General features: G+C 65.4%; 53 protein-coding genes, 1 tRNA gene and 3 pseudogenes (1 of these 57 only partly in view). 23 read left to right on the forward strand and 34 right to left on the reverse strand.

Annotated elements, in window-relative coordinates; genetic code table 11:
* Positions 1 to 571: 571 nt before the first annotated feature.
* Positions 572 to 898, forward strand: a pseudogene (locus ACTJI8_RS19825) (ATP-binding cassette domain-containing protein); the annotation flags it as partial.
* 376 nt (positions 899 to 1274) lie between these two features.
* Here the strand turns inward: ACTJI8_RS19825 and ACTJI8_RS19830 are convergent.
* The 5 genes from ACTJI8_RS19830 to ACTJI8_RS19850 form a co-directional block, all read right to left on the reverse strand.
* Positions 1275 to 2534: an NAD(P)/FAD-dependent oxidoreductase gene (locus ACTJI8_RS19830; protein ID WP_440735158.1), complete on the reverse strand. Its 1260-nt coding sequence runs from the start codon at positions 2532 to 2534 to the stop codon at positions 1275 to 1277.
* On the reverse strand, positions 2531 to 2848 hold the full coding sequence (locus ACTJI8_RS19835; protein WP_440735159.1) for a 2Fe-2S iron-sulfur cluster-binding protein: 318 nt from the start codon (positions 2846 to 2848) through the stop codon (positions 2531 to 2533). Before ACTJI8_RS19835 ends, ACTJI8_RS19830 begins: the two co-directional genes overlap by 4 nt.
* A 93-nt stretch (positions 2849 to 2941) precedes the next feature.
* Positions 2942 to 4084, reverse strand: a complete 1143-nt coding sequence (locus ACTJI8_RS19840) for an epoxide hydrolase family protein (RefSeq protein WP_440735160.1) — start codon at positions 4082 to 4084, stop codon at positions 2942 to 2944.
* 15 nt (positions 4085 to 4099) lie between these two features.
* A complete protein-coding gene (locus tag ACTJI8_RS19845; protein ID WP_440735161.1) occupies positions 4100 to 5680 on the reverse strand; it encodes an NAD(P)/FAD-dependent oxidoreductase in 1581 nt (526 codons plus the stop codon).
* Between the two features lie 99 nt (positions 5681 to 5779).
* Positions 5780 to 6415, reverse strand: coding sequence for a TetR/AcrR family transcriptional regulator (locus tag ACTJI8_RS19850; protein ID WP_440735162.1), 636 nt, complete (start codon positions 6413 to 6415; stop codon positions 5780 to 5782).
* Between the two features lie 250 nt (positions 6416 to 6665).
* Here ACTJI8_RS19850 and ACTJI8_RS19855 point away from each other — a divergent pair, with 250 nt between their 5' ends.
* A complete protein-coding gene (locus tag ACTJI8_RS19855) occupies positions 6666 to 7598 on the forward strand; it encodes a zinc-binding dehydrogenase (protein ID WP_440735163.1) in 933 nt (310 codons plus the stop codon).
* On the opposite strand, the gene ACTJI8_RS19860 is transcribed toward ACTJI8_RS19855, so the two are convergent.
* Positions 7592 to 8422 carry an SDR family oxidoreductase gene (locus ACTJI8_RS19860; RefSeq protein ID WP_440735164.1) on the reverse strand — a complete coding sequence of 277 codons (831 nt, stop codon included), beginning with the start codon at positions 8420 to 8422 and terminating at the stop codon, positions 7592 to 7594. The two genes, ACTJI8_RS19855 and ACTJI8_RS19860, sit on opposite strands and share 7 nt — an antisense overlap.
* 133 nt (positions 8423 to 8555) lie before the next feature.
* Here ACTJI8_RS19860 and ACTJI8_RS19865 point away from each other — a divergent pair, with 133 nt between their 5' ends.
* Complete coding sequence (locus ACTJI8_RS19865; RefSeq protein ID WP_440735165.1) at positions 8556 to 8954, forward strand: nuclear transport factor 2 family protein; 399 nt, start codon at positions 8556 to 8558, stop codon at positions 8952 to 8954.
* Between the two features lie 12 nt (positions 8955 to 8966).
* Here the strand turns inward: ACTJI8_RS19865 and ACTJI8_RS19870 are convergent, their stop codons facing one another.
* From ACTJI8_RS19870 to ACTJI8_RS19915, 10 genes are all read right to left on the reverse strand, one after another.
* Positions 8967 to 9728: an SDR family NAD(P)-dependent oxidoreductase gene (locus ACTJI8_RS19870; RefSeq protein WP_440735166.1), complete on the reverse strand. Its 762-nt coding sequence runs from the start codon at positions 9726 to 9728 to the stop codon at positions 8967 to 8969.
* A 19-nt stretch (positions 9729 to 9747) separates the two neighbouring features.
* The gene (locus tag ACTJI8_RS19875) at positions 9748 to 11361 is read right to left on the reverse strand and encodes a hypothetical protein (RefSeq protein WP_440735167.1); all 1614 of its coding nucleotides are present in this window, start codon (positions 11359 to 11361) and stop codon (positions 9748 to 9750) included.
* 21 nt (positions 11362 to 11382) lie between these two features.
* Entirely contained in the window at positions 11383 to 12300 is a 918-nt protein-coding gene (locus ACTJI8_RS19880) for a VOC family protein (RefSeq protein ID WP_440735168.1), read from the reverse strand.
* An 18-nt stretch (positions 12301 to 12318) separates the two neighbouring features.
* The gene (locus ACTJI8_RS19885; protein WP_440735169.1) at positions 12319 to 13302 is read right to left on the reverse strand and encodes an alpha/beta hydrolase; all 984 of its coding nucleotides are present in this window, start codon (positions 13300 to 13302) and stop codon (positions 12319 to 12321) included.
* A 33-nt stretch (positions 13303 to 13335) separates the two neighbouring features.
* Positions 13336 to 14952 (reverse strand): bifunctional 3-(3-hydroxy-phenyl)propionate/3-hydroxycinnamic acid hydroxylase, encoded by a 1617-nt coding sequence (locus ACTJI8_RS19890; protein ID WP_440735170.1) that lies wholly within the window; start codon positions 14950 to 14952, stop codon positions 13336 to 13338.
* Positions 14953 to 15023: 71 nt separating this feature from the next.
* Entirely contained in the window at positions 15024 to 17063 is a 2040-nt protein-coding gene (locus ACTJI8_RS19895; RefSeq protein ID WP_440735171.1) for a 3-hydroxyacyl-CoA dehydrogenase NAD-binding domain-containing protein, read from the reverse strand.
* 22 nt (positions 17064 to 17085) lie between these two features.
* On the reverse strand, positions 17086 to 17964 hold the full coding sequence (locus ACTJI8_RS19900; RefSeq protein ID WP_440735172.1) for a cyclase family protein: 879 nt from the start codon (positions 17962 to 17964) through the stop codon (positions 17086 to 17088).
* Positions 17965 to 17993: 29 nt separating this feature from the next.
* The gene (locus ACTJI8_RS19905; protein WP_440735173.1) at positions 17994 to 18830 is read right to left on the reverse strand and encodes an enoyl-CoA hydratase-related protein; all 837 of its coding nucleotides are present in this window, start codon (positions 18828 to 18830) and stop codon (positions 17994 to 17996) included.
* A 60-nt stretch (positions 18831 to 18890) separates the two neighbouring features.
* Positions 18891 to 19772: an acyl-CoA dehydrogenase family protein gene (locus ACTJI8_RS19910; protein WP_440735174.1), complete on the reverse strand. Its 882-nt coding sequence runs from the start codon at positions 19770 to 19772 to the stop codon at positions 18891 to 18893.
* Positions 19773 to 19792: 20 nt separating this feature from the next.
* Positions 19793 to 20938 carry an acyl-CoA dehydrogenase family protein gene (locus ACTJI8_RS19915; RefSeq protein WP_440735175.1) on the reverse strand — a complete coding sequence of 382 codons (1146 nt, stop codon included), beginning with the start codon at positions 20936 to 20938 and terminating at the stop codon, positions 19793 to 19795.
* Between the two features lie 202 nt (positions 20939 to 21140).
* Here ACTJI8_RS19915 and ACTJI8_RS19920 point away from each other — a divergent pair, with 202 nt between their 5' ends.
* The 3 genes from ACTJI8_RS19920 to ACTJI8_RS19930 all read left to right on the forward strand — a co-directional run bounded on the left by ACTJI8_RS19920 (position 21141) and on the right by ACTJI8_RS19930 (position 24634).
* Entirely contained in the window at positions 21141 to 22745 is a 1605-nt protein-coding gene (locus ACTJI8_RS19920; protein ID WP_440735176.1) for a class I adenylate-forming enzyme family protein, read from the forward strand.
* Between the two features lie 81 nt (positions 22746 to 22826).
* Positions 22827 to 23654, forward strand: a complete 828-nt coding sequence (locus ACTJI8_RS19925) for a fumarylacetoacetate hydrolase family protein (protein ID WP_440735177.1) — start codon at positions 22827 to 22829, stop codon at positions 23652 to 23654.
* Complete coding sequence (locus tag ACTJI8_RS19930; protein WP_440735178.1) at positions 23651 to 24634, forward strand: phosphotriesterase family protein; 984 nt, start codon at positions 23651 to 23653, stop codon at positions 24632 to 24634. The genes ACTJI8_RS19925 and ACTJI8_RS19930 overlap by 4 nt, the downstream gene beginning before the upstream one ends.
* Before the next feature lie 60 nt (positions 24635 to 24694).
* On the opposite strand, the gene ACTJI8_RS19935 is transcribed toward ACTJI8_RS19930, so the two are convergent.
* Positions 24695 to 25723: an NAD(P)-dependent alcohol dehydrogenase gene (locus tag ACTJI8_RS19935; RefSeq protein ID WP_440735179.1), complete on the reverse strand. Its 1029-nt coding sequence runs from the start codon at positions 25721 to 25723 to the stop codon at positions 24695 to 24697.
* A 178-nt stretch (positions 25724 to 25901) separates the two neighbouring features.
* Between ACTJI8_RS19935 and ACTJI8_RS19940 the strand changes: the two genes are divergently transcribed.
* The 3 genes from ACTJI8_RS19940 (at position 25902) to ACTJI8_RS19950 (ending at position 29056) form a co-directional block, all read left to right on the forward strand.
* A complete protein-coding gene (locus ACTJI8_RS19940; protein ID WP_440735180.1) occupies positions 25902 to 26927 on the forward strand; it encodes an amidohydrolase family protein in 1026 nt (341 codons plus the stop codon).
* Positions 26924 to 27718, forward strand: a complete 795-nt coding sequence (locus ACTJI8_RS19945; RefSeq protein ID WP_440735181.1) for an iron-sulfur cluster assembly protein — start codon at positions 26924 to 26926, stop codon at positions 27716 to 27718. The genes ACTJI8_RS19940 and ACTJI8_RS19945 overlap by 4 nt, the downstream gene beginning before the upstream one ends.
* A 111-nt stretch (positions 27719 to 27829) precedes the next feature.
* Positions 27830 to 29056, forward strand: coding sequence for a cytochrome P450 (locus ACTJI8_RS19950; protein ID WP_440735182.1), 1227 nt, complete (start codon positions 27830 to 27832; stop codon positions 29054 to 29056).
* Positions 29057 to 29401: 345 nt separating this feature from the next.
* Here the strand turns inward: ACTJI8_RS19950 and ACTJI8_RS19955 are convergent, their stop codons facing one another.
* The 8 genes from ACTJI8_RS19955 to ACTJI8_RS19990 all read right to left on the reverse strand — a co-directional run bounded on the left by ACTJI8_RS19955 (position 29402) and on the right by ACTJI8_RS19990 (position 36931).
* Entirely contained in the window at positions 29402 to 31084 is a 1683-nt protein-coding gene (locus ACTJI8_RS19955; RefSeq protein ID WP_440735183.1) for an FAD-binding protein, read from the reverse strand.
* Positions 31085 to 31214: 130 nt separating this feature from the next.
* Positions 31215 to 31673: a VOC family protein gene (locus ACTJI8_RS19960; RefSeq protein WP_440735184.1), complete on the reverse strand. Its 459-nt coding sequence runs from the start codon at positions 31671 to 31673 to the stop codon at positions 31215 to 31217.
* A gap of 123 nt (positions 31674 to 31796) precedes the next feature.
* A complete protein-coding gene (locus tag ACTJI8_RS19965; RefSeq protein WP_440735185.1) occupies positions 31797 to 32828 on the reverse strand; it encodes an ABC transporter permease in 1032 nt (343 codons plus the stop codon).
* Positions 32821 to 34386 carry a sugar ABC transporter ATP-binding protein gene (locus ACTJI8_RS19970; protein ID WP_440735186.1) on the reverse strand — a complete coding sequence of 522 codons (1566 nt, stop codon included), beginning with the start codon at positions 34384 to 34386 and terminating at the stop codon, positions 32821 to 32823. The genes ACTJI8_RS19965 and ACTJI8_RS19970 overlap by 8 nt, the downstream gene beginning before the upstream one ends.
* 43 nt (positions 34387 to 34429) lie before the next feature.
* On the reverse strand, positions 34430 to 34906 hold the full coding sequence (locus ACTJI8_RS19975; protein ID WP_440735187.1) for a nuclear transport factor 2 family protein: 477 nt from the start codon (positions 34904 to 34906) through the stop codon (positions 34430 to 34432).
* Between the two features lie 115 nt (positions 34907 to 35021).
* Entirely contained in the window at positions 35022 to 35918 is an 897-nt protein-coding gene (locus ACTJI8_RS19980) for a VOC family protein (protein WP_440735188.1), read from the reverse strand.
* Positions 35909 to 36280: a DoxX family protein gene (locus ACTJI8_RS19985; RefSeq protein ID WP_440735189.1), complete on the reverse strand. Its 372-nt coding sequence runs from the start codon at positions 36278 to 36280 to the stop codon at positions 35909 to 35911. Before ACTJI8_RS19985 ends, ACTJI8_RS19980 begins: the two co-directional genes overlap by 10 nt.
* A 27-nt stretch (positions 36281 to 36307) precedes the next feature.
* Positions 36308 to 36931 carry an NADPH-dependent F420 reductase gene (locus tag ACTJI8_RS19990; protein ID WP_440735190.1) on the reverse strand — a complete coding sequence of 208 codons (624 nt, stop codon included), beginning with the start codon at positions 36929 to 36931 and terminating at the stop codon, positions 36308 to 36310.
* A 105-nt stretch (positions 36932 to 37036) separates the two neighbouring features.
* Between ACTJI8_RS19990 and ACTJI8_RS19995 the strand changes: the two genes are divergently transcribed.
* The gene (locus ACTJI8_RS19995) at positions 37037 to 37519 is read left to right on the forward strand and encodes a MarR family winged helix-turn-helix transcriptional regulator (protein ID WP_440735191.1); all 483 of its coding nucleotides are present in this window, start codon (positions 37037 to 37039) and stop codon (positions 37517 to 37519) included.
* A 38-nt stretch (positions 37520 to 37557) separates the two neighbouring features.
* Here ACTJI8_RS19995 and ACTJI8_RS20000 read toward each other — a convergent pair whose 3' ends face one another.
* The 4 genes from ACTJI8_RS20000 to ACTJI8_RS20015 form a co-directional block, all read right to left on the reverse strand.
* Positions 37558 to 38931, reverse strand: coding sequence for a cytochrome b/b6 domain-containing protein (locus tag ACTJI8_RS20000; protein WP_440735192.1), 1374 nt, complete (start codon positions 38929 to 38931; stop codon positions 37558 to 37560).
* A gap of 13 nt (positions 38932 to 38944) precedes the next feature.
* Positions 38945 to 39916: an electron transfer flavoprotein subunit alpha/FixB family protein gene (locus ACTJI8_RS20005; RefSeq protein WP_440735193.1), complete on the reverse strand. Its 972-nt coding sequence runs from the start codon at positions 39914 to 39916 to the stop codon at positions 38945 to 38947.
* 2 nt (positions 39917 to 39918) lie between these two features.
* Entirely contained in the window at positions 39919 to 40695 is a 777-nt protein-coding gene (locus ACTJI8_RS20010; protein ID WP_440735194.1) for an electron transfer flavoprotein subunit beta/FixA family protein, read from the reverse strand.
* 214 nt (positions 40696 to 40909) lie between these two features.
* Complete coding sequence (locus ACTJI8_RS20015) at positions 40910 to 42064, reverse strand: sugar ABC transporter substrate-binding protein (RefSeq protein ID WP_440735195.1); 1155 nt, start codon at positions 42062 to 42064, stop codon at positions 40910 to 40912.
* Positions 42065 to 42413: 349 nt separating this feature from the next.
* Between ACTJI8_RS20015 and ACTJI8_RS20020 the strand changes: the two genes are divergently transcribed.
* Positions 42414 to 43352, forward strand: a complete 939-nt coding sequence (locus tag ACTJI8_RS20020; protein ID WP_440735196.1) for a VOC family protein — start codon at positions 42414 to 42416, stop codon at positions 43350 to 43352.
* A gap of 72 nt (positions 43353 to 43424) precedes the next feature.
* Positions 43425 to 44285: an SDR family oxidoreductase gene (locus ACTJI8_RS20025; protein WP_440735197.1), complete on the forward strand. Its 861-nt coding sequence runs from the start codon at positions 43425 to 43427 to the stop codon at positions 44283 to 44285.
* A 47-nt stretch (positions 44286 to 44332) separates the two neighbouring features.
* Here the strand turns inward: ACTJI8_RS20025 and ACTJI8_RS20030 are convergent, their stop codons facing one another.
* Positions 44333 to 45502 (reverse strand): thiolase family protein, encoded by a 1170-nt coding sequence (locus ACTJI8_RS20030; protein ID WP_440735198.1) that lies wholly within the window; start codon positions 45500 to 45502, stop codon positions 44333 to 44335.
* 266 nt (positions 45503 to 45768) lie between these two features.
* Between ACTJI8_RS20030 and ACTJI8_RS20035 the strand changes: the two genes are divergently transcribed.
* The 5 genes and pseudogenes from ACTJI8_RS20035 (at position 45769) to ACTJI8_RS20055 (ending at position 48197) form a co-directional block, all read left to right on the forward strand.
* Positions 45769 to 46290, forward strand: a complete 522-nt coding sequence (locus ACTJI8_RS20035) for an HtaA domain-containing protein (RefSeq protein WP_440735199.1) — start codon at positions 45769 to 45771, stop codon at positions 46288 to 46290.
* 126 nt (positions 46291 to 46416) lie between these two features.
* Positions 46417 to 46572, forward strand: a pseudogene (locus ACTJI8_RS20040) (transposase); the annotation flags it as partial.
* Positions 46573 to 46633: 61 nt separating this feature from the next.
* Positions 46634 to 46780: pseudogene (locus ACTJI8_RS20045) on the forward strand (IS3 family transposase); the annotation flags it as partial.
* Between the two features lie 44 nt (positions 46781 to 46824).
* Positions 46825 to 47742, forward strand: coding sequence for an ABC transporter transmembrane domain-containing protein (locus tag ACTJI8_RS20050; RefSeq protein ID WP_440735235.1), 918 nt, complete (start codon positions 46825 to 46827; stop codon positions 47740 to 47742).
* Positions 47652 to 48197, forward strand: coding sequence for an ATP-binding cassette domain-containing protein (locus tag ACTJI8_RS20055; RefSeq protein WP_440735236.1), 546 nt, complete (start codon positions 47652 to 47654; stop codon positions 48195 to 48197). Before ACTJI8_RS20050 ends, ACTJI8_RS20055 begins: the two co-directional genes overlap by 91 nt.
* A gap of 489 nt (positions 48198 to 48686) precedes the next feature.
* Here ACTJI8_RS20055 and ACTJI8_RS20060 read toward each other — a convergent pair.
* Positions 48687 to 48760 (reverse strand) — tRNA-Pro (locus ACTJI8_RS20060).
* 200 nt (positions 48761 to 48960) lie between these two features.
* Here ACTJI8_RS20060 and ACTJI8_RS20065 point away from each other — a divergent pair.
* The 5 genes from ACTJI8_RS20065 (at position 48961) to ACTJI8_RS20085 (ending at position 52289) form a co-directional block, all read left to right on the forward strand.
* Complete coding sequence (locus tag ACTJI8_RS20065) at positions 48961 to 49545, forward strand: GNAT family N-acetyltransferase (protein ID WP_440735200.1); 585 nt, start codon at positions 48961 to 48963, stop codon at positions 49543 to 49545.
* A 59-nt stretch (positions 49546 to 49604) separates the two neighbouring features.
* Positions 49605 to 50324: a lysoplasmalogenase family protein gene (locus ACTJI8_RS20070; RefSeq protein ID WP_440735201.1), complete on the forward strand. Its 720-nt coding sequence runs from the start codon at positions 49605 to 49607 to the stop codon at positions 50322 to 50324.
* A complete protein-coding gene (locus ACTJI8_RS20075; RefSeq protein ID WP_440735202.1) occupies positions 50321 to 50704 on the forward strand; it encodes an RNA-binding S4 domain-containing protein in 384 nt (127 codons plus the stop codon). The genes ACTJI8_RS20070 and ACTJI8_RS20075 overlap by 4 nt, the downstream gene beginning before the upstream one ends.
* Positions 50705 to 50790: 86 nt before the next feature.
* Complete coding sequence (locus ACTJI8_RS20080) at positions 50791 to 52005, forward strand: DUF222 domain-containing protein (RefSeq protein ID WP_440735203.1); 1215 nt, start codon at positions 50791 to 50793, stop codon at positions 52003 to 52005.
* The gene (locus tag ACTJI8_RS20085; RefSeq protein WP_440735204.1) at positions 51963 to 52289 is read left to right on the forward strand and encodes an HNH endonuclease signature motif containing protein; all 327 of its coding nucleotides are present in this window, start codon (positions 51963 to 51965) and stop codon (positions 52287 to 52289) included. Before ACTJI8_RS20080 ends, ACTJI8_RS20085 begins: the two co-directional genes overlap by 43 nt.
* 40 nt (positions 52290 to 52329) lie before the next feature.
* Here the strand turns inward: ACTJI8_RS20085 and ACTJI8_RS20090 are convergent, their stop codons facing one another.
* A complete protein-coding gene (locus ACTJI8_RS20090) occupies positions 52330 to 53289 on the reverse strand; it encodes an NUDIX domain-containing protein (RefSeq protein WP_440735205.1) in 960 nt (319 codons plus the stop codon).
* A gap of 81 nt (positions 53290 to 53370) precedes the next feature.
* On the opposite strand from ACTJI8_RS20090, the gene ACTJI8_RS20095 reads away from it, so the two are divergent.
* Positions 53371 to 53790: a GNAT family N-acetyltransferase gene (locus tag ACTJI8_RS20095; protein ID WP_440735206.1), complete on the forward strand. Its 420-nt coding sequence runs from the start codon at positions 53371 to 53373 to the stop codon at positions 53788 to 53790.
* A gap of 41 nt (positions 53791 to 53831) precedes the next feature.
* Here the strand turns inward: ACTJI8_RS20095 and der are convergent, their stop codons facing one another.
* On the reverse strand, positions 53832 to 55355 hold the full coding sequence (gene der / locus ACTJI8_RS20100) for a ribosome biogenesis GTPase Der (protein WP_440735207.1): 1524 nt from the start codon (positions 55353 to 55355) through the stop codon (positions 53832 to 53834).
* Positions 55348 to 55782 carry the 3' portion of a (d)CMP kinase gene (gene cmk, locus ACTJI8_RS20105; protein WP_440735208.1) on the reverse strand. The gene runs 294 nt beyond the window's last position, so 435 of the gene's 729 nt are visible here — the last part of the coding sequence; its start codon lies beyond the right edge, outside the window — the gene reads right to left on this strand; the stop codon is at positions 55348 to 55350. The genes der and cmk overlap by 8 nt, the downstream gene beginning before the upstream one ends.

Genomic DNA, 55782 nt, shown 5'->3' on the forward strand with positions numbered 1-55782 from the left:
CAGGTGGCCTCGTTTTCACACGTCGCAATGGCCTACTTTTCGAACGTCGTCGACACGTGTCGGCGACGGGCGAAAACTAGGCCAATACGACGGGCGAAAACTAGGCCACGTGGTTGTGTCGCTGGTCTGCCGGATTCTGGGTTCTGATGCTGGGGAGGCTGTCGATTCCGCGTCCTCGGAGCCGGTAGCTGGCGCCTTTGGGGGTGAGGACGTCGGCGTGGTGGACGATGCGGTCGATCATCGTGGCGGCGGCACGCCCTGCACGCTGTGGCAGTGACGAACCAGAAGCGGACATTACGGTGCGGTGCCCAAGCATCTCCGCGTCGCGCAGCTTCTCGCTGAAGCGGAAGTAGTCATGAAGCGCCCCTTGATCCAGGGCGCTGAGTAGGAAGAAGGGTGTCCGGTCAGAGTCCCATGCGTCGCCGAGCTCACGTCGAAGCTGGAGGTATGCGGGGTTCGTTAGTCTCGGCATCGTGGCCGTCACTATGAACCGGTAGAGGATGACGCTCAAGCATGAGCGGGAGTCAGCCCTGCTTTCATGTTCACCTTGGTTTTGCCGTTCGCTTCGGTGTGGGACAAGCGAGTGGGCCAGCGCGGTGCCCGTCTCTCTAGGGGACAGCGCCACCGATTGGCGATCGCCCTTGCACTCGTCCGCAACCCACGCGTCTTACTCATCGACGAAGTGACGAGCGCTCTGGACTCAGAGTCCGAGGAGACCGTCAAGGATGCTCTCGACCTCCTGATGCGCGGTCCGACAACACTGGACGTCGCGCATCGATTGTCGACCATCCGTCAGGCAGACCGCATCCTGGTGTTCGAGGGCGGTCGCATCGTCGAGCGCGGTCGACACGACGACCTGATCGCGGGAGGCGGTCGTCACGCCGACCTTCATTCCGCAGTCTCGGATGAAGCACCCCTTCGCGTATCGATGTGCGTCAATGCCCCGGTCGGTCTCAGCATGCTAGGGAGTCGCCTGGCTACCTATCGCTGGACGGCCGTTGGCGCATCAGCTGGTAGTGGCAGCCGATACTCGAAGCCCACGACTTTCCCCTTCGGCGTGAACCAAGTACTGCTGGGTCAGCGCGAACGGGCAAGGCGAAAAACCGGACCGCACGGGCGTTCGTCAAGTCCCATGCGTCGAATCCGTCCACTCGCTGCGGCTCAGCGGTCGCGAGATCGGCTATCGGAGATCTACCGCTGATCGACGAGCTCCCAGTCCGAGTACCAGCACAACGCCCGCATTCTTTCTCGCCAACGCCTTGTCGGCCTGAAACTCAAAGAGCAACGAGCTCTTTCAGGTCTACCGTCGGGTCAGCTAGATCCGCCCGATCGACCACCGAACCACGTTCGACGAGCAGCTTGCCCTGCGCGAAGTCCTTTATTGAGTTGACGCAATCCAGCGCGATCACCCGCCCGTCGCGCAGATAGACCACGCTGAATCGGGACGCCTCGGGATTGCCGCGGATGACATACTCATCATGGCCAGTGAGCAAGCCGACCGTCTGCAGCTTGACATCGAATTGGTGCGACCAGAACCAGGGCGGAGCCGTCGCAGGGCGCGTCGTCTCGAGAATGGCAGCGGCGACGATCTTTCCGTGCTCGACTGCATTCGGGACAGACTCCAATCGGACGCGGCCCGCGGCTGCAAATGGGTTGTCGAAGTTCGCGCAGTCACCGATGGCGTACACGTCCGGGGCGGAGGTAAGGCACCCCTCGTCGATCTCCACACCGTTCGAGCAGACGATACCCGCCGCCATGAGGGGCTCGACGTTAGGGATGAGGCCGACTCCCACGATGACGAGGTCGGCGGGGAGTACCTCACCCGTGTTCAGACGCACGCCTGTGACTTTCCCAGCGTCGTCGCCGAGGATCTCGTCCACGCCGGAACTGAGCAGAATCGACGCGCCCGCGTCGCGGTGAAGACGAGCGTAGAAGTCCGAAACAGGAGCACACGTGACGCGGGCCAGCAGGCGATCCTGCACCTCGATGATCGTGACGCCGATGTTCCTCGCGGACAGCGCGGCCGCGGCCTCGAGCCCGATGTATCCGCCGCCGATGATCACGGCGTTGCGGGCGGTCTCCATGTGCGCGCGCAGTCTTTGCGCATCCTCGTGATTGCGCAGACTGAACACCCCGGGCAGATCCGCGCCGGGAAGGTTAAGTGTCCTGGCTCGGCCGCCCGCCGCCCAGATGACGCGACCGTACCCGATCCATCGTCCAGTGGTAGTGAGAACACGATGACCGGCGACGTCGATCGACTCCACCGAGACGGCCGGAAGGATCTCGATCGCGTGGGTGGCCCAGTACTCCGTGGACCGGAAGCGAAATTCATCCACCTCCGCCTCGCCCTTCAGGTACGCCTTCGACAGCGGAGGGCGCTGGTACGGTTCATCCTCCTCGTTGCTCACCATGCCGATCGAGCCGACGAAGCCGCCGTCGCGCAGAGATAACGCGGCTTGCACGCCCGCCTGCCCCGAGCCGACGATAAGAACGTCGAACGACTCGGCCCCTTCGAGTCCGTGCACGGTGCTCATTGGTGCTCCGAGATCTGCGTGGCGAGGCCGTCCATGTCAGCCGTGACTGTCACCTGACATGCCAGGCGGCTCTCGGGCCGCACGTCGTCCATCATGCTGAGCAGGTCCTGCTCCCCCTGCGACTGCGTGCCCGTCTGGTCTTGCCACGCCACCGGGATGTAGACGTGACAGGTTCCGCAGGTGAGTTCGCCGCCGCACTCGCCGACGATGCCAGGGATATCGTTCTGGACCGCGCCGCGCATCAGCGATTCCCCGTCCGGGACATCCACTTCGTACAGGGCGTCGTCCGGGGCAACATAGGTGATTCGGGTCATGAGTTCTCCTGAGGATGCTTCAAAGGTTGATGACTGATCGGAAGTGCAGAGAGGGCCGAACCTATTCACGCTCCGCCCCCACCACATACACGCTCAGCGGAGCTCGCGGAGCGATTCTCTGATATCGGCGACGAGCAACTCGGGTTGCTCGAGGGCGGGGAAGTGTCCGCCCTTCTGCTGCGGGGTCCACCGGACCACGTTGTAGTTGTGCTCGGCGATGCGTCTGGTGGACCGGTACAGTTCCTGCGGGAAGATTGCGACGGCAACGGGCGCTTCGACACGTTCGATGGCAGGCCCCATCATTCCGGCGACCGCGGTCTCGAAATACAGGCGCCCCGAGGAGCCGCCCGTCGCCGTCACCCAGTAGGTCGTGATGTTCGACAAGATTTCGTCTTTGGTCAGGACCGATTCGAGGTCGCCGTCGTTGTCGGTCCATTTGTTCAGCTTCTCGACGATCCAGGCGGCAAGACCGACCGGCGAATCCACCAAAGAGTACGCGATCGTCTGTGGTTTGCTCGCGTGCAGCGCGAGGTAACCCGTCTCGGTCATTGAGTACATCGCCTGGTCGGACGCGAGCTGAGACTCTTCCTCCGTCGGATCGCCGTCCTCTGGTCGCAGCCCGCTCGTCATCAGGAAGGTGAGGTGCAGACCTTGCACCCGCTCCGGATGACGAAGGGCCAACTGACTCGCTACGACCGATCCCCAGTCGCCGCCATGCACGAAGAACTGCTCATAGCCCAGCCCGGTCATCAGCGCGGCGAGTCCATCCGCCATACGCGCGGGATGCCAGCCTGCCTCGGTGGTGGGTCCGCTGAAGCCGAATCCCGGCAGCGACGGAATGATCAGATCGACGGCATCCTCGGCGCGGCCGCCGTGAGCCACCGGATCGGTGAGCGGGCCGATCAGCTTGAGGAACTCGCCCGGCGAACTCGGCCATCCATGCAGGAGCAGCAGGGGAAAGGCGCTAGGAACGGGCGACTTCACATGGATGAAGTGCACGTTCTGACCGTCGATCGTCGCCGTGAACTGCGGGAAGGCATTCAGTCGCGCTTCGAATGCCCGCCAGTCGAACTCGTCGCGCCAGTACGCCACGAGCTCTTGCATGTAGTCGAGGCTGGCGCCGTAACTCCATCCCGCGTTCGGGATGGAATCCGGCCAGCGGGTGTTAACCAGCCGACTGTGGAGGTCGGCCAGGACGGCGTCGGGCACCGCGACGGTGTAGGGGGAAACTTCCATGGGTCTGCTCCGCTCTCAAGCAGTCAGGGTATTGTCGGCACGCTTGAGGGATCCCAAGCGATCCCAGTCTCCCAGCACGCGCGACTTGAGGTCCTCGTCGCCCATCCACTCGGTAGATCGAACCATGTTGATAGTCTCGAAGAACTTCAGCGCGATCGCGGGGTCCTCCGTCGCCAGAGCGAGCACACGATCGCCGTACTCCGACTCCGGCGACTTCTCCGACACCTGAGCGACACCGTCGATCGTGACGCCAGGAACCGCATAGTCCGAACCTGTCGAGAATCCCCACGCCGGATCGACCAGCGTCTGCAGATTGTGCTGGAAGCGTTCCGCGAAACCGCCGAGACCCGCATTGTTTCCGTTCTGGGCAAGGTGCTCGGCCAGAGTGGTGCGCAGGGTCGCGGCGCCTCGCGCTGCGAGGGTCATGCCCTGACCGTAGATCGGGTTGAAGGCGGCCGCGGCGTCTCCGACGACCACGAATCCCTCCGGCCGGTTCTCCAGGCCAGCCCAATCGCGGTGACGATTGGACGTGTTGCTCCAGCCCTCGATGTCGGTGACACGCCCGTGCTGTTCGATCAGATCCTTGAACTCCGGCGCGCCGAAGCTCGAGATGAAGTCCATGAATCCGTCGACGTCGGTTGGCGGCCGGTCACCAGCGCAACCCTGAGCGGTCACGACCATGAGGTTGCCCTCCTGGCGCCACATGGATGCCCCACGGGTGGCCGCTCTGCCTTCGCCGCTGACGGTCGGACCGACGTAGTAGGCGACCCAACCCGGATCCCAGTCCTCGGGAACCTCGACATACGTCGTGGCGTATCCCCACTTCGCATCGATGACGGTCTCGACGGGCTTCTGGTAGCCGGCTGCCTCGAGCCACTCGGGAGCGATGGACGGACGGCCGCTGGCATCGATGATCAAGTCGCCGGTGATGACTTGGCTCTCACCGGAATCCAGGCTCTCCACCACGAGTCCGACCGCGCGGCCATCCTCGACCACGAGGCTCTGGGCTCGCGAGCGGTCGATGATGGTGACGTTCTCGATCTCGGACGCACGACGGCGGAGGTTCCACTCGAGGAAGCGTCGGGTGCTCATGAGCATCCGCATGTCGGAGGGCTGCCGGGCGAACCAGCCGAATTTGGAACCGTACTTGAATCCCGCGGTGGGGTCGGTGTAGGGAACACCGGCTTCCTGCAGGTCTTCGGTGAGGCCGGGGAAGATCTTCTCGAGGTCGAGCGCACCGCCTGCACTGAGAATGTGGAACTGTCCAGAGTGAGGTACGCCTCGACGCTTCTCTGCACCCTGCGGCAATGCGTCCCGCTCAATGACGATCACCTTATTGAAGAGGCTAGCTAGTGCCGCCGCGCTGCTGGATCCGGCGATGCTGGCGCCAACTATCACGGCGGTGCCGAGCCGGGGAATCGAGTCGATCTGTTCTTCGGTCATGAGTTGCGATCCTCTCTTCGCGGGCGGCGTTGCCCACTGGGTCCGCGTCCGCGCCTTTAGGCGTCGGATGTCGCGCGGACTCGACCAGGTTAGCTTATCAAACGATCGACCGGTAGTGGAGACGAGATGTGAAAGCTTCTTGTCTCCAGTCAAACACCGGTGGTCGATGAGAAATCGCTCGTGTCCGAACCGATGGGACCATCCACGGACGGCGGCGGTGACGAGAACGTCGACCCAGGCTGGTGAGCGCGGTCAGCGTGCCCGAACCGAGTCTCCGACGAGAGCGACAAGGGCGTCGACAATCGTGTCGGTGTCGAACTGGCGGCCCGAACGCCGGCTCGGCCAGAACCTTACGTTGTTGACGGACCCGAGGACGAAACGGGTCAGCAACCGCTGGTCGATGTCTTTGCGGATGGTGCCATCCGCCTGCCCCGCGACGACGCAGTCGCTGATACTGCGCTCGAAAGCACGCCCCCAACCGGCCGCCGTGGCGTGACGCTCTCCCGTCAGGTGCTTCATCTCGGTGAAGAAGATGTTGGCTCGCTCGACGTTGGCCAGGAACCACTCGCTCGAGCGCCGGACGTTCAGTAGCAGTTTCTCCAGCGGAGGCAGATCGAGCTGCTCGATCCGCTCGTGAATCTCTCGCGTCTGCTCGTGCGACTCCTGGAGGATGCGGAAGAGAAGCTCTTCCTTGGAGTTGAAATAGTGGTAGAGGCTGCCCTTGAGCACTCCCACCCGGCTGGCGACATCCTGAATCGAGGTGGACGGATAGCCCTTCTCGGACATCACGGAGATGGCTGCGGCGATCACGACGTCGTCACGGTTGTACCGTTCACGCGGCTTCGCGGCATCGCCCGGAGCGCCTGTGCCGGCCTTTGACTGAGTCATTTTCCTCCTCGTTGCGTCTAAGCGGAGCGGCAAGGCCGCAGGCTTCCGAACCGCACTTGATCCTTTACGTTAGCGCGTCACCGTCGCCGGAACCGCTGCGGTGTTCGTCGAGGCGTGAGGACGACTCCTTCGCCGCCACGCCTCGTGCCGGCGTACCTGTTCTCCGCGGATCGGAGTATGGTTTCAAACGAGCGATCGGCAGTTTCAATATTATGCGCAATGACGCACACCGTGAGGAAAGAATATGACAATGAAGGCGTGGCTCTTCCGCGATACCGATATCCCCCTCGAGCTCATCGAGCGGGACGTGCCGGAGCCCGGCGACGGCGAGGTGCTGATCCGAGTCGGCGCGTGCGGGATCTGTCACTCCGATGTCGGTCTCTTCGAGGACCGCAAGTGGCTCGACATGATGAAGACACCCGTCGTTCCTGGTCACGAGATCGCCGGCACCGTGGCCGCGCTCGGCCGGGGAGTTGCTCAGTTCTCCCCCGGCGATCGCGTCGTGGTGTGGTCGATCGCCGAGCTGCACGGGTACTTGCGAGACGGCGGCTTCGGGGAGTTCGTGGTGGCCAAGGCCGACACTCTGGTGCACGTGCCCGCCGACGTCCCTCTTGAGAAAGCGATCTTCTCCGAGCCGGGGATGACCGCATACGCTGGCGTCGTGACGGCAGGGATGGTGGCGCCAGGTCAGCGCGTCGGCATCATCGGGTACGGGGGTCTGGGCCGCATGGGGGCGCGCATTGCGCAGCTGAAGGGCAGCGAGATTTACATCGCCGAACCCAACGAAGCTGTCTGGGACGACGCTCTGGCGGCGGGCACGAAGCGCGTCGTGCGCGATGTCTTGGAACTCCAGAATGAAGAACTCGACCTCGTCGTCGACTTCGCCGGATTCGGGACGACGACCGACGGCGCCATCAGCGTCGTCCGCCCCCACGGCCGTGTCGTGCTGATCGGGCTGGGTCGAACGGAAGCGGCCATCAACACCTACAAGCTGGTCGGGAAGAACGTCTCGCTGCGCGGCAGCGGCGGTGGGAGCAAGGAAGACCTCGAAGCGGTCCTCAGCCTGATCGCCTCGGGCGAGATCGATCCTGTGATCTCTGCGACGGACTTCGAGGGCATCCCGGCCGGGCTCACCCGTCTCGCCGAAGGCGGCGTGACGGGCAGGCTCGTCGCGATCTACTGACCCGCCCCAGCGTTCGCGAAAACGGTGGCCACGGTGGCATCAGCGAAACTGTAGGCGTCGACGCCCCGCAGCACCAATTCAGCCCCGCCGTCACAGAACAGCATCTGTCCGCAAAGGTGGGTGTTCTGTTCTGATGCGAGCCAGATCAACAGATCGGCGATCGTCTGGACCGTCTGATGATGATTGAGCGGTGTCGGCACTGAGGCATTCATCTTGGCTCTCCCCTCTTCGGACGCGAGGAGGGGAGCAGTCATCGGAGTCAGGACGAGCCCCGGGGCCACTCCGTTCAGCGGGATGCCGGCACCGGCCCACGCCGTCGTCGCCGCCTCGCGTCTGAGCCACAATCCGATCGCCCGCTTGCTCGACTGGTAGATCAGGCTCTTGGTCGGATCGTCCGCCTCGTATGCGCCTGCAACCGCGAGCGCCTCAGCCTCGTCGTCTCGGAGTAGAGCCTCGACCAGGTCGGGGTGGTACGGATGCACGACCGAGACGGACGAGACGAGCACCGCGCGCGGATGCGGTGAGCGTGCCAGCACCGGACGGATGCCTTCGAGGAACTGCGTCATACCGAAGTAGTTCACCGATGCCGTGACGGCTCGCGGCGCGGCCACGCCCGCACACGCGATCACGGCATCGATGGAACCGGATGCCGCAGCCACCGCATCGGCGACCGCCTTGTCCCGCCCCGAGGGGGTAGATAAGTCCGCCTCCACCTCGGCGTCGCGTCGGTCGACCCCGATGACTGTCGCCCCTCCTGCCCGCAGGGACTCTGCGGTGGCGAGACCGATGCCCGAGGCCGATCCGGTGATGACATATGTGCGCATAGCTGTCTCCCTATCGCGGCACGCCCACCGTGGACGAGCCCAGGATCAGTGTGCCGACCAATCGCTCGTTTGACAAGCATTGGTGTGTCGCTCACAATGGAACGACCATCCTCTCCACGAAAGCAGCACAGCCATGCATCCCGCACAGCAGAAGACCCTCATGCGCGACTTCCTCATCGCCCTCGATCGGGCCGACAGCGATGCCCTCGCAGGGCTGACGTCGGACGGTTTCACGTTCGAGACGATCAGCACCGCATCTGGTGAGTCCGCGCCGCTAGCACGTGAGCAGTTCCTCGACATCATCCCCCGCGTGCTCCCGACGATGTTCCCCGGGGGTTTCGGCTACGAGTTCGAAACGGCCATCACCGAGGGCAATATGGGGTCGATGCAGGGCACCGCCAAGACAGTCACCGCTCAGGGGCGGCCCTACCTTAATCGCTACCACTGGTTCTTCGCGTTCGACAACGAGAAGGTCTCCATGTTCCGCGAGTACCTCGACAGCTATGCCGTCTACGAGGCGTTCCGGCCCTGACCCGGGGCGGGATCAGTCGATCGAGTCGCCACCGTCCACGACGATGGTGGCGCCCACTACGTACTTCGACTGATCTGAGGCGAGCCAGACGACCGCGCCGGCGATGTCTTCGGGGGTGCCGAATCTGCCCGCCGGGATCGCGGCGGTCATGTTCGCCCGCACCTCTTCGGATGTCGATGACATCAGCATGGGCGTCTCGGTCATCCCGGGCGCTACAGCATTGATGCGCACTCCGCTGCGGGCGTAGTCCAGCGCGGAAGACTTGATGAAGCCCACGACCGCGTGCTTGCTGGCTACGTAGGCGGCAAGGCCCGGACTGCCCACGACACCCAGACCTGACGCCGTCGCGATGAAGGACGCGTGAGCGGATTCACTCAGCGCGGGCAGAGCAGTCTGGAAGGTCACGAACAGACCGGTCAGATTCACCTCGATCACCCGCCGCCACGTGTCGAGCGGAATGTCACCGGCAGCGGCGACCGGCTGCGAAATCCCAGCATTCGCGTGCACGATGTCCAGGCCGCCGAACTCTGATGTCGCGAGTGCGACCACCTCGGCCATCTGCTGCGGATCTGAGACGTCTGCGGTCCGCACACGACCGGCGCCCGGGCGGATCTTCTCCGCGAGGCGAAGAGTCTCCTGCAGACGACCCTCGTCGACGTCACAGCCCACGGCGGACGCACCGTTGCGGACGAGCGCGAGCAGCGAGGCCCGGCCGATGCCGTCGCCGGCTCCCGTTACGATCGCCACCCGGCCTGAGAGATCTGATGTGGACATGCTCACTCCTTGTTGTATATCAGTCGTCGGATGCGATGGCCACGAGCGTGCCCGCGCCGTCGCACCCGACGATCACGGCTCCATGCGGTGAGATCGCCAGATCCGCAAACGGCAGCCAGGGTCCGGGAGCGAGGCCCGGCAGTCCGGCGACGATGGTCTCCCCGACGCCGGGTGCGGGACCGACGGGAAGGTTTGCCGCGATCTCGGTGACCACCCCGCCGCCCAGATCCACGCGCAGCAGCGTCCGCGCTGCGCGATCGAGGACGAAGACATCCTCGCCGGACACGGCGACGCCGGAGGGCTCAATCAGACCCTCCATGAGCGTCCGTGAGACTCCGTGCTGGTCGATGTGGATCACCCGGCCGGCACCGGACTCGGCCACCACGATTTCGCCGGTGGCCGTCACGGCGACGCCGCGCGGATCGTCAAGTCCCGACACGAGCACGGTCGTGCCGGCTGCGGTGATCTGCAGCACTTCGCCCGCATCGCCCGCGACGGCTACTACACCGCCGTCGGGCGCCCCGGCCATTCCCATCAAACCGGCGATACCCGTGGCGAGAACGGAGTCGGCACTGTTCTGCGGCCACTGCGCGATCGTGCCCTCCGTCGTGCCGATGACCAGGCTGCCGTCGACGAGGTGCGCGACGGACCGGGCGACTCCGGGGAACCCCGGTGTCGCGACGGAAGCCGGGTGCTCCAGCGACCCATCGGGATGCCACCGCGCATACCCCAGTCCGTCGGCGATGCAGACCGAGCCGTCGGCAGCTGCAGCGACGCCGAACGGCCCGACCAGCCCCGGGGCGATGAGCAGGCGCACCGCTCCCGATGCATCAATGGCGCGGACTGATCCGTCGATCTGGTTGGAGACGAAGAGCGTGCCGTCGTCTCGGAATGCGAGGTTGTCCGATCCGCCGGGAAGGGTCGCGATGACCTCCACGGCGCCTGATCCGACCGTGGACACCTTCACGACGTCACCGCCCGCAAGAGAGGCGTGCAGGATACCCTCGGGGCTGAACTTCACCGCGGTGGGTGCGGACAATCCGGCCGCGACCCGCTCCGGCACGCCCCCATCGATCCCGATCCTCCAGATCTCGCCAGCGAAAACCGACGGGTAGTAGAGGTACGAATCAGCGCCAGCGGCGAGCCCGTTCGGCCAGTCCACGTTCTCGGCCAGGACACGCCGCTCGCGGCCGTCGGGGAAGAGCTCGAGGATCCGCCCTCCGGGCCGGAATTCGTCGACGAACACCCGATCCCCGACGGTCGTGATCCCGTTGGCCGAGGGGACATTCGCATCCACGACCTCGACTGAACCATCGAGGTGGCGCACACTCACCCGGCCCAGAGCGAACTCGGTCACGTACATCCGCCCGGCCGCGTCGAACGCGATGTCGTCGGGGCACTCGATCGGGTCGTCGGACCGGCTGACGTTGCGTACGGCACCGTTCAGGCTGTCCACCGCGCTGATGGCACTTCCGTGCCCCTCGGCGATGTACAGCTCGCCGTCGGGTCCGACGACGAGGCCGTTCGCCCCGACCAGTGCCGTCGCAGGCGTCAGCGCGGTCCATGTCCACCCGGGGTGGGTGGTGATCCGGGTCAGATCCTGCCCGCCGTATCGGGTCGTGCGCGTGGTCATCTCGAGGCCGACAGCGGCGCGTTAGCGCTTCGCGATCGGTGCATGAGGGGCCATCAGCTTGCCGAAGTCACCCGGCATCTCGCCCCAGAGGTTGCCACCGCGCGGGTCCTCGACGCTCCAATGCCGCGGCTTCCATCCGTCACCGGCGATCTTCTGCATGTCGGCGTAGACCTCGACCAGCAGACCATCGGGGGATACGTGGTAGCTCGCGATGTTGTCTCCGCCGCCGTGTCGGCCCAGGCCCCACAGGTAGCCGTAGCCCGAGCGCGAGAGCTGATCGCCCAGCCGGCCGAGATCAGCGGTTCCCGGAACCTCTAGAGCGTAGTGGTGCACACCCTCGATCGGGCCGCGGCCGATCGCCAGCGTGTGGTGCTCGAGGTGGCAGCGCAGGAATCCGATGTAGGGATCCTCAGGAGTTCCGATCCAGTCAGAGGGCTTGAACTTGAAGACTGCCACGAGGAACTCCGTCAGTCCCTTCACATCCTGAGTCCACATGAACGCGTGGGCCAGACGATGCGTGAGCACGCCCTTGGGCTGGTAGTCCCTCTCGACCTGCTCCATCTCGACATACGTGTCGATCACGTGCCCCGTGGGCGCGATTATGCGCAGCATCTCGACGATGCCGGGCTCGCTCGTGGCAGACTCATCGATCGTGGCACCGATCTCGATCGCGTTGGCGCGGATCTGCGCCAACGCGTCGGCATCCTGTGCGATGAGGCCGATGTGATCAAACTCGGGCCCTTCGGACCCGCCGATGAACTCCATGGTGTGGTGGTTGAGGGAAGGCCATACGGAAGGATACGGGCTTCCCTGCGACACGTAAGCGGTGTTGCCGACGCGCTCCACCTCGATCATGCCTAGGACGTTCGTGACGTAGTCGACCGAAACGTCTACGTCCGGCACTCGGAAGGCGATATGTCCGATGTCTGCGATGAGCATGCGTTGACTCCTTGAGGTCTAAGAGGTAACCGACGTCGAATCGACGTCAGGCATGAACGGTTGGTTGAGATACGCGAGCTGCCGCTGAATGAAGCCGGCGATTCCAGACAGGGCCCGGACGAGGTTCTCGCTCTCCGGGGCGAGTCCGCGGTTCAGGAAGATGTGCGGCGCATCCGGGTATACCGCGAGCTCCGCCATGCCGCCCGCCTTGGCGTACGCCTCGACGAATGCGAACTGCCGATCGGAGGACACGCCGCCCATGTCGTCGGCATCACCGTGCACAAGCAGAAGCGGAGGTGTGCGGATGTCGGTGCGGGTTGCCGCGATGTGCACAGGACTCATCGCGGTGACCTTGCTGACGCCGCCGAAGTACTCGTGCAGGCCGTAGAAGTCCAGCTCGCCGACCTCAATGCCGTCGGCGGCCTCGGTCACGTTCGCATCGACCATCATGTCCACCAGGTCAACGGGTGACCCGGAGCAGATGATGTAGGCGAGTTCAGCATCCAGGTCGGGCGCGTCGCGAAGGGGACGCGAAGTGAACGGCTCGGAGAATCCGAGCATCGCATTGACGAGCACGTTGTGCGCGCCGCTGGACACGCCGAGGGCGCCGACGTTCTCAGAGCTCGCATTGAAATCCGCAGCGTGCGCCGTGAACCAGCGGATGGCGTAGTTCACGTCCGCAAAAGTCGCCGGGAACGGACCGTGCGGTCCGTCGACGCGCCGGAACGTCTCCGTGGGCGGGGCCTGACGAAAATCGATCGACGCGACCACGATGCCGTGCGAGGCCAACTCCTGGTCGATCGGTCGCTGGCGGAAACGATCGAAGAGTCGCCATCCCCCGCCGTGAACGTCAATCAGCAGAGGGAAGGGGCCTTCCCCCTGCGGCTGGAAGACCGTGGCGCCGAGCGTGACCCCGTCCACAGTGGTGTAATCCAGTTCACGGATGTCGACCTCGAAGGTGGCGCTCGGGTCGTAGCGCAGAGCGGTAGTCGGTGCGGGCATGAGTATCAGGATCCTCTCTGGTCGGCCTACGTGTCAGCCGACGGGTACGGTGCCGGCCGAGGCCTGGTCGCGAGATGCGGAAAGCTGGATGCGCAGCTGACTGACGACGGCCTGCACGTCAGTCGCGTCGTGCACTGCAGCGAAGACGTAGAAGTCCGGTCGGGCAAGGAAGCCTGCGATCCGGTGCTCCGAAAGGAAGGCCGCGTACGCACCGTCGAGGTCGCGGGCGATTCCGGGGCCGGCGACTTCTCCGACGCCGACGATCGTGCAGCGGATCGTCTCGAGGAACGCGCGGTCGTCGTCCGAGAGAGAGACGGCCACGTCGACATCGCGCATGATGAGTTGGAAGCCCCACCCCACGACGTCGTCGAATCGGCCCTCCCGGCCCTCAAAGGACACCCGGCCCTGGGGAGCCAGTTGACCGACGACCGGCTCGGTGCCCTCGTTCAGCAGCACTCCCTCGTCGATGTCGGCAGCCGGCGGCGGGGGCGGTAACACCGATCCCTCCAGGAGGTCGCGGTCGCGCTGCCGCGCTTTCTCGGAATCCAGCTCCATCGCCCACCGCCCGATCTGCTCGGAGACGGTGACGACTTCCTCGACCTGCGGGAAGCGCTCGGTGAAGTAGGTTTTCAGCAGCGCCGGATCACTGACACCGCGCAGCACGAGGTCGAGCTTCCAGCTGAGATTGATGGCGTCGCGCAGACCCGAGCAGGCTCCCTGGGCGAGAAACGGCGTCATGGTGTGAGCCGCGTCGCCAGCGAGCAGGACTCGTCCGCTCTGCCAGGATCGAGCGAGCCTGCTCTGGAACGGGAACATGACGGTCCGGTAGATCTCGACATCGTCACGCGTGAGCCCGTGCACGCGCTCGAGCACTTCGTAGCCGGCGTCGAAGCTCATCCGCTCGTCGTGCGTGCTCTCCGGGTCGGCATAGAACTCGAACCGCAGGCGGCGGTCGCCGATCGGGATGACCGCGAACGCGCGCCCTTCGGGGGCGGCCATGATGACCGATTCGCGCATGTCTTCGGAGAGACCCCAGAACTTCGGCAGGACGCGCTTGCGGATCGCGTCGACGCAGATCCACGCGCTGCGGAACTCCGAGCCGTCCCTCTCGATTCCGGCGGACTCGCGGACGATGCTTCGCGCGCCGTCCGCCCCGATGAGGTAGCGGGCCTGGATCGTCATCGACTCGGCGGGGTCGTCGGACTCAGTCTTGTGCACCTGGATGGTGACGATATCGTCATCCTGCGTCCAGGACTGCACTTCCCAGCCCTGGTATACCGTGGCTCCGTGCTCGCGCGCCGCGGCGTCCATCGCGTCTTCGATGTGAGGCTGGTACATCGAGATGTGGCTGGGGTATCCGCTGACCGAGTACCGGTCGTGGTCCATCTTCAGGATGAGCTCGTGATCCTCGTTGAGCAGCAGAGTGCGCTTCAGTTGATGGGAGTCACGGAGCGCCTCGTCGACATCGCCCGCTGCCTGAACGATGCGCGCGGTCTCCCCGTCGATCGTGCACAGGCGCGGAAGACCGTATAGCGATGGCCACCGCTCGATGACGCAGACCCTGTGTCCCATCCGGGAAAGAAGAGACGCACTGGCTTGCCCCGTCGGTCCATAACCCGAGATGACTACGTCGAACTGTTCCATCAGCATTCCTCCCAGGTCAACGACATTGTGAATCACTCGATGTGCTAATCAAACGACTGATCGGTAGAATAGCACCTTCAGTGCGAGCCGGACAACTTGACGGCGGCACGTGCAGGATAACGGTCACGCACGGCCTTCATGAGGTCATCCACGATCGCCGGCACCTCTGTCGAGACCGCCGTCGGCTCCGCGACCGAGAAGGTGAGCGGGTCGGAGCGGTAGACCTCTGACAGCGCGCGGACAGCGTCCTGCTCATCGAAGGTGGCGAAGTGCCGAAGGGGTCCGCCCAGCCAGCGCGGGAAGGCGAAGCCCGCCGTCATGGCTATATCGACGTCACTTGCCCGCGCAGCGATCCCGTCGCGGACGACGACCGCCGCCGCGCACACCATGGAGGCGATGATCCGACGTTGGATCTCGTCTGGCTCGATCTCCCGCGCCGCGATGCCCTTCTCGCGGCGTGCCGCCTCGATGATCTCGGCGACCACGGGATCAGGCTCCCCCCGTGAGGCGCCAACGGGGTAGTGATACCAACCGGCTCCGGCCTTCCGACCGAAGCGCCCCCGCTCGCAGAGGGCATCGGGGATGGTGACATAGCGCTGACGGGGATCGCGAGAGGCGGCAAGGCGCTTCCGGCGCGCCCAGGCGATGTCCAGACCGGACATGTCGCCGACGGCGAACGGACCGATCGGCAGGCCGAGTGCGCGCATCGCTTCGTCCACCTGTTCAGGGCTCGCGCCCTCCTCGACCAGGAACTCCGCCTGGGTCCGGTAGTCCGAGTAGACCCTGTTGGCGACGAATCCCTCACCGACGCGCGCATCGATCGCGGTCTTGCCGAGCCGTTTGGCCACCGCGTGCAGTGTGGCGATGGTTCTTTCATCGCTCGTTGCAGTGCGGACGATCTCGACGAGGGGGTTCCGGTCGGCCGGATTGAAGAAGTGCAGACCTGCCAGTCGGGACGGATGCCGCATCCCGACTCCCATCTCATCGATGTCGAGGTAGGACGTGTTTGTGGCGATCACCGTTTCGGCGCGCACCACCGACTCCAAGGCCGCCAGCAACTCCTGCTTCACCGCCATGTCTTCGAACACGGCGTCGATCACGAGATCGACGTCAGCCAGACGGGCGATGCTGTCGGTGGCCGCGATCCCCTCCTCGCCCTGCAGGCGTGCGAGCGCTGCCGCGTTCGAATCGAAGACGGTGACATCGAAGCCCTTGTCGCGCATGTGCCGCGCCAGAGCCGAACCCATGGTGCCGGCACCCGCCACCGCGACACGCACGATCGGGGCACCGAAAGCAGCCGTCCGCCCGCCCGCCGCAGTCCTCGTCGCGAAGAAGAGGTATCGCAGGTTGGCGGACTCGTCGCTGGCTCGGAGCCGCTGGAAGATCGCTCTCTCCTCCGCCAGCGCGTCATCGACCTCCAGCTCCAGACCCCGGCGGATGATGGCGATCGCCTCGGCCACAGCCGGTCGCGCGCGCCTGCCCGCACGCTGAGCCGCAGCGTCGATCTCGTGATCGGCCGCGGCGGGTGGCGGAAGATCGCGGATTCGCCGCTTCGCGCCCACCGTATGCCGGATGGCCGCTTCTCTGAGGGATCCGGAGGACACCTTCTCATCGAACACGCCAAGCTCCAGACCCTCCGCCGCCCCCACGCGGCGTGCGGTCGCGACGAGGTCGATCGCTGCCGCGGGGCCGATGAGCCGGGCAGTGCGAACGGTGCCTCCGGCGCCCGGGATGACACCCAGGGTCACCTCCGGGAATCCGATCTCCGCCGTCTCGTCGACCACCCGCGCATCGCACGCGAGCGCGAGTTCGAGACCGCCCCCGAGGGCGAGGCCGTTGATCGCGGCGACGACCCGGACGGGCATCGCCTCGACGACGGCAATGAGTGCAGGCAGTTGCGGCTCCTCGATCGGCCTGTCGAACTCTTTGATGTCCGACCCCGCATAGAAATGACGACCCGCCGACTCGATGACGACGCCATCGAGCTCGGGCGCGGCGGAGACCGCGAGGAGCTCGTCGCGGAGGGCGCGGCGCAGTGCGAGATCGCCGGCGTTGACCGGCGGGTTGTCCAGGCTGATCACCGCGACGGTGCCGACCCAGGTCGTCTTCACCAGCATGTCTTCTCCTCCGACGGGGTTTTCACAAGATCGCCATTGCATTTGCAGGCGAGCTGACGCCGCCGGCGATACGCAACGGGACGGACACGAAGAAGAACTCCCAGCGACCGGAGACCCGGCACGCGGCAGCAAGGGCTTCCAGGTCCAGCAATTCGAACATCGACATCCCGAGCGCGGGGATCAGTCGACGGTGAAGCGAGCCGATGTCCCGGGAACCGGGCGCCGCCTCTACCGCAGGATTGTCGGCCCCGACCGCCGCAACGCGACGATCCCACAGCCACTGCGCCATGGCCTCGTCGGCGCGCAGGCCGTTCCATGCTCGCTTCGCCGCTCGTTCCTCGGCATCCGTGCGCAGGAAGTGTGCGGTCCATCCGGTGTGGATGAGGACGACATCCCCCGCTCGCACGTCCACGCCTTGCTCACGCGCGATCTCCGCAAGGAGCCCCGCGTCGTACATGCGTCCGTCGAACGGAGTGACCTTATCGACCTCATCGTGACCGGCCAGGTCGAGTAGGACACCGCGAGTGGCGATGCCGCGCGCTGCGACGTGGTGGATCCCGATCTGCTCGCGCGCCGCCTCGAGGTCAGTGCGTCCACCGAAGAAGCCGTGTTCGCGGGCGCGAACATGCGCCAGCCCGTCCAATTGGGAAGACGCCTGGGGATTGAAAGCCTCCAGCACGTCTTGTGCCTCGTTCCCCTGAACCTCGACGACGTGACGGACCGGCGATCGCCCGAACAGCGGCGGGTCGAACGCGTCGATCGCGAGATTCAGCGAGAAAGCCCGTCCCTCCCGGACGAGGCGCGCGCCCTCGGCGGTCTTGTCGGAGTCGATGAACGACAGGGTGCCGATCTCCGAATCCAGCACGCTCCACGCGTGCCGCACGCCCAGATCTCCGAGCACGGGGAGCTCGGAGTACGACAGGAAGTCTTTCACTGAGCATCCTCGATGTCGGGAAGCCCTTCGTCGTGGAACCGCTGGATCGCCGCTTTCAGACCGAGCTCCTTGATCCAGGACTGCACCAGTGCCACTTCGGGGGTCAGGTGCAGCAGCGCGTCGGTCTCGGCGCCCATGCGCGCATAGCTGAGCAGACCGTCCATCTCGGCCACGCGGTTGATCGCCTCCTTCTTCAGGCGGAGGAGGTTGCCGGGGGTTCTCGCGATCGAGTGAGCGAGGTCTCGCACGTAGTCGTCCAGCTCGGAAGCAGCGACGGATTCGGCGGCCCACCCCCACCGCACCGCCTGCAGTCCCGAGATCCGGCGCCCGGCGTCGAAGGACATCAGCTTCGCGCGCTTCGGGCCCACCAGGTGCACCCAGAGCGGAGACAGGTAGCCGCCGCCGAGAGGCAGTGAGGGGGAGGACTGGATCGACGCGTCATCGGCGACGATCGTGATGTCGCACAGTGACGCGAGCTGGGTACCGCCACCGATGCAGTGGCCGTGCACCGCGGCGATGACAGGCTGCTCGTGTCTCCAGATCCTGGTCCACAGCTCGATGTTGTGCACCAGGCGGTCGCGATCGGCCACGGGACCGCGTTCGCTGGAGTAGCCGATCTCCTCCGCGTCCGGCGAGACGTCGTACCCGGCGCAGAACGCCCGACCTGCGCCTCGGATGACGACGACTCGGTTCTGTGTTCCGCGGAGGGTGTTCAGGGCTGAGTCCAGCTCCGACAGCATCCGATCGTTCAGCGCGTTCAGCCGCTCGGGACGATTCAGTGTGAGCCAGACGACGGGGCCGTCGTGTTCGAGTGTGATGCATTCGTAGGTCATTGCTGGTTCCCTTCACCGGGTCGTTGCGCCGATCGCCCGTCGCGCCTCACCGTCCGCGCGTCACACACGGCAGCGCAGCCCGCCGATGACGTCTTTGGCCATCATGATGTGTCGAAGGTAGTGATGCAGCCCCATCTCCCACGTGAAGCCCAGCCCGCCGTGCACCTGAAGGACCAGCTCCGCCGCATCGAGGCACCGGTTGACGCTGTACTCGGCGCTCTGCCCGAACGCCTGGCCCGTCAAGCTCGCGCGCAGCACCGCCGCGTCGGCGGATTCGACTGCGATAAGGACATTGGCCAAGTGATGCTTGACAGCCTGGAAGGAGCCGATCGGCTTTCCGAACTGCCGGCGCTCCTGGGCGAATATCACCGCCAGATCGAGCATGCGCCGCGCGGCGCCGACCGAGGTGGCGGCATACACCACCGCGAGTTCGTGAGCCACCGCGTCCGACACGGCGGTCGGGTTCTCGGTCACCTCGACGCCGCGGGCGATCAGATTCAGACCGTCAGGAGTGCCCTCGGGAACGTCGATCAGCGAGTCGACGCCGCCCTCGCCCAGCGAGGTCGCCAGGCGCAGGCCCTCGACCTGACCGAATGGGATGTACCGACGCGACCCAACGCCCAAGGATGCGGTGGGAACGGCGAAGGAGACGGGTCCGTCCCACTCGCGCGCGGCGGCGGAGTGCCGTTTCGCCATGACGCTTTCCATCAGCGGCAGCGGAAGCAGTCGCGTCCCCCATACTTGGGCCAGCGCGACGATGTCGCGCAGCTCCGCCCCCTCGTCGTCGTCGCGTACTCCGACGAGGTCCCATCCGCCGGAGGCGAGGGCCGCCCAGCTCAGTGGCGAAGCGCCGTCGGCGTACGTCCCGATCGCGATACCGGCGGTCGCCCGGTCGAGAATCTCTTCGATCGCACCCGAGGCCAGTTCGCCGATGTCGCCCATCTTGGTGCCGACGATGGCGCTCATCGGGGCAGCCCCAGGACGCGCTCTGAGATCACGTTGCGCTGGATCTCATTCGTTCCCGAATAGATCGACACCGCCTTGGACTCGAAGAACTGATACCGCCAATGCTCACGATCCTCCGGCACCTGCGCCTCGAACCCCACGCGCGCTACCAGCTGCCACAGATCGCTCCACATGACTTTCAGGACTGACACGGCGCGAGCGAAGGACACGCCGCCCTCCGCCTCGAGGTCGATGACCTTCGCAAGCTGCCAGCGCAGCACCTCGGTCTGCTCGTCGAGCTGCTCGAGAATGCCCGTCATCTCGGGCCTGTCGCCGCACGAACGCATCAGCAGGTCGACGTCCGACCGGATCTCCACATAGCGTGCCGCCGCCTCGGACCCGCCCCGCTCGTCGCCGAGCAGCTCCATGGCGATCCGCCATCCGTCGCCGTTCTGGCCGATACGATCCTCGGCGGACACGTACACGTTGTCGAACTCGGTCTCGGCGAAGTGTGTGGCGCCGGATATCTGGCGGATGTCTGATACCGACACCCCTTCGGCGCGCATGTCCACCAGGAACATCCCCAGGTTCTTGTAACGCGGCGCATCCGGATCGGTCACGGCCAGGACGAAGATCATGTCTGCGTGCTGCGCGAACGTGGTCCAGGTCTTGCGACCGGTGATCCGGAAGCCGTCGCCGTCTGCGACCGCACGGGTCTTCACGCTCGCCAGATCCGAGCCGGCATCCGGCTCCGAGAAGCCCTGGCACCACACTTCCTCACCGCTGAGCAGAGGCGGGATGTACCGTTCCTTCTGCTGCTGCGTCCCGCTGCGGACGATCATCGGGGCAACGAGCGTCTTGCCCACGCGGGAGAACCCGTCGGGCGCCTGCGCTTTGGCGGCGAGCACATGGAACATCACGTCTTCGGCGAGTCCGAGGCCTTGGCCTCCGAACGCCTTGGGAAACGCGATCCCCGCGAATCCGCCGCGCCAGAGCTGCCGGTCCCACTCGCGACGAATCAGGTCCGCATCATGAGGGCTTAGCGCACCGCGTGATTCTCGCCACGCCGCGGGCACCGCGGAATGCAGCCACTCCGCTGCTCGCCTCTCGAATTCCACGAGGTCTGCGTGGGACTGCTCCGTGATGGCACTCGCGATCTCCATGTTCTACCTTTCGCCAAGGATCGGTTCTCGATTGCCGCGTCACACTCGCCATAATCGATCGATCGTTTGGTAGCATAGTCCACGATCGGCCGATTGATCCAGCGGCCGGATTTTCATTTGCTGCAGGGACGCCATCACCGCAGGTCGCACAATGGGACCTGCGGATGTCGACCATCCAGGCGAACTCGCTCCAGGGGAGAAGATGACCACGACAGACGATCTGACCGGCCACGCGGGCTTGACCCTCGGATCGCACGTGCGCATCGGTGCCCGCCGAACGCCGCACCGTGCCGCGGTCTGCATGCTGGACGGAGAGGTTCTCACCTATGCGCAGCTTGAGGAGAACACCGACCGCCTCGCGAACGCGCTGCACGGCGCGGGCCTCGGGTTCGGCGATCGCGTCGCGATCTGGATGGAGAACGATCCCCGGTACATCGAGATCTACCTCGCATGCCTGAAGGTCGGGATGGTGGTCGTGCAATGCAACGTGCGCCACACGGCCTACGAGGCTCAACACATGATCAGCGACTCCGGCGCCGCTGCACTGTTCTTCGACGACACCACCGCCGAGCGCGTGTCGATGCTCGAGAACCGGAGCGAGCTACGACTTACGGTTACGATCGGCGGCGAGCGGGATCACGCGATGCACGCCTACGAGCGGTTCCTCGGTCTCGGCCACCCGCAGCGCCCTTCGGGCGCGGAGCCCGCCCCAGACAGCCTCGCTGTGCTGGCCTACACCAGCGGGACAACGGGACTCGCAAAAGGCGTGCGCCTCACGCACCGCTCGATGCGGGCGATCGGGCAGACGAATCAGGTCGCGAACCGGTATGCCATCGGCAGCACACAACTGTTCGCGATGTCGCTCTCCTTCGCCGCCGGGATGCCGGCACACGTGCTCCCACACCTGGCCGTCGGCGGCACGACGATTCTCATGAGCAGTTTCGATACACCACGACTGCTGGACGCGATCGACCGAGAGCGCGCGACCTTCACCACTCTGCCCGGTCCCCCGATCGTCGAGTTCTGCTCCATCATCCGCGAACAGGGTCTGACCCTTCCCTCTCTGCAGAGCGTCCTGCACGGCACGGCAAAAGCGCCGCCCGAGCACTTGGAGATGCTCGTGGATGCCATCGGAACGCGGCTGGTCGAGGGATGGGGCATGACCGAGAACTCGGGCGGACTCGTCGCCGCGACGACGGCGTTGGATTACGCCGAGCGCCGCTCTGGGATCTTCGCCTCCACCGGCCGGGCGGTGCCTGAAGCTGAGGTGCGCCTCATCGACGACGACGGGCAGCCGGTGTCCCATGACGGCGCTTCCGTCGGCCAGCTGATCGTGCGTTCATCCTCGCTCGCAGAGGGATATTGGAACAACCGGGAGGCAACGGAGAGATCCTTCCGGGACGGCTGGTATCACACCGGCGATGTGGGCAGCATCGACGCAGACGGCTATATCGAGGTATTGGACCGTCGCACGGATCTCATCATCTCCGGCGGGATGAACATATACCCGAGCGAGATCGAGCGAGTCCTGATGCAGATCCCCGGTATCGCCGAGTGCGCCGTCGTCGGCGTACCGCACGAGAAATGGGGATCGACGCCGGTAGCCCACATCGTCCGGGCGGACCCCTCATCGACCATGCCCTCGGTCGAGGACATCGATGCCGCGTGCCGGCGCGTCCTCGCCGGATACAAGCAGCCGAGCCGCGTCGCCTTCGCCACCGCACTGCCGCGCAACGCCGGCGGCAAGGTCATGCGTCACCGCCTGACCGAGCAGAGCGCCGCGGCGGTCACCAAGGCGACCGATTGAACAATCGATCGCCTGTCACCCCAGACAGCGTCGAGCGGATTCCCCGACACGGACACCAGAGAGAAACGGCAGGGCAAATCGATGAGACTCGCAACGATCCGCGACGGAGGCGGCACAGTCGCAGCCCGCGTGGAGGGCAGCCAATACCACATCCTCCCCTACCGGGATGTGCGCGATGCGCTCGATTCCGGCCTCGACCTGAGTGAAATAGAAGATGCCCCGGCGACGCGAATCGTCGACGAGGACGAGGTCTCGCTGGCCCCACTGGTCATACAGCCGGAGAAGACCATCTGCGTCGGCCTGAACTACAGCGACCACGCGGCCGAGACCGGCCAGGAGGTCCCGCAGTTTCCGACGCTCTTCGCGAAGTACGCGCGCAGCTTCATCGGCGCGTTCGACGACCTCGTTCTTCCTTCCGCGTCATCGGCGGTCGATTGGGAGGTCGAGCTGGGCATCATCATCGGGCGACCGACTCGACACGCGTCGGAGCAGGAGAGCTGGGATGCGATCGCCGGGTACACCGTGATCAACGATGTGTCGATGCGGGACTGGCAGGTGCGGACACCGCAGTGGCTGCAGGGTAAGACATTCGAGGCATCTACGCCCATCGGGCCACACCTGGTCACCGCCGACGAGATCGATCACGCCCGTGATCTCGCGGTGGAGTGCACGGTGGACGGCGAGGTCGTGCAGAGCTCGCGCACCTCGAAGCTGATCTTCAGCCCGGCTGAGATCGTCTCCTACATCAGCACGATCATCACCCTGGTTCCGGGCGACGTGATCGCCACCGGCACACCAGCGGGCATCGGCGCAGCGCAGACGCCTCAACGCTTCTTGGCACCCGGCCAGCGGCTGACCTCGACGATCGAGGGCATCGGCTCTCTGTCAAATCGGTGCCGACCCGCATGAGCGTTCACACCGTCCTCGGTCCCGTCCAGGTGCCGGCTCTCGGGTTCACCGCGATGCACGAGCACCTCTTCATGCTCTCCGTCGGTCTGTACGACCGGTGGCCGCACCTGCTGGACAGGGAAGCCGCCGTGTCCGACGTCTCGGCGAAGGTCTCGAATGCCATGTCGCTCGGCATACGGACGATAGTGGACATGACCACGCCGAACATGGGCAGGGATGTGGCACTGCTCAGCGAGGTAGCCCGGCGAACCGGCGCCCACATCGTGGCCGCCACCGGCGCCCACCCGCACGAGCCGCTTCCGCTCTACCTCAGAGGTGTCGTTGGCGACGCCTCTGGCGGCATCGACCCTGACCGTCACGCGGAGCTGTTCGTGCACGACATCCTGGTGGGGATGGACGGCACCGATATCCGCGCCGGCATCATTAAGACCGGATCCGACCCCATCGTCGACGAGTCCAACTCGCGTCTACTTCAGGGCGCCGCACGGGCTCATCTGCGCACCGGAGTGCCGATCAGCACGCATACCCACGCGGGAAACCAGGTGGGCCTGCAGCAGCAGGACGTGTTCGCGGAGGCGGGCGTCGACCTGCGCAGTGTCATCATCGGGCACTGCGGAGACAGTTCCGACGTGGGCTACCTCAAGGCCCTGGCTGATCGCGGATCAGTCCTCGGCATGGACCGTTTCGGCTACACGATGCCCGGACGGCCAGCGGTTCCGATCGCGGAGAGAGTGAGCATCGTCGCAGAACTGTGCCGCGACGGTTACGCCGACAGGATGGTGCTCTCGAGCGACTCGGTTTCGTGGAGCGACGTGATATCGGCGAACTACTTCGCGATGCACCTTCCGGACTGGAACCTGGATTTCCTCCCGGAGACGGTCCTGGGCCTCCTCGCGGCCGCGGGCGTGAACGAGAGCGATCTGCATCAGATGACGACCGTCACTCCGAGCCGGATCCTCTGCCCCGTCACCGTCTCCTGAACCGCGAAGAAGGGCCCGGCCGGCGAACACATCGCGGCCGGGCCCTTCTTCGTGCGCGTCTCAGGGCACGAGAATCGCGCGACCGACGACTCGACCCTGTCGCAGGTCCTCCAGCGCGTCCAGCGCGGCGTCCAGCGGATACTCCACCGTGTGCAGTTCGACTCTCCCCTGGGCTGTCAGAGCCATCAGCTCGACAAGGTCGGTGTAGGTTCCGACAAGGTTTCCGACGACGTTGATCTCCCGCGAGATGATCTCAATCGTGGGCAGGCGCACCTCGCCCCCGTAGCCGATGACGTAGTGCGACCCACGATTGCGGATCAGACGCGAAGAGAGGATCTCGGCGCCCGCTTCACCAACGAAGTCGAAGACCACGTGCGCGCCCCCACCCGTGACCTCTTGCACGAGCGCCGCGCTCTTGTCGTCGGACGACGCCAGAACCGTGTGGTGCGCCCCCAGGGACCGCGCGAGTTCGAGAGCAGATTCACTCCGATCCACGACAGTGATCTCGGCGCTCGTGATTGCGGCGAGCGCCTGAACACCGATGTGCCCGAGCCCACCCGCACCCAGGACGACCGCGTGCGACCCGGGAAACAGATCGGGGCTGGCTTTGCGCACAGCGTGGTAGGCGGTCAGTCCGGCGTCTGCGAGAGCAGCGACCTTGGTCGGCGCGAGCCCGGTAGCGAGCGGGATCACCGCTCGCGCGTTGGTGCGGATGAACTCAGCCATGCCGCCGTCGGTGTTGATTCCCGGAAAGACGGCGCGTTCGCAGTGCGAATCCTGTCCGACGCGGCATGCCGCGCACAGCCCGCAGGTGACCAGCGGGTGCAGGATAACCACGTCTCCGGGTGCGACGTTGTTGACGGCACTGCCGACCTCGCGCACCCAGCCGGCGTTCTCGTGCCCGAGCGTGTAAGGGAGCGTCGGATTCTGGATCGGCTGCCATTGGCCTTCGATGATGTGCAGGTCGGTGCGGCACACACCCGCGGCTCCGATCTCGACGATCACATCCCACGGGTCGGTCACCGTGGGCCGGTCGATCTCGTCGATCGTCGGAGCGACCTCGTACTCGTGCAGCCGGAGAGCCTTCATCTTCCACCTCGCTGTAGTCCTCGGATGATATCTGAACATTATCAAACAAGCGTTAGTTTTACGAGTGCCGGGCCAGTAATATGCTCTTGCCAACCAAACGAGTGGTTGTTATGTTGCTCGCAACTGATCGGCCGCCACGCCAGTGAAGTCGGAACCCACCGAACGAAGGATGGATGTTATGTACTCCAAAGACGGAGAAGACTATTTCGTCGTCGATGCCCACGTGCACATGTGGGACGGTTCCGATGAGAATCAACGCAACATCCACGGCGCCGAGTTCATCGAGTGCTTCTACGACTATCACCGCAACCTCTCGCCCGCGGAGTATGTCTGGGACTTCCGCAAGTACCAGAAGTACAGCGAAGAGAACTTCATGACGGATATCTTCGAGAACGGTTACGCCGACCACGCGATCTTCAATCCTGCCGCTCTGCCGGCGTTCTACAAGAACGGCTTCAGCCGCGACATCGCGCAGGACATGGCCCGCAGATCTCCCGACCGACTCACGTACAACCACAACTTCGATCCGCGGTTCGGTGATGCCGGCATCCGACGCCTCGAAGAAGCCGCCGCGACATTCGGACTCAAGGGCGTGAAGATCTACACCGCAGAGTGGAAGGACGACAGCCGCGGCTTCAAGATGAGCGATCGCGAGACCTATCGCTATCTCGAGAAGTGCCAGGAGCTGGGCATCAAGAACATTCACGTGCACAAGGGTCCGACGATCAAGCCGCTCGATCGCGACTCCTTCGACGTCGCCGACATCGATCACTGCGCCACCGATTTTCCTGACCTGAACTTCATCGTCGAGCACGTCGGCCTTCCGCGCCTGGAGGACTTCTGCTGGATCGCCACACAGGAGACGAACGTGTATGGCGGCCTCGCCGTCGCGATCCCGTTCATCCACACCCGCCCCCGCTACTGGGCGCAGATCATCGGAGAGCTCCTCTACTGGATCGGCGAGGACAAGATCCTGTTCGGCTCCGACTATGCGCTGTGGCAGCCGAAGTGGCTCATCGAGAAGTTCGTCGATTTCCAGTTCCCGGAGGACATGCAGGGCGAGTACGGGCAGATCACCGTCGCTCAGAAGAAGAAGATCCTCGGCCTGAACGCCGCGGCGCTGTATCCCCACATCGAGGTTCCGGAACATCTGCGGCTGGACACCGCCTCCACCAGTGCTGAGCCGGTCGGTGCGCTGGAATGATCTCGCCCACACCCGGGAAGGCGTACGAGGTCGAAGACCGGGCCTGGAGAGCCCTGTCGACCGTCATCGACCCCGAGCTCGACGAGCCACTCACCGTCTTGGGCTTCATCGCCTCGGTCGTCTTCGACGGCGCGCAGCTGACTGCGACGCTCCGGCTGCCGACAGCGTTCTGTTCGCCGAACTTCGCTTTCATGATGGCAGCGGACTCCTCCGACGCCCTGCGGGCCGAGCTCGGGAACGTGCCCACGCGTGTGCTCCTGGAGGGCAACGCTGATTCCGATCTCATCAATGCCTCGGTGGAGGCCGGCCTCAGCTTCACGGACGCCTACCCTCGCGAAGCGTCGGAGGATCTGAACGGTCTCCGCAAGACGTTCCAGGCCAAAGCACATCTGGCCTCCTTAGAACGGGTCATCGCGAAGATCATGGTGAGTGGCGCCGTCACGCCCGCTTCGCTCCTGGACGCCACACTCGGCGATGTGCCCCCGTCTGCCGAGCGGAGTGCACTCCTGCGGCGCCGCTCCGATCTCCGAATCAGCGCGGCCGACGACGCACTCCTCCTCGTCGATGAGAACGGCGACGCGTGGGATGCCGCGAACCTCGACGTCCAGATCAGGTTCGCCAAGGCGACGCGCATCTCGATCGAGGGGAACGCGCACTTTTGCCGCGGTCTGCTGCGGACGCGATACGAGGACGCGCCGCTTCCACGGTCGACCGGAGGTTGGAGGCATGATCACCCCACGGATGCCCGCTTGCTTCACCTCATGCCAACCAGCGAACGCTTATCTACATAATCAGCCGTACGATTGGTTGATTAGGTATAGTGACACAATAGGCCGGGTGATGCCCCACAGACCGTAGCCCGGCGATGCCGGGGCGCCCGAACTCAACGAAGAGGAGACTCCATGAGCACTGCAGACAGCTCGGGCCGCCGGGAGGAGCAGCTTCCCCCGAGGTTAACGATCGAGCGCGACCCCGTCGACAAGGTCAGGCCCTCCGCCAAGCTCGTCCAGGCGCGGGAGAGCGGCGAATGGCCCAGCTTCGATTTCTTCGACCCGATGGTCGGGCGGTCGGGAATGAAGGACGCCAGAGCGATCAGCCGGTACACGGAAGCCAGAGAGGTGCTTCGCGCACCCGGGACGCGCCTGGGAATCGTGGTCGATGCCGAGGAAGAATCCCTCGCGATGCCGGGGATGCTGCTCGTCGGCGAGGGCGACGGGCACCGCCGCGCGAAGGCCGTGCTCGTCAGGCACCTCAACCCCCGCCGAGTTCAGGAGTTGCGTCCGGAACTGGAGCGACTCGTCGACAGTCTCCTCGACAAGATCGAAGCACTCGATGGCCCGGTAGACCTTGTCGCGGAGTACACCTCGCAGCTGCCCGCCCTGATGATCTCCCACCTGCTGGGTATGCCCTACGAAGAGGCCAACAAGCTCGACGAATGGACCAAGCATCAGTCCGACCAAACAATTAGCGCAGAAGAGGTCCAAGCGTCCATCTCGGCGCTGAAGGCGTACACGGCTGACCGGGTGACGGAGTCACGGCAGACGCCCGGCGACGATCTGATCAGCGCGCTCGTGCACGACCACACGGACATCCTGAGCGATGCCGAGTCCGTGGGACTGGTTTTCAGCATCGTCACCGCCTCCCTCGACACGACCTCACGATTCAGCACTCTCGCGATCCTCGCCCTTCTCCGCAACCCGGAGCAGCGCGCTATCATGCAGGAAGCGGGTGGCCTCACGGACGCCCATGTCGATGAACTGGTGCGCTACCTCTCGCCGGCACCGAACGCCCAATGGCGATACATCACCGATGAGGTGACGATCGGGGAGAAGTCGCTGAAGTCGGGGGAACGCGTTGCGGTGTCCCTGCTCGCGGCGAACTGGGACCCGGAGCTCATCGGCGAAAATCCTGAGCTGGACCTCCGTCGCGCGCCGGTGCCGCACATCGCATTCGGCCTCGGCATGCATCAGTGCCCGGGCCAGCATCTCGCCCGGCTTGAGGTCAGCATCCTCGTGAGCCGGCTCTTCGCCCGCTTCCCTGATCTGCGACTAACGACGGATGTTCAGGATCTCGAGTGGCTCGAGAGCGACCTCATCTACACCACGCGGACACTGCCGGTGACCTGGTAGGAAGCCGACGAACACGGCCCCGGTACCTCGCTTTGGCGATGCACCGGGGCCGACTTGTTCGTGGGAGCGTGATGTTCAGGATCGCCTCGACTCAGAAACCCAGCTGGGTGCCAGGGGCGGTCGGAGTCAGACGTCGCGGGGTCGGCAGCTCGGTACCGAAAACCCCGCACTCCGCCAGCACCACGGCCGAGGCGCCGTCTTAGCCCTGTGTGAGACCACGGGTCGAGGCGTAGACCCTGGACCACGTACGGATCCACAGTGGGCATGCCTCGACGCCCCACCCCGTCGTGCTTGAGACGAGGGCAGGGCGCCGAGCAAAAAAGCAACCGGAGTGGCTGCGACCGATCAACGCTTCCGGCGACGGGCGTCCGGCACAGCCGCCTGCGTGGCGGCCGCGTTGGCCGCCCGATACGAGAACACCATCGCGGCTCCGATCGTCGCTCCCGCAGCGGGATACGAGTCCCCCAGCATTGAAGCCGTGGCGTTGCCGGCAGCGTACAGGCCGGGGATGGCCGTGCCGTCGGGGCGAACGACGCGTCCGTCCGGGTCCGTGATCACGCCGCCCTTGGTGCCGAGGTCTCCGAGACCCAGCTTCACTGCGTAGAAGGGTGCCGTCTCGATCGCTCCCAATGTCGGATTCGGCTTCTGCCGGGGGTCGCTGTAGTGACGCTCGAACGCGCTGTGGCCGCGACGGAAGTCCTCATCCACGCCCGCACGGGCAAAGCCGTTGAAACGAGTAACGGTTTTGCGCAGCTCTGCGGGGTCCAGACCGATCTTGCCGGCGAGCTCCTCGATCGAATCGGCGCGGATCAGGAAACCGCCGTCGACAGCCGCCTGCGGGGTGATCCCCGGGGGCATGTAGGCGAAGGGATACGAGCGGCGGTGCTGGCTGTCGAGAATCTGCCACGCGGGGACGGCGGAGACGGTCTTGTTCCGCTCCTCCATGGCCCCCCCGAACTCCAGGTAGCCGATCGACTCACTCACGAAACGCTGAGCGGTCGAGTCCACGACGATCGTGTGAGGGTGCGAACGCTCCCAGATGTTGAAGCGGGTCAGCCCCTTGTCGTCGATCATGGTCGGCATCCACCAGGCAAGGTCCATCTGCGCCGTGGCCGCCCCGAGTGCGTCCATCCAGGTGAACGCGTCGCCGTCCGCACCCTCCGGCACCAGACTCCACTTGAGATCGACAGGCCCCTCCTGGTACTTCTCACGCAACGCTGCGTTGCGGGAGAAACCGCCCGAACCGATCAGTACGCCGTTGCGCGCCCGGATCCGGACGCGCTTGCCGGCAATCTCCGCGACGACGCCGAGGACCGCTCCGTCCTCGACGATCAGCTCGCGCACTGGGCTTGAATACCGCACATCCGCTCCGCTGTCGAGCGTGATCTTCAGCAGCTGGCCGATGAAGGACTGCCCGACGACGACGGAATGACGACCGAGCGCCTTCTGCACGAAGGAACGGAAACCGACCTTGCCCGCAGTGAAGAATCCGCGGATCGTCCGCTTGATCAGCAGGAAGTCGCGCGCCTCGGTGTTGTACATGACGAGCCCGGGCATGCCCTGGGCGCCCCGGACGCGCGTCTCCCAGTCGCCAAGAGTTTTCATGTCGAACTGCTCGACCTCGAGTGAACGTCCCCGGACGTTCCCTTCAGGGAGGTGAGAGTAGTACTCCGGGTAGGGGATCATGACGCGGAAGCGCATGCCCTCCTTCTCGAGGAACCGGATCATGTCGGGACCGCTGTCTACGAAGGCAGCCCGGAGCTCGTTGGCGGTGGCCGGCGTCTCCGGGCCGACCGCCGCGTCGATATAGGTGATCGCCTTCTGACGGCTGTCCGGCTCCCCCGCCTTGAGCAGCAGATGATTGTTCGGAATCCACACGGCACCACCAGAAATGGCCGTAGTACCGCCCACTTTGTCAGTCTTCTCCAGGACGAGCGTCTTCAGCCCCTTCTTGCGTGCGGCGATCGCTGCGGTGAATGCACCAGCGCCCGAGCCGATTACTACGAAATCAAACTCTTCGTCGAACATGATGTCTCCTCTCTGAGACCACTTCCGGTCATCCCGGCGCGTTCGCGTGGGAATTCGGCCGTAAAGCAATTATCAAACAACTGTATGGTAGAAAGCCTACTGCTCTGCGCGGCGTACGGAACCCCTAAGATCAGGCAAAGCTGCCCGTCTCGAACCAGTGTTCCAGCACCGGGCGCGCTGCATCGCCGACATACTCGATGCGGCATCCCGGGATCGTCGCAGAGCGCGCATAGATGATCGACACGGATCCGTCCGCATCGCGGAAGATCGCGTCCACCGGATCCGCTGCCTTCTTGAGCGCGTGCAGACGCGCCTCCGGATCGGGCTCCCAGATGCCGAGGTGATGGAGGCCGAGATACTTCCGACCGTAAACCCCCTCGCCGCTGGTCTGGATGACTTCGAGGCGAAAAGGCGATTCGCGTGTGTATGAGATCCACAGATCGATCGGCCCCCGTGTACCGCTGATCCTGTCTTCCATGTCCTCGGCCCGTGCTGAGATGGGCTCATTGAAGGTGTAGCCGAGTCTTTCTTCGAAGTCGCGGATTCCCTCCCGGATATCGGCAACGACGAAACCGGCGTGGTAAGGCATTGACAGCATTGTCATCATCTTTCTCCCGCGGCATCCGGGTTCACCTGCTGCGCCGCTCGCAACCGTCTCGGTCGGAGGCGTGGAACAAAACTTCTTCAGAGCACTGACTGATCGAGCGGAGGACTAGGCGCTCGCAAACTTGGCCGCCGCACGATCGCGCATCCGCACCATGACCTTCGAGAAGACAACCGCGAGCACGAGGACACCGCCGTTGAACACCTGCGTGATCCAGTTCTGGGCGCCGAGCAGGGTGAATCCGTTCACCGCGACGGCGACGAAGAAGACGCCGATCATGGTTCCAATGACGTTCGGATATCCCGGCTTGATGGTCGTCTGCCCGAGGAAGACGGCTGCGAGCGCAGGGAAGAGGAAGCTCGGAGCCGATGCCGCGTCCGCGGATCCCGACCTCACAGTCAACAAGACACCGGCGAACCCGGCCACCAGACCGCCGAGCACATAGGCGATGAAGATGTGCCCTTTCACTCCGATTCCGGCGAGTCCGGCGGCGTTCCTGTTCGAGCCGATGGCGGCGAGCCTGCGGCCGAATGGCGTCTGGTTCAGGAGGTACCACACCAGAGCGGCGGCGATCACGAGGAGCCAGAACGGCCGCGCGATGCCGAGCCACTGACCCGCGCCCCATTCTCCGATCTCCGGAGGCACGCCCTGGATGACGCGGCCGCCGGTGTACGCGAGAAGGATGCCGTTGATCAACACGTAGGTGCCGAGCGTAACGATAAAGGGGTCAAGGTCCAAAGAAGTGATCAGCGCGGCGTTGATCGCGCCGGCAACGACGGCGAACAGCACCGAGATCAGGATGGCGACCACGAGCGGCACCTGATTCGTTGCGAGCAGCGACGCCATCGTCACGCTCGAGATTCCCGCGATCGCCGCCACCGAGATGTCGAAGTAGCCGGCGACGAGGGTGATGATCATCGCCAGGGCGATCAATCCGGTCACGGATTGATTGGCCAGGATGTTCTGGATGTTGGGACCGGAGAAGAACAGAGTCGAGGTCGGAGCGAAAAGCCCGAAGATCAGGATCATCACCACCAGCAGCCCAGCGAGTCCGTATCTCTCGGCGAAAGTGATCGCGCTCCTGCGCCGAGGCGCTCGACCCTTGTGCTTCTTACCGACCATCACGAGCGTTTCAGACATTCGCTGCTTCTCCCCACTGGTAGATCACTTCGTTGAGTCTCTGGGCACTCAGTCCGGATGCGGGAACCTCGGCCACGAGCCGACCCTCGAAGAGGATCACCGCGCGATCGACGACCTGCGCGAGCTCTTCCAGATCGGATGTCACGATCAGCGCGGCACTCCCCAGCCCAGTGGCCTGGCGAACCGCAGCGTAGATGTCTTCTCGCGCGCCGACGTCAACACCCTGCGAGGGCTCATCGAGAAGGAGGAGACGCGGGTCCAGCCGCAGCCACCGCCCGAGGACGACCTTCTGTTGGTTGCCGCCGGACAGAGACCGGATGGCCGTCTGGCCGGAGGGGGTCTTGACGCGGAATTTCGATCGCAGCGTCCCCGCGTCCTTCTGGATCATCGACCGGCGGAACCGGCCACCACGCCAGTACTGGCGCAACACGCTCATCGAGAGGTTCTCGTCGACGGTGAGGTCGGGGAAGATGCCGCCGTTAACGCGGTCCTCGGGGACCATGATCACGCCGGCCTCGATCGCCTGGCCCGGATTGCGGAAGTTCACTCGACGACCGTCGAGCTCGATCTTGCCCGCCGACACGGGCAGATCTCCGTAGAGCGCGCGCAGCAGTTCGGACCGCCCGGAACCGAGGAGTCCGGCGACGCCGACGACTTCGCCGGCGCGCAGCTCCAGATCGATGCCGCGGAGCGGTCCGGCTGTCAGACCCGATACCTTCAGCAGCGTTGAAGCCATCGCCGCTTCCATGGCCGGCCACCGCTCCTGCGCCTGTAGATGTTCTCTGCGCTCGGTCATCGCACCCTCGCCGATGATCGAAGCGATGAGTTCCTGTTCTGTGAGTCTGGAGGTCGTGTGCTCGGCGACCACCTTTCCGTCGCGCATGACGGTAACCCGCTGGGTGAGTTCGAGCACCTCGTCGAGGCGATGGCTCACGAAGATCACGGCATGCCCCGCAGCGGCCATCCGTCTGACGACGGCGAACAGGACGTGGACCTCGTGGCGCGGCAGCGAGGCGGTGGGCTCGTCGAGGATGATGATGCCAGGGCGACCTTCCATCCCGCGCATCGCGCGGGCCGCGGCAACCTGAGCGCGGACAGCGACGGGCAGATCGCGGATCAGGTCGTCGGGGTGCGCGGCAATCTCGAGTTTCTCGATCGCCTCGTCCGCTCCCTTCCGCAGTACACCCCAGCGGACCTGGCCAAACCTCGTCGACGGGTACTCCGTGCCCAGGCGGAGGTTCTCAGCGACGCTCAGGTCGGGGAAGACGGCGAGATCCTGGTGCACCACGCGGATGCCGAGGTCGTAGGCCAGCTTGGGGTGCACGCGTGCGGCCTCCATCGACTCGCCCGCGATGCGGATCTCGCCCTCGTCTGCCTCCACCACGCCGCAGAGGATCTTAATGAGGGTGGACTTGCCGCACCCGTTTCCGCCGACGAGCGCGTGGATCTCACCTCCTCGGACATCGAGGTCCACGCCGTCCAGTGCTCTTGTGCCCGGGTACGCCTTGGCGATGCCTCGGACCGACAGAAGCAGACTTCTTGCCGTATCTTCACTCATTTCAGCTCCTTTGCTGGCGCGCGCAAGGCACGTGAGGTCTGACCTACTGGTCCCAGGGAGTGAAGATCGCGTGGTGCCTGACGAACTTGGTCCGCGCGACCTTCCAGACGCCGTCGACGCGGCGGTAGTCCTCGTAGTAGTGGCCGTATCCCTCGAGCTTCGCGTACGGGAATCCGGAGTCCTTCGTGAACCAGATCTGGTCGTTGAGAGACCAGATCCCGGTGGCCGTGTCCTCGTCAAGGATCTCGATGTCCGGCATGTGCCCGTGGTGCGAGGTTGTCGCGTTGCCGATCGCAGTGCGGGCCCATTCGGCGGCCGCGGCCGCCCCATCGACCTGGTAGATGTGGCGAACGAGCTTGTCCACGTCATCTCCGGTATCGGACTCCGTGAAGTCGAAAACGATGTCCTCGGTGAAGTTCGCGGCGAACGCGGCCCAATCCTTCATGTCGAGCGCGCGGAAATACCGCGACTTGAGTTTCTCGATCTGGTATACCGCGACCAGTCGTTGAACGTCGTCCATGCCGTCCTCCGCTTCTTCTCCGCCGTGGAGTCTTCTGCGAGGTTACGGTGACAGCACGACTTTGTCAATCAAACGACCGGTAGTCAACTTTGGATCAACTGTCGCGCTGACGGATTCAACCGGCCGGCGACACAATGAGCCGTGTCTCCCAGGGGTCGGAGAAACGAAGCGCGTGACCGTCATCGGCGGCGGCGATCCCGTACACGCGGAGTCTGTCAGCGAGCGCGTCGACATCGTCGCGGGTAGGCACGATGATGCGGACATCGCCGAGGCCGAGCGCTGCAGACCGCGGCCCCACGCCCGCACTGTTCCAGGTGTTCAGCCCGATGTGGTGGTGATACCCGCCCGCGGACACGAACAGGGCAGTGTCGATCTGGGTCGTGATGTCGAACCCGAGGGCGTCGACATAGAACCGTTTCGCTGCGGAAATGTCCCCCACCTGCAGGTGCAGGTGGCCGATGGCTGCGGACGCGTCCGGGCCCGCAGCATCCTCGTCGTACCACTGCTCCAAATAGCGTCGCGGATCGAGCGGATCCACCCCCATCTGGATGCTACCGTCGGCGCTGATATTCCAATACTCGCGCGGGCGATCGCGGTAGAGTTCCAACCCGTTGCCCTCGGGATCGCGGAAATAGAAAGCTTCACTCACCAGATGATCGGCGCTACCCTCGAAGATCAATCCGGGCCGCCGGGCCATCGACGCGAGAGCTCCAGCCAGCCGCCGCTGATCTTCGAAGACGATGGCCGTGTGATAGAGCCCCGCCCCCCGCGGGTCGGGGCTAGGCAGGTCGCGGGCGTGGCGCAGTGTCACGACAGGAGCGCCGGCTCGTCCGAGCGTCGTCGACGGTCCGGACTGATCCAGCACATCCAGCGTCACGGCATGCTGATAGAACTGTGTCATGCCGTCCAGGTCGCGAACCAGCAGCTCGACCGCGTCCATCCGCGTCTGATCCGGAGCCTCGCCGCGCGTCGGGACGGCAGGCACCTGCCAGCTGGCCGGGGTCACGTCCATGCGAGGAACCCGACGCAAGCGGCGGCCGCCGCCCATGCCAGCAGCAGCAGGTTAGCGGGCACCACCTTCGCCTCACCACGGATCAGATGCGTGATCAGCGCGCCGAGCTGAATGAGCGCCAGGCCAACCGCGGCGAGCGGAGAGAGCACCGGCGCGATAGCTGCCAGGGCGGGCAGGATCAGCCCGGCGGCACCGATCACCTCCAGCAGTCCGATCACCTTCACCGACCAGAGCGGGAAGTCCAAGGTCCAGGCCAAGCCCGACTGCGCGAGTTTTGCCGGCGGCCGGAAGAGCTTCATGCTCCCGGCGCCGAGATAGACCAATGCAAGCGATCCCGCGATGATCCAGTATGCGATCTGCATGATTTCCCTTTCTCGCCGAACGTCAGCTCAGGCCACCAGGCCCAAGCCGCCCGTCCATGAGATCTCTTCCCGCATGCCTAGCGTGAGCTGCAGAAATCCGATGGCCTCCAGCTCACGGGCCCGCTTGAGCGATCCTGCATCGACGCCGCGCAGGCCCGCCGTACGCACAACTCCCAGCAGGGCTTCCTTCGCGTCCGCGTCATCTCCGGCAACCAGCACGGCGGTGGGCTGGTCGGCGATCACGCCCGAGTGCAGCGTGGCGGCGAAGTTCGTGTTGAACGCCTTGAGGACGCGCGCCTCGGGCACGGTGGACTGCATTGCCTGAGCCGCCGACGAGTACGCGGGAACGATCAGACCGTCGAAGGTCGCGAAGTCGACGGGGTTGGAGACATCGACGAGAACGCGGCCACGGAACGCAGCGTGATACTGGCCGAGGATCTCCTCGACGGCATCGAAAGGTACGGCCAGCACGACAATGTCACCGGTCAGGGTGTCGCCGACGGCTCCGAACGATGCGCCGAGCGGCTCGGCCGCGGCACGCGCCTTGGCTTCCGTGCGACCTAATACCTGCACATCGGCGCCCCCTCGAACCGCGACGGCGACCACTGCCGAACCGATGGAACCCGGGCCGATGACGGTGACTGCGACCATTTCATTCTCCAATGCTTGTTCCGACAAGTAATGTACCGTTCTTACCATGCTTTACTTGTAGCCACAACTAGATAGAGTGTCGTCATGTCCTTCCAGGTACCACGTATGGACGAGCGCGAGTCGGCGGCGTGGCTCGGGCTGACCGCCGTGACCCAACTCCTACCCGCGGTCCTCGACGCCCAGTTGCAGCGGGATGCGGGAATGACCCACTTCGAGTTCACGGTGCTCACCGCCCTGCGGCTCGCGCCCTCCTCCACTCTGCGGATGACCGCTTTAGCAGGGTCGACCAACGCGACATTGCCGCGGCTGTCGCACGTCTGCTCGCGTCTCGAGAAGCGCGGCCTGATCGAACGCCGCTCTTCTTCCGTCGACCGACGCACGACGAACGTGCGGCTCCGCTCTGCCGGCAGGCGCGAGTTGATCCTTGCCACCCCCGGTCACATCGAGACAGCTCGGAGGATCGTGATCGATGCGTTGACACCGGAGCAGCTCGAGGTACTGACGCAGATCAGTACCACCATCCGGCACAACCTCGCCGGCACCGAGCGATGGGGCCCGCCGAACGCCCCGCAGCATGATGAAAGCTGATTCGGTTCGCTACGGGTGTCGTCGGTCGGGTCTCGCGTTCAGCGGCTGCTGACGGTGCCGAAGGCGCGGGCGATGGGGGCAAGGACGAGGGGTCGGGCGGCGACCAAGCCGATCGTGATGACGGCGAGGGACGCGGCGAAGATCCAGAACCCAACCCAGTTGATGGTGTCTTGGGAGGCGTACATGTGGTTGAGATTGCGCAACGCACCGGTGGCGAGCACGAGGGCGACGTGGCTGGCTATGAACGCGACGAAGTACAGCATCACCGGGAAGTGGACGGCGCGGGCCCATTCCACCGGGTAGAGCCGGTTGAGAGTCGCAGCGTTCTTGGGCCAGATGCCGCTCATCCGGACCCCGGTCGCGACCGCGAGGGGGGCAGCCAGGAACACGGTGGCGAAGTACGCCAGTTGCTGAAGGCCGTTGTAGTTGACCCATCCGTTCTCGGTTGGCCAGTTCAGGGAGAGGTATTGCAAGGCCGCGGAGCCCGCGTTGGGGAAAACCGCCCAGGAGGTGGGGACGATCTTCATCCACTGCCCGGTCACGAACAGAAGCACGATGTAAACCAGTCCGTTGCTGATCCAGAGGATGTCCAGGGATTGGTGGAACCAGAGGGTCAAACTGATCTTGCGGTTCGGGTTGTTGCGAGGGGACCAGAACGCGGTAGGGCGCTTGTCGGTGCGGACCCGTAAGCCGGAGCGGATGATCAGCACGATCAGGAACACGTTGAAGAAGTGCTGCCAGCCCAGCCATGGCGGGATGCCGACCGGCGCACCCGCAGGTAGTGGGTACTCTCCGGGGTAGGCGGCCAGAAAGTCTTGGAATGGGTCGGTGCTGAGCAAAAACCGCACCCCGAGCACCGTCATCGCCGCGACTAGCAGCAACCCGACACCGCCGATGATCACGACCCCGGCCCACCCCAGCGCGGTGAACCGCCCGTACCTGGACGGTTCCGGTGCGGACCGCGACGAGGTACGGTCGGCGAACCCCTGCCACGCCGTCCGCGGAAAATTCAAAGGCAACGATGGATCCACCCTCTTCGGGGCCGCAGGAACAAACGCGGGCGCCGGGGTGCGGAACGAGGCTGCGTCGGGGGTCGCAGCAGGTGCGGATACGACGGTTGCGGTCACCGCAACCGCGGCCAGGACCGCGGGGAACTCACCCGTGGGCGGCCACGCCCCCCCACCCGGCACCCGCGGCAGACCGCGCCGGATCGTGCGGATACCGTTGCCCGTGGCGCCCGATTCTCCCGCCATGGCGGCTGGCGCTGCGACCGGCGCGGCGACCATCGTTGCGTCCACCGGGTCAACCTCATCGGCGAGCGGCGGATCACCCGGTGCGGTGGTGGCTGCGGGGGGCCAGGGGTCGCCGCCGGGAGTGCGGGGCAGGCCGCGGCGAACGGTGAGGCGGGACATTGCCATCGGAGGGTTACGCTTTCCAGGCTTGCAGGGCGGTGATCAGCTGCGGCACGACCGTGAACACGTCGCCGACGACGCCGAAATCGGCGATCTCGAAGATCGGGGCGTCTGGGTCCGTATTGACTGCGACGATGGTCTTGGCTGTCTGCATGCCGGCTTTATGCTGGATCGCTCCGGAGATGCCCAGCGCAACATACAGCTGAGGTGAGACCGACACCCCTGTCTGCCCGACCTGGAAGGACTGCGGCACATACCCGGCATCGACCGCCGCGCGGGACGCGCCGACCGCAGCGCCCAGCGTGTCAGCGAGTTCTTCAACAAGCACGAACTTCTCCTGTGACCCCAGCCCGCGGCCTCCTGAGACCACTGTGCCCGCACCCCGCAATTCTGGCCGCGACGAGGTCACCACCACCGGGTCCACACCGTCGATCCTGCCCGCCCGACTCCCAGACGCCATCACGACCAGCGTTGACACCGAGGGCGACGGAACGGCATTGGCGCGGGCTTCGATCGCACCCTGCCGCACCGTGATCACCGGCGCCCCCCACGTCACTGCGGCATCGACGTTGTACGCGCCGCCGTATACGGAGTGCTGCGCCACGATCCCCTCCGCATCCCGGGTCACCCCGACCGCGTCCACACACAACCCCGAACGTGTCCGCGCCGCGTACCGACCCGCGACGTCCCGGCCCTCGATTGAGTTCGACACCAGAACCGCATCCGGCCGCACCAGATCGGTCGCCGCAGCGAGGGCGTCCACGTCCGGGACGGTAAGCCTGTCACCAGCGGCTGGTGCGACCAAAACGGATGCCGCGCCCAACAACCCCGCCGCCTGCGCCAAACCCTCGGCGTCTGAAACGATCAAAGCCACTGGCGTCCCCACCAACGCGGCCGCGCCCAGCAACTCCGCCGCAGTCTTGGCCAGAGCACCGTCCGGCATCGTATCCAGCAGCACCAGAACTGAATCTTCTGCGAAAGCCATGCTCACACCAGCCTGTTCTGCACGAGGAACTCCGCCAGCTTCTGCCCGGCGTCGCCCTCATCGACGATTTTTGTGCCAGCCTGCCGCGGCGGCTTCTCCGACAGCCGCAGCACGATCGACTGCGATGCTGCCGACTCCTGTGGCTCAACTCCCAGATCCTGCAGCGTCAGCGTCTCGAGCGGCTTCTTCTTCGCCGCCATGATGCCCTTGAAGTTCGGGAACCGCGCATCCGGCAACGCCTCCGTGACCGAGATCACCGCCGGCAAGTCCGCCGACACCCGCATATTCGCCCCATCACTAGCCCGCTCACCCGCCACCGTGCCTTCGCCGATCACCACCGAGGTCAAGGTCGTCAGATTCGGCACATCCAGCAACTCCGCCAGCATCGCCCCCATCACCCCAGCCGCACCATCTGTGGACACATTCCCCGCGATCACCAGATCAAACCCAGTCCGCCGGACCGCCGCCGCTAGCACCTCAGCCGTCACACCCAGATCCGCCCCCACCAGACCCTCATCCGCCACATGCACCGCCGAATGCGCACCCATCGCCAGGCCCTTGCGCACTGTCGCCGCCGACTCAGCCGGCGCCATCGACACCACCACCACCTCGGCATCCGCATGCGCATCCGCGTAGCTCAGGGCCACCTCGAGCGACCGCTCGCCGATCTCATCAACCACCGTCTCGCTGATAGCGCGATCGGCCAACCCCGTCTCCAGGTTCAGCTTGCGATCGCCCCACGTGTCCGGGACCGGCTTCAACAGCACGACGATTTTCATGGCACTCCGTTCATTCCTACCATCACTCTACCAAACGAATGGTTGATTAGTAGCTTGCGCGCGATCTTGCCGCCGTCCATCTCGCCGCAAATCCTCGGTCATGTCACTCATCTCCTCGTCATTCACCGAGAATCACGCGGCCGTTCGCACGCAGCAGCGGGCGCGACGTGTCAGTGTCGCGCCCGCTGTCAGTGAGGGGACTAGCCGCGTCTGATCACTGCCCTGTCCAGACCTTCTTGTAGACGGCTTCGTAATCGAACGGCACGGTGTAGGCCTTGCCCGCCGCCGGCATGCTGTCCGGGTTGTCGGCGTTGACGGTCGTGAACCCCACACCCTGGGCGGCGGCCGGAACATCGTTGAAGTAACGATTGAGGTTGTCCATCGTGGCCCAGATGTGGAACGAATTGTCCCAGGCGGCAGGGATCGTCAGCGTCCCGGAGGCGACCAGCGGCTGCGTCTCGGCGAGCCCGGCACCGCCCGTGAGGATCGCGTCACTGCCGGCTTCCTGCACCGCTGCGGCGCCACCGAGCGTCTGATACATGAAGTCGAACGGCAGGTAGACGCCGTTCGCGTCGGGGTGCTTGATCAGCGCGGCCCGGAAGTTCTGGATCCACGGCCCGTTCGGAATCAGGTCGGTGCCCGGCGTGAAGATCTCCTCGCTGATCTCGCACTCTGCACACTTATCGACCTCCTCCTTGAAGCCGTCGGCGATCGCAATCTCGAGGGGATCGGCACCGCGGGTGGTGATGGCTTTCAGCTTCCCTCCGGTCTGGGCGATGAGATACCAGGCCGCGCGCTTACCCTGGTTCTTCCACCATTCGGCGTTGTCCACCGCGTCGCTGTCAAGGATGTTGGGCACGCTGAACAACGGCGAGCCGTCGGTCGCATCGCAGCTCACGCCCTCAGCGCTGATCACGGGGATACCCTGATCCTTGGCCTCCTGCAAGGCCGCCGTCGCGAGCACGCAGCTGAAGCCGTTGAGGAACAGCGCATCGGGATCCGAGGCGAGGGCCGTTCGGATCGCGCTGGAGTAGCCTCCTGCAATATTGAGATTGCCGTCCGCGTAGTTGTAGTCCCAGCCGAGCGCGTCGATCGCATCTTCTGCGGACTGCCGACTGTCCTCGCACGCCGGTCCGCAGGTGATCACCCAGACCGACTTCTCCTTGGCCGCCGTTGGTCCGTCGGCGGGCGGCTCTTCGGAGGTGCTCTCGTACAGTTCATCGAGCGTCGGGAAGTCTCCGGCAGCTCCTTGTGATGGCCCCGTCGTCGTCGACGGGGAGTCCGAGTCAGTGGCGCAAGCGCTCAATGAGGCGACGAGAACCCCCGCCGCGACCGCGGCGACGACAAGTCGCATCTTCTTGGATCGCATTTCAATTCCTTTCATGGCGGGAGTTCCCGCTCAGGCTCGGAGCACCGATCAGCAGCGAGTCGTCAGCTTCATCGCTGAGACATGGACACTGCTCGATCATCATCGCCCATAATCCAACGATCGTTCGGTTGAAGATGATTCACACACTGTAGCGCAAGGGCGCACGTTGTCAATGGCTCTCTGGGGACACACCGGTCGTGACTCGCCGAGCATCACGCGATAACATCTATCGATCGATCGGTTGACTCGATCGCGGCGCGCCCGATAGCCTCTCCCCAGCCGTCCACATGCACCGAAGCCGGGCGGCATCACCGCGTGCTACCGCCGCGGGCGACGGATTGGCGGAAACATGGTTCAAGTCATCCAGATCGGTATGAATTCAAGCGATCTCGCGGGTTCCCTGCGGTTCCACGAGGCGCTAGGTTTTCTGAATGCCGGGGGCCAAGGGCTCTGGGGTGAGGCGATCCGCACGCAGGGACTGGAAGCCGACAGCCGAGCGATCATGTGGTGGATGGTCGGCCCGCAGCCTTTTTTCCAGCTCGAGTTCTTCCACCACACGAATCCCGCGCAACGTCCTCTGCCGGCGGACTGGAATCCCGCAGATCGCGGCTGGACGCGCTGCGGGTATGTCGTCGATGATCTGGATGCGATCACGGACGCGCTCTTCGCCATGGGTATCACCGCCTTGGCCCCTCCGAGCGGAGCACCCGGCGAACGGCGCGTCGCGTTCCGCGAACCGTACGTGGGAGTCGTCGTCGAACTGATGGAACGAGCGGCAGCACCCCCATGGTGCCACCCCACGTCGCCCGCCCTGGTGTATGCGGCAACGTCAGTGTCCGACCTCGAGGGCGCCCGCAAGTACTACAGCGAGATCGTCGCTCCCGGGGCGGTGACCATTCGACTCGAGTCGCTGCACTCTGCCGAGCACGAAGCACTGTGGGGCCTCGGGGGTCGCGAACGCGCGGGCGCGGTTTTCCTCCTGAACGAGGTCGCGGTCGAAATAGTGGCCTATCGAGATCCCGGCAGGCCCCGCCCCGACGACTATCGATCATCCGATCAGGGAGTTGCCAACATCGCTCTGGGATCGAGGTCAGTACCTGAGATCAGATCTACTTTCGGCCGCCTGGCCGCGGCAGGGCTTGTTCCGCCGTCCTTGGTGGATATCCCGCACTTCTGCGGGGGCTACATCGTCGAACCGGAACGGGAGCTGGAAATCGTCGCCGTGGAGCATGAGATGGACGAGCTTCTGGGATTCCGCCCGGCGAACCCGTTCCTCTCGACACCATGACCCGTCATGAGGCGCGCGCCGATCACCACCGCCTTTGGCGTCTTACCCAACCACTAGAAAAGGAGATGTCGCATGAACTTTCTCATCACGGGCGCGAGCGGCAAGCTCGGACGCCTCGTCATCCAGAGCCTCATCGAACGCGGCGTCGACCCGCAGCACATCGTTGCCGGTGCCCGCGACGCTGCCAAGGTCGCCGATCTCGCAGAATCCGGCGTCACCGTCGTCACCCTCGACTACACGCAGCCCTCGACCGTCGAGGCAGCATTCGAACGGGTCAACACCGCGCTGCTGATCTCGAGCTCGGAAGTGGGCAGACGAGCCGCGCAGCACAATGCGGTCATCCATGCGGCAGCCACCGCGGGGGTCGCCAAGTTCGTGTACACGAGCGCCCCGAAGGCGACCACGAGTGATCTGATCCTGGCACCCGAACACAAGGCGACAGAAGAGGCGATCGCTGCCGCGCAACTCCCGGCTGTGATCCTGCGCAACAACTGGTACACCGAGAACTACTCCAACGAAGTCGATCGCGTCCGTGAGACCGGGGCCTTCGCGGCGAGCGTCGGTGATGGACGCGTTGCTTCGGCCACACGCAGGGACTACGCAGACGCCGCAGCCGCCGTCCTGCTCGGCGACGGTCATATCGGCCAGGTGTACGAGCTCGGCGGCGACGTCGCGTGGGACTACAACGAACTCGCGGAGGCCATCAGCGAGGTCACCGGTCGCCCGGCCTCGTACCGGCCGCTCTCCACCGACGAACACGCCGCGGCGCTGAAGTCGGCTGGGTTCGATGCGGGCACGATCGATTTCATCGTGTCTCTGGATGCCAGTATTCGAAACGGCGCCCTCTCCGAGAGCGACGGCAGCTTGTCACGCCTGATCGGCCGACCCACGACCCCTCTCGTCGACGGCCTGCGCGCGCTGGCTAACCTCTAGCGCCGGATCCGCGGCGCTAAGCGCATCTTCGGTTCGCCCTACGCAGCTCAGCGCTCTAGGACGACCGCCAGCCCTTGACCAACGCCGATGCAGAGCGCGGCAACAGCGACACCGCCGCCTCTTCGACGGAGCTCGTGTGCCGCGTGTCCGATGATTCGCCCACCTGACGCACCCAGCGGATGCCCCACCGCAATAGCGCCTCCATGGACGTTCACGATCTCCGGGTCTATCTCAGGCCAGCCGGCGATGCACGCCAGGGACTGAGAAGCGAAAGCTTCATTGAGTTCAATGACATCGACTTCGTCCCACGAGCGACCGGCGCGACGAAGCGCCATGTTCGCCGCTTCGATGGGGGCAATGCCGAAGACGTCGGGGGCACAGGCTGAGACTCCTCGTCCAGCGATACGCGCAAGCGGCTCCATGTCGACCGAGTCGACGGCGCCGAGCAGAATCGCCGATGCTCCGTCACTGATCGGCGAGGAATTCCCAGCCGTCACACTTCCCTCTGCGTCGAACAATGCCGCAAGTGCGGCTAACTTGTCCGATGAAGTGTCGTCACGAATGCCTTCGTCGCGCGACACGACGGCTCCTGGGACCTGCACGATCTCCGAGTCGAAGACTCCCGCGCTCCATGCTTGTGCCGCACGGCGGTGACTACGAACGGCGAACTCGTCCTGCGCCTCGCGGTCAATCCCGTAGATCCGCGCGAGCTTCTCCGCTGACTCGCCGTTGGATATGGTCCACGCCGAGGGAAGTGCAGGGTTAACCATGCGCCAGCCGATACTCGTGTTCCACATCGTCTGGTTCCCCGAAACCGGCCAGGCGCGAGGCAGTTTCTCAAGGACGAAGGGTGCCCTGCTCATCGATTCCACTCCGCCTGCTAGAACGATGTCGGCGTCACCCGATTCGATGGCGCGCGATGCCTGAATCACGGCTTCCATTGAAGATCCGCAAAGTCGATTGACTGTGACGCCCGGGACACTCGTGGGGAAGCCTGCGAGCAGCGCACCGAATCGGGCGACGTTGCGGTTGTCCTCCCCCGCCTGATTCGCGCCGCCGAATATGACGTCATCGACCTGCATGGGCTCGAGACCAGCGCGCGCGACCGTCTCTCGCATGACGATCGCCGCCAGATCATCCGGACGGACAGAGGAAAGCCTGCCACCCGCCCGCCCGAAAGGGGTTCGGACCGCGTCGTAGATGTAGGTCGAAGCCATGTCGTCTCCTTGGGACGTGCTATTCGTTAAACGGTGAAGACATCTGCTCGGGCCGATGGGGTGGCACTCCAGGCGGTGGCGACGCACCGTGGATCGAGCCGCTTGCTCGCAATGAGTCTCTGATCGCCGCCGACGGCATTGCTTGAAACTAACAGATGTTTGTTTTACTATAAAGCATCGACGGCTCGCTACGTGATCGTCGCGGTAGTGTGGCTGGTTCGCTAGGTGATCAGTCGGAGCCACGCGGCAAAGCACGGAGGGCTGAGATGACAGAGTTTGCACTGCTGTGGGGCGTCAGGGCCACCTTCGTCCGCTATGTCGCCCGCCAACCTGGAGCGAGCGCGTCGGTTGGTGGGGGCGCCGCATCAACGAGTGACAATCGATTTGTTTTTCCAAGCTTCAGCGCTGATGCCTCGGCCGACAGTACGGCGGCGACGACCATGGAGTTCGCGGGGAGCGTGCAGTTCACCGCCCACGGCGGAATTCTGGATCTTCTGCTTGCCGATCCATGGCTCGAGGAAAACCGACGCACTCTAAGGCTGAGCTTTGCGACCCGCGGTGCAAACGGACAACTATCAAGAACCGCGGTCGCAGAACTCATCGAGAAACCTGCCGGGAGGCACGATGAAGGTCGACGGCGCTGGGAGGCGAAACTCACCCAGCCAGGATCGGCAGTCTTCGGTGGCATGTACTCGCCAGGCGAGTCACTCGACCCCGTTTTCCTCATTCCGAGCCCTTTGACCGCGCTTTCGCCCCCCACCCCGATCAACGGTAAGAACGAAACCTGACCCGTCTTTGACGCGGCCGTCGCGAAGCGCGGGACTGCTGACGGTTTGGTTGACTCCAATGACGTGCCCCACAGTTTGGTACCTGCAACGCTCTGAGGATCGGGCTTGTTCTGAGAGGCTCAGCCCATGCCGCGACCATTTCCTGTCGAGTTCCGAAGACGCGCCGTGGCGCTTGTCCGAGCGGGTAAGCCTGTCACGACCGCTGCGGTCGAGCTGGCTGTCAGCGCGGCCGCGATCCATAACTGGGTCAAGCAGGATCAGATCGATCGCGGAGAGCGTCCCGGAGCGACAACGCCGGAGAATGTTGAATTAGCGAAAGCGAAACGACGGATCCGGCAGCTCCTGGACCACCCGGGAGGAGCTGCGCATCGCGATCGTGACCTGGATCGAAAGGACCTATCACCGCCGGCGCAGGCAAGCCCGACTCGGACGTTTGACACCCGTCGAGTTCGAGACCATCATGAACCAAACCCTGGCCCTCGCGGCCTAACCGAAACTGTCACCCATCCGTGCAGCAGACGCTTCCTCTCTCGGATGATCTCCGACACCGCCGCATCATCATCCGTTCTGACGACGGGTGTATGCAAACTCCTCGCTGCGGTCGTCACCTTCGCGGTCGCGGCCGTCCTCATGGCCACTATCGACCCGATTCTGTTCGCTCTGTCGATGGTGATCACCGTGGTTGCTACGGTGTTGTCCACCGCCATGGGGCGGCTGGTGCGCTCAGCGTCCGGGAGAACTCAGGCGGCGACCGCGACGCTCGCAGGCAGCTTCGTACGCACGCTGACTGCGCTGCCGCTGATCCGAGCCTACGGAGTGAGTGGACAGCAGCTTGCCCTCATTACAGCCGACGCTAATGACGTCAGGACGAACGCGATCAAGGTGGCGCGGTTGGGTGCGTACATGCAACCGGTCATTACCCTCGCCACTCAAGCGCTCCTCATCGTCACGCTTGCTCTCGGTGGTGTGCGGGTGGCTGAGGGGAGCCTTTCACTCGGAGGGCTGATCGCGTTCATGATGTACCTGATGATGATGGTCGGACCGGTCTCTCAGGTCGGGTCGACGTTTGTGAGCATCCAGACGGGACTTGCGGCGATAGACCGCGTCGATGAAATCGTCTCCGCGCTGCAGGAGAGCGATCTTCTGTCGGGCGGCGCTCACGCCGATGTCAGGCGCGGCGGCGAGACTCTCATTGAACTCGAGAACGTCACTTTCGAGTATCCGCAGGCGTCGACCGGGCCAGCTACTCGCATCGGGCCGCTCGATATCGCTATCCGGGAGGGTGAGCACGTCGCTCTCGTTCTGGGAAGTCCACCGTGTTCGCTCTACTCGAGAGGTTCTACGAACCCAGCAGCGGGACCATCCGTGTGCGTGGAGTGCCGGCTAGCAATGTTCCGCTCGGCGACCACCGAGCTCACATGGCGTGGGTGCCGCAGAACTCGCCGCCGGTAGGAGGAACTGTTCGGGACAATCTCGACATCGAACAGCGCGGCCTTCCGGACGACGCGCTCTTGCAGGCGTTGGGGGACGTGGGGCTGTTCGACAGCATGGGCGGTGATGTCCTCGACCGACCCGTCGCAGTGTCAGGAAGCAACCTCTCAGGAGGTGAGCGGCAGCGGCTTGGGGTTGCCCGAGCGTTGCTCTCCGACCGAGGGATGCTGCTCCTTGACGAACCGACATCGAGCCTCGATGCCATCTCCGCCGAGGGATTGTCGGCGCTGCTGCGGGAGCGTGCAGGGTCGAAGACCATCGTCATGGCCTGCCACCGTCTGGCGGAGGTGCGCGCCTTCGGCAAGATCATCCTCATGGAGCACGGCCGCATCGTGGACGTCGGCACACACGACGAGCTCCTCGACAAGTGCAACCTCTACAGAACTCTCGCCGCGCAGCAACACGCTCCTACCTGAAAGCAACATTCCTGACAGCATGAGCGCATCACCCAGGACGTGGACTGCGACGACCGCCGGCGTTAGAACGCTGTCCTGCCTGCTGCCTGAGCGGTCCCCACTTCGCCGGCCAACGCGTTTAGTGGGTTGTCGCAGGCGTTGGCAGTCCCGGAGACGTTAAGCAGGGTGATGGACAAGGCTGTGCCTGCGGCGCCGGAGACCTGCTGGAGGGTGTTCACAAGAATGCACCCCTCGACGGACAAGAAACTCTCACCCACGAGACTCCTGCCAACACCCATCAGACCGCAGCACCGGGCGACGAAAATGGTTGTGGATCGATGCGAGATCGGGCTGCAGGTCCCGGCCAGGTCCCGGCTCGTGACAACAGCAACCGTCACGGCCTCGAACGGGTGCCCAACGTCCCGCGGTCGCTTCCATAAACCCCTACGAAGAGGACTACGGAAACGGCCAAACCCAGGCAAGAAACAGGCTCTCACCTGGGCTCTTCTGTCGGGATGACAGGATTTGAACCTGCGACCCCCTGACCCCCAGTCAGGTGCGCTACCAAGCTGCGCCACATCCCGTTGTTCACTTTTCGGCCGGAAACAGTCGTTACCGCACTTGACCCCCAGTCAAGTGCGCTACCAAGCTGCGCCACAGCCCGTGGACGACCGCACCGGAGCGCGGGCAACTCCCCTATCGTAGCCGACTCCTGAGGGCTCCGCGAAACCGACGCGGTCCGGGCGCGGCGCGGATGTCGACGGCCCCGCGTAGGGTCGGGATCATGACCACGATCACGACGAAGGCAGCGACGCCCACGGAGTGGGATGACGTACAGCGGACGCTCACGGGAGGCGGCGACGGCGCGTCCTGCCAGTGCGTGTGGCCCGTGCTGCGCAACAAGGACTGGAACGCGACCACGAAGGAACAGCGGGTCGAGATCCTGCGGGATGAGATCACGACCGGCCCGCCGCCCGGGATCGTGGCCTATGTCGACGGCGAGGCTGCGGGCTGGATCCGCATCGGCCCCCGGCCAGGACAGGCACGCATCGTGAACACCCGCACCATCGTCGCCGCGACGCAGGAGCAGCTCGACGACGGCGACGTGTGGGCCGTGACCTGTTTCTCGGTGCGCCGCGATCAGCGCGGCAAAGGGTTGAACGCGGCGCTGCTCGCGGCAGCCGTCGACTACGCCCACGAGTCGGGCGCTCGCATCATCGAGGGGTATCCGGTCGACACCTCCGCCGTCAAGGTGTCATCGAACGACCTGTTCCACGGGGCGCTGTCGACCTTCCTCACCGCGGGGTTCGCCGTCGTCGGCGAGCTGCGCTCCGGGCGGCCTCTGGTGAGCCTGAATCTCGCCGCATAGCGATGCCGGCGGATCCGGTCACGGTGGGTCACGCACCACCGCACTCCTACGATGGAGGGATGCAGAGCCGCACCCGACTTCGCGCCCTGTGGCCGTTCGCGCCGTACATCGTGGCCTCCGCGGTCCACGTGATCGCGAACGCGACGCACAGTCCGCTCATCACGCCGACCAAGGCACTGCTCATGCCGTTGCTCGCGCTGCCCGTGCTGCTGGCCTGGAAGTCGCTGGCGCCACGGGGTGCCGCATTCCTGCTGATCGTGGCGCTGTTCTTCTCCTGGCTCGGCGATGAGGCGGGGCTGTTCTTCCCGTTCGCGCCCGAACTGCCGCTCATGCTGGGTTTCTTCGGCGTTGCGCACCTCGCCTACATCCTGCTGTTCCTGCGCCACCTGCGCGTGCGCCGGCTTCCGATGTGGACCGTCGTCTACGTGCTGTGGTGGCTGTTCATGATCGCGATCCTCGGGCCGCACACGGGATCGCTGCTCGCAGCCGTCGGCGCGTACGGCATCGTCCTGGCGGGCACGGCGGCGACGTCGGCGCGTTGCCGGGCGATGATCGCCTGGGGCGGCACCTTCTTCCTCTCCAGTGACACGATCCTCGCGTTCCGCCTGTTCCTGCCCGACGCGATGCCCGACTGGACGAGCCCCGCGGTCATGGTCACGTACACGATCGGACAGGGCCTGATCGTGGCCGGAGCGCTGCTGACGCTGCGCCGACAGGACCCGACACCGGCGCAGACACGCGTCGCACTCGCCGACCGCGACAGTGGGTTGCCCGTATGAACGTCGAGCCGTGGGCGAGCGGCCCTGTCCGCATCGACAGCTGGCTCTGGGCGGTGCGCGTGTTCAAGACGCGCTCCGCAGCGACGACCGCCTGCCGCGCCGGCCACGTGCGCCTCAACGGCGACAAGGTCAAGGCCGCGCAGACCGTGAAGATCGGCGACGAACTGCGGATCCGTATCAGCGGGTTCGATCGGATCCTGATCGTCCGCCAGACGCTCGTCAAACGCGTCGGCGCACCGCTCGCCGCCGTCGCGGCCGAGGACCGCACCCCGCCGCGTGATCCGGTCGCCGCCGCGGGCCTGCGAGACCGCGGCGCGGGTCGGCCCACCAAGCGCGAGCGCCGCGATATCGACCGCCTGCGCGGTCGCGATCACGACTGAGCGGTCGCCGGCCCGTCACCTCACTTCCGGGCGGGAATGTCTTCCACAGTCTTCCGTTCTTCGTATTTTTGTTCTAAACTGGGGGCATGTCAGAGGCCCCGCTCCCCACCACCGCCGACCGCGGTGCGCTGCTGGATGCCTGGCTCGCGAAGCGGGCCGAGATCACCCGTCTGGAGGCCGAAGCCTCCGATCTGCTGGCCGCCCGGGCCGAGCTGTTCGACGCGGATGTGCGCGCCGAACCGGTGCATCGCGACATGATCCGCCGGTCGATGATCGCGGAGTATTCCGCCGCTGCGCGCATCTCCAAGACCGCCGCTGAACTCGGCTTCAACGATGCGGCCGCCATGAGTGAGTTCTTCCCGGCTCTGCGCGACGCACTGCGACAGGGCACGATCACGATTCAGCACGTGCGCGTGCTGATCGCCGCAGCCGCGCCCGTGCGCGAGGCCGTGCTCAACGGCCGCCTGGGCGCCGAGACACTCGCCATGTATACGGCCGCGGCTCTGGCCGTCGCCGAGCAGGAGACGCCGTCCCGCACGCGCCCTTATGCCAAGCAGATCGCCGCGACTCTCGCCGGGGAGAGCATCCGGGAACGGCACGCGCGGGCGGCGTCCGAGCGCCAGGTGACGGTTCGCCCGCTCGACGACGGCCTCGCCCTGCTGACGGCGGTGCTGCCGGAGGTGTATGCCGTCGCGATCATGGATCGCCTCACCCGGCTCGCGACAGCGATCGCCGCCGCCGGCCGCACCCGTCATGACGCCGAACTCGATCACCTCTTCTCCGACCCGACCGTCGAACGCTTCGCCGGTGCAGACCGCGAGGAGTTCCCCTTCCCCGAGGATCTGCACCCCGACGACCCGCGGTTGGACAGTTACGACCTGATCGCCTCTGGAGGGACGTACGCGCTCGATCCCGATCACGACCTCCACGACCCCGAGACCGACACCTGCGAGGCCAGCAAGGTCGGCCCGGACGCCCGGCCCGAGTTCGTCGCAGCCGATGGACGCACCCGCCGGCAGATCGAGGCCGACGCCCTCATCGATCTGCTGCTCGCCTCCTCCCCTTCCGAGGCTCTGGGAACGGGTCTCGACCGCGTCACCGCTACCGTCCAGGTGACGGTCGCGGCCACCACCCTTGCTGGCGAGGACGACCGGCTCGCCGAGCTCGACGGGCACGGACCGCTTCATCCCGTGGCCCGGCCCGCGAACTCGCCGGCCGGGCCACGGGATGGAACCGGCTCTTCCTGGATCACTCCGGAATGGTCACGAAGGTCGACCGCTACACCCCGACCAACGCGATGAGACGTTTCCTGCGGGCCAGGGATCAGCGCTGCCGCTTCCCCGGATGCCACACCCCGGCCCACCGCTGCGAGATCGATCACAACCACGACTACGCGCGCGGCGGGCCGACCGAACTCACCAATCTGAGCGACTTCTGTCCGGGGCACCATCCGCTCAAGCATCCCGATCTCAGCGACACTCATCGCTGGACGGCGCACCAGCTCCCCGACGGCACGGTGCGGTGGACGAGCCCGCTCGGTCGCACCTACGACGACCGCGCCTCGCGCCGCGTCATGTTCGTGTGACGCGCCCACGAGAGTGCGCCCGTCGGCGGAAATGTCGGCGCTACTCGCCGATCGGCTGCACCGCCTCCTCGAGCTGCTCTAGCAGCCAGCGCACGGGCCGCACCTCGACGGGATCGCCGTTGCCCGTCAGCGCCTCGATGCGTGCGGTCAAGCCGCGATCACTCGTGACCACGAACACGCGGTCGCCCGAAGCCAGGTGTTCGGCGGCGACATCGACGATCGCGTCATCACCGGCTGCGGGAGCCCGCACGACCTCGACGGCGCACGCCACGTCGGCGCTGTCGGCGGGATCCGAGACGTCCCGCGCCGCACCTTCGGCGACGAGCACCACCCGTGGGTGCCAGCGCGTCGAATCCAGCGCGACCCGATCGGCGGAGACGCCTCGACGCGCCCAGGCGTCCAGCCGGTCGCGGAGACGTGCCGTCGCGGAGGCACGGTCCTTCCACCAGCCGTCCGGCACGGATCCGACGACGTTCGCGGCGTCGACGACCACGACCGGTCGCACGTCCAGCAGGGCGCGCAGCTGCGGCCATGCGGTGACGAAGCCCGGATGCAGCGGGCGACGATCCACCTCGTCCACCGGCACCCATTGCAGCGCCAGGCTCTCGGGATCGCTGATCACCGGCTCGAACGGCGCGACCACGTCGGCGACCACGGTCGTATAACTCCAGATCCCCAGATCCAGCACGCTCTCGAACCGCGCACGGACAGCGTCGTCGGGAACGCCAGCCTCCTCCTGCGCCTCACGGATCGCGCCCTCGCGGGCCGACTCCCCGTCATGCAGGGCTCCGCCGGGGAGAGCCCAGGTTCCGCCATGGTGCGACCACGCGACCCGATGCTGCAGCAGCACGCCGCGCTCACGGTCGTACGCGAGCAGCCCCGCGGCTCCGTACCTGCCCCAGTATCGCTCCCCCGTCGGAGCCACCACCCAGGCGTCGCCGCTGTTCAGCGGGCCGTGTGGGCGCCGGGGTTCGCCGGGCTCGGGGAGGACGATCGTCACGCCTCCACCTTTCCACACCCCGTCATTCGATCGCCCTGTGCGACGGAACGTTGCACTCCTGCACTTGCAAGAATGGTGCTCATGAGCGACGCCTACGAACTGGACGACGATCCCTCCCGCATCCAGACCGACGCCGTGTGGACCTGGCTCTCGACCGAGGTGTACTGGGGTCGCTGGCGCACGCGCGCCGACGTGGAGACTCAGCTCGCGAACGCGTGGCGCGTCGTCGGCGTCTACCGCTCCGACACGGGCGAGCAGGTCGGCTTCGCCCGTGCCGTCTCCGACGGCGTCGGGTTCGCCTACCTCGCCGACGTCTACGTCGACCACGCGCACCGCGGCCACGGCCTCGGCAAGCGCATGATGCAGCTCATGATCGACGACGGCCCGGGCGCGGACATGCGCTGGACGCTCTTCACGAGCGATGCGCACGGCCTCTACCGGCAGTTCGGGTTCACCGAGCCCGACCGCACCGCGATGGTGCGCGCCTCCCGCCAGGGATGAGCCGTCCGGTGCCCGCGAGTCCGCGGGCGCCGGACTGTCCGTCAGCGCTGCCGGCGCTCGCGCACCCGCATGTTGATCACGATCGGCGTGCCCTCGAAGTCGTACAGCTCGCGCAGGCGCCGCTGGATGAACCGGCGGTAGCCCGGGTCGAGGAACCCGGTCGTGAACAGCACGAATGTCGGCGGGCGCGTGGACGCCTGTGTGCCGAACAGGATCCTGGGCTGCTTGCCGCCCCGCAGCGGGTGCGGGTGGGCGGCGACGAGCTCAGTGAGGAAGGCGTTGAACTTGCCCGTCGGGATCCGGCGGTCCCAGTTCTCCAGCGCCTTCTCCAGGGCGGGGACCAGCTTGTCCAGGTGACGGCCGGTCTTCGCCGAGATGTTCACGCGCGGAGCCCAGGCGACGTGCGCCAGGTCCTGCTCGATCTCGCGCTCCAGGTACCGGCGGCGGTCCTGGTTCTCCATGTCGTCGTCGAACAGGCGGTCCCACTTGTTGAACGCGAGCACGAGCGCGCGGCCCGACTCCAGCACCATGTCGATGATGTTCAGATCCTGCACGCTGATCGACTGGCTCACATCGAGGACGACCACGGCCACTTCGGCCTTCTCCAGCGCCGTCGACGTGCGCAGGGAGGCGTAGAAGTCCGCACCCTGCTGCAGGTGCACGCGGCGGCGGATGCCCGCCGTATCCACGAACCGCCACAGCTTGCCGCCCAGGTCCACGATCTCGTCCACGGGGTCGCGGGTGGTGCCGGCGAGCTCGTTGACGACGACCCGCTCCTCCCCTGCCGCCTTGTTCAGCAGCGAGGACTTGCCCACGTTCGGACGACCCAGGATCGCGACCCGGCGCGGTCCGCCGATCTCGCCCTTGGCGACGGCGGAGACCTCGGGCAGCTTCTCCATGATCGCGTCGAGGAGATCTGCGACGCCGCGACCGTGGATCGCGGAAACGGGGTACGGCTCGCCGAGACCCAGGTTCCACAGAGCCGCGGCCTCGGGCTCCTGCCGAGCGTCGTCGATCTTGTTCGCGACGAGGAAGACGGGCTTGCCGCTCTTGCGCAGCAGCTTCACGACGTGCTCGTCGGTCGAGGTGGCCCCGACCATCGCGTCGACGACGAACATCACCACGTCGCTGAGGTCGATCGCGACCTCGGCTTGGGCAGCGACCGAGCGGTCGATTCCCTTCGCGTCCGGCTCCCAGCCGCCGGTGTCGACCAGCGTGAAGCGCCGGTCCATCCACTCGGCCTTGTACGTGACGCGGTCACGTGTGACACCGGGGGTGTCCTCGACGACCGCCTCGCGACGGCCCAGGATCCGGTTCACGAGAGCGGACTTGCCGACGTTCGGCCGGCCCACGATCGCGACGACGGGCAGCGCGGGCAGGTACTGGATCCCGTCCTCGCCCTCGATGAGGCCGGCGAGAAGCTCGGCATCCTCATCGTCCAGGTCGTAGTCGTCGAGGCCCGCCCGCAGGGTCGCGGCGCGCGACTCGACGAGCTCCTCGTCCATCGCGTCCAGCTTCTCCGCGAGGCGGTCTTCGCCGCCCTCGTATTCTTCTTCGTCAGCCATTGTCGGCTCCTCGCTGCGCTCCGGGCGCACGTCGCTCGATCACCGCGATCACGGCATCGATGGTCTCCTCGAAGTCGAGATCGGTCGAATCCACGACCTCCACTCCCTCCGCGGCGGTGAGGAAGTCCACCACCGCGCTGTCTTTGGCATCACGGTGATGCAGCGCAGCGGCGACCGCACCCGCATCCTCCGCATCGAGTTCCGCAGCCCGGCGCGCCGCGCGCACCTCAGGGGCCGCCGTGAGAAGGATCCGAACGGGGGCGTCGGGGGCGACCACCGTCGTGATGTCGCGCCCCTCCACCACCACGGCGGGGTAGGCGGCCTCTCGCGCGATCCGGCGGAACGCGTCGTTGACCTGCACGCGCACGGCGGGCACGCGGGCCACGCCGCTCACGGCGCCCGAGACGCGCGGTTCGCGGATCGCCTC

Origin of the sequence: Microbacterium sp. 22303 (assembly GCF_052045265.1) — a bacterium.
Taxonomy (GTDB): Bacteria; Actinomycetota; Actinomycetes; order Actinomycetales; family Microbacteriaceae; genus Microbacterium.

Coding starts and splice junctions, on each gene's coding strand:
- ACTJI8_RS19830 (WP_440735158.1), bottom strand. CDS start 2,534: ATGAGCACCGTGCACGGACTCGAAGGGGCCGAGTCGTTCGACGTTCTT.
- ACTJI8_RS19835 (WP_440735159.1), bottom strand. CDS start 2,848: ATGACCCGAATCACCTATGTTGCCCCGGACGACGCCCTGTACGAAGTG.
- ACTJI8_RS19840 (WP_440735160.1), bottom strand. CDS start 4,084: ATGGAAGTTTCCCCCTACACCGTCGCGGTGCCCGACGCCGTCCTGGCC.
- ACTJI8_RS19850 (WP_440735162.1), bottom strand. CDS start 6,415: ATGACTCAGTCAAAGGCCGGCACAGGCGCTCCGGGCGATGCCGCGAAG.
- ACTJI8_RS19855 (WP_440735163.1), top strand. CDS start 6,666: ATGAAGGCGTGGCTCTTCCGCGATACCGATATCCCCCTCGAGCTCATC.
- ACTJI8_RS19860 (WP_440735164.1), bottom strand. CDS start 8,422: ATGCGCACATATGTCATCACCGGATCGGCCTCGGGCATCGGTCTCGCC.
- ACTJI8_RS19865 (WP_440735165.1), top strand. CDS start 8,556: ATGCATCCCGCACAGCAGAAGACCCTCATGCGCGACTTCCTCATCGCC.
- ACTJI8_RS19870 (WP_440735166.1), bottom strand. CDS start 9,728: ATGTCCACATCAGATCTCTCAGGCCGGGTGGCGATCGTAACGGGAGCC.
- ACTJI8_RS19875 (WP_440735167.1), bottom strand. CDS start 11,361: ATGACCACGCGCACGACCCGATACGGCGGGCAGGATCTGACCCGGATC.
- ACTJI8_RS19880 (WP_440735168.1), bottom strand. CDS start 12,300: ATGCTCATCGCAGACATCGGACATATCGCCTTCCGAGTGCCGGACGTA.
- ACTJI8_RS19885 (WP_440735169.1), bottom strand. CDS start 13,302: ATGCCCGCACCGACTACCGCTCTGCGCTACGACCCGAGCGCCACCTTC.
- ACTJI8_RS19890 (WP_440735170.1), bottom strand. CDS start 14,952: ATGCTGATGGAACAGTTCGACGTAGTCATCTCGGGTTATGGACCGACG.
- ACTJI8_RS19895 (WP_440735171.1), bottom strand. CDS start 17,063: ATGCTGGTGAAGACGACCTGGGTCGGCACCGTCGCGGTGATCAGCCTG.
- ACTJI8_RS19905 (WP_440735173.1), bottom strand. CDS start 18,830: ATGACCTACGAATGCATCACACTCGAACACGACGGCCCCGTCGTCTGG.
- ACTJI8_RS19910 (WP_440735174.1), bottom strand. CDS start 19,772: ATGGGCGACATCGGCGAACTGGCCTCGGGTGCGATCGAAGAGATTCTC.
- ACTJI8_RS19915 (WP_440735175.1), bottom strand. CDS start 20,938: ATGGAGATCGCGAGTGCCATCACGGAGCAGTCCCACGCAGACCTCGTG.
- ACTJI8_RS19920 (WP_440735176.1), top strand. CDS start 21,141: ATGACCACGACAGACGATCTGACCGGCCACGCGGGCTTGACCCTCGGA.
- ACTJI8_RS19925 (WP_440735177.1), top strand. CDS start 22,827: ATGAGACTCGCAACGATCCGCGACGGAGGCGGCACAGTCGCAGCCCGC.
- ACTJI8_RS19930 (WP_440735178.1), top strand. CDS start 23,651: ATGAGCGTTCACACCGTCCTCGGTCCCGTCCAGGTGCCGGCTCTCGGG.
- ACTJI8_RS19935 (WP_440735179.1), bottom strand. CDS start 25,723: ATGAAGGCTCTCCGGCTGCACGAGTACGAGGTCGCTCCGACGATCGAC.
- ACTJI8_RS19940 (WP_440735180.1), top strand. CDS start 25,902: ATGTACTCCAAAGACGGAGAAGACTATTTCGTCGTCGATGCCCACGTG.
- ACTJI8_RS19945 (WP_440735181.1), top strand. CDS start 26,924: ATGATCTCGCCCACACCCGGGAAGGCGTACGAGGTCGAAGACCGGGCC.
- ACTJI8_RS19950 (WP_440735182.1), top strand. CDS start 27,830: ATGAGCACTGCAGACAGCTCGGGCCGCCGGGAGGAGCAGCTTCCCCCG.
- ACTJI8_RS19955 (WP_440735183.1), bottom strand. CDS start 31,084: ATGTTCGACGAAGAGTTTGATTTCGTAGTAATCGGCTCGGGCGCTGGT.
- ACTJI8_RS19960 (WP_440735184.1), bottom strand. CDS start 31,673: ATGCCTTACCACGCCGGTTTCGTCGTTGCCGATATCCGGGAGGGAATC.
- ACTJI8_RS19965 (WP_440735185.1), bottom strand. CDS start 32,828: ATGTCTGAAACGCTCGTGATGGTCGGTAAGAAGCACAAGGGTCGAGCG.
- ACTJI8_RS19970 (WP_440735186.1), bottom strand. CDS start 34,386: ATGAGTGAAGATACGGCAAGAAGTCTGCTTCTGTCGGTCCGAGGCATC.
- ACTJI8_RS19975 (WP_440735187.1), bottom strand. CDS start 34,906: ATGGACGACGTTCAACGACTGGTCGCGGTATACCAGATCGAGAAACTC.
- ACTJI8_RS19980 (WP_440735188.1), bottom strand. CDS start 35,918: ATGGACGTGACCCCGGCCAGCTGGCAGGTGCCTGCCGTCCCGACGCGC.
- ACTJI8_RS19985 (WP_440735189.1), bottom strand. CDS start 36,280: ATGCAGATCGCATACTGGATCATCGCGGGATCGCTTGCATTGGTCTAT.
- ACTJI8_RS19990 (WP_440735190.1), bottom strand. CDS start 36,931: ATGGTCGCAGTCACCGTCATCGGCCCGGGTTCCATCGGTTCGGCAGTG.
- ACTJI8_RS19995 (WP_440735191.1), top strand. CDS start 37,037: ATGGACGAGCGCGAGTCGGCGGCGTGGCTCGGGCTGACCGCCGTGACC.
- ACTJI8_RS20000 (WP_440735192.1), bottom strand. CDS start 38,931: ATGTCCCGCCTCACCGTTCGCCGCGGCCTGCCCCGCACTCCCGGCGGC.
- ACTJI8_RS20005 (WP_440735193.1), bottom strand. CDS start 39,916: ATGGCTTTCGCAGAAGATTCAGTTCTGGTGCTGCTGGATACGATGCCG.
- ACTJI8_RS20010 (WP_440735194.1), bottom strand. CDS start 40,695: ATGAAAATCGTCGTGCTGTTGAAGCCGGTCCCGGACACGTGGGGCGAT.
- ACTJI8_RS20015 (WP_440735195.1), bottom strand. CDS start 42,064: ATGCGATCCAAGAAGATGCGACTTGTCGTCGCCGCGGTCGCGGCGGGG.
- ACTJI8_RS20020 (WP_440735196.1), top strand. CDS start 42,414: ATGGTTCAAGTCATCCAGATCGGTATGAATTCAAGCGATCTCGCGGGT.
- ACTJI8_RS20025 (WP_440735197.1), top strand. CDS start 43,425: ATGAACTTTCTCATCACGGGCGCGAGCGGCAAGCTCGGACGCCTCGTC.
- ACTJI8_RS20030 (WP_440735198.1), bottom strand. CDS start 45,502: ATGGCTTCGACCTACATCTACGACGCGGTCCGAACCCCTTTCGGGCGG.
- ACTJI8_RS20035 (WP_440735199.1), top strand. CDS start 45,769: ATGACAGAGTTTGCACTGCTGTGGGGCGTCAGGGCCACCTTCGTCCGC.
- ACTJI8_RS20050 (WP_440735235.1), top strand. CDS start 46,825: ATGATCTCCGACACCGCCGCATCATCATCCGTTCTGACGACGGGTGTA.
- ACTJI8_RS20065 (WP_440735200.1), top strand. CDS start 48,961: ATGACCACGATCACGACGAAGGCAGCGACGCCCACGGAGTGGGATGAC.
- ACTJI8_RS20070 (WP_440735201.1), top strand. CDS start 49,605: ATGCAGAGCCGCACCCGACTTCGCGCCCTGTGGCCGTTCGCGCCGTAC.
- ACTJI8_RS20075 (WP_440735202.1), top strand. CDS start 50,321: ATGAACGTCGAGCCGTGGGCGAGCGGCCCTGTCCGCATCGACAGCTGG.
- ACTJI8_RS20080 (WP_440735203.1), top strand. CDS start 50,791: ATGTCAGAGGCCCCGCTCCCCACCACCGCCGACCGCGGTGCGCTGCTG.
- ACTJI8_RS20085 (WP_440735204.1), top strand. CDS start 51,963: ATGGTCACGAAGGTCGACCGCTACACCCCGACCAACGCGATGAGACGT.
- ACTJI8_RS20095 (WP_440735206.1), top strand. CDS start 53,371: ATGAGCGACGCCTACGAACTGGACGACGATCCCTCCCGCATCCAGACC.
- der (WP_440735207.1), bottom strand. CDS start 55,355: ATGGCTGACGAAGAAGAATACGAGGGCGGCGAAGACCGCCTCGCGGAG.